Source organism: Flavobacterium psychrophilum (assembly GCA_001708385.1).
Taxonomy (GTDB): Bacteria; Bacteroidota; Bacteroidia; order Flavobacteriales; family Flavobacteriaceae; genus Flavobacterium; species Flavobacterium psychrophilum_A.
The window spans coordinates 922,747-980,417 of record CP012388.1; the positions used below are offsets into that span (position 1 = coordinate 922,747).

Sequence of the window (57,671 nt, forward strand, 5' to 3'; positions counted from 1 at the left end):
CCTGAAAAAGAAGCGGAACTTTTTGATAAGATCAAGGCGCGCTATGATGCGCAGGTATCTCCGTACTACGCTGCTTCAAGATTGTGGACGGATGCTATTATCGATCCGCTTGATACACGTAACTGGATATCGTTAGGTATTGAAGCTGCTAACCACGCTCCTATTGAGAAACAATTTAACCTTGGCGTTATTCAGGTTTAATTTTATCTTTGCAAAAGTATTATACTGTCATACCAATATGACTTTTAACGATCACGCACCTGTTTCAGGCTGCGTGATTGTTGTTTTTAAGCTTCCCAAGCTACACAAAATTTTATAGCACCTAATCCAACTATAAGATTTATCCTTAAATTAGATGCATGAAATTATCTGAAACTGAATTACAGGATCTCGCGCAACAACTGCGCTGCCCCAACGGCGATAATGGCCTCAAGGTGGGCGAAATGATGAATTTCACCAATAGCAACATCATTAGCAGGGTGATAGACAGCCTTAATTTACAACATAACGATTCAATATTAGAAATTGGTCCCGGTAACGGCGCACATGTATCGTCTTTTATAAATAATGCATCAGAGGGAGAATATCACGGTATAGACATCTCTGAATTGATGTTATCCGAAGCTTCCAATAGCAACGCTGCATTTAAGAATGTGTTTTTTCAGCATACTAACGGAAGCGATATTCCATTTGAAGAAAACAGGTTTAATAAAATATTTACCGCTAATACCATCTATTTTTGGGATGAGCCGCAGGCGTTCGCCGATGAAATAGCCCGTGTACTAAAAACAGGCGGGATTCTATCTATAGGTTTTATCCCGGAAAGTACAATGAAAAAGATTCCATTTGCCAAATATGGGTTTACACTGTATAGTATACCAACAGTAACTAAACTTTTAGAAAACGCCGGATTTATTGTTGAAGCAGCCGTTACCGACACCGAATTTGTTACCAGTAACAGTGGCGAAAAAATAGAACGTGAATTTGTAATACTGACTGCTAAGAAATCACAGTAACGATGAAAATATATTTAATAACAGCTTTTACTTTTTTAAGTGTAGTATCTGCTTCGGCACAAACCTTTACAAGGCGCGATAGTTTACAGGGTGGCTTACGACCTGAACGCACCAGTTTTGATGTGCAGCGTTACGACCTGAACATAAAGGTAGATCCGGGTAAAAAGTTTATTAGCGGATACAATGACATTACTTTTAAGGTTGTAGAAAATACCGCTAAGATTCAGCTTGACCTTTTTGAAAATATGACCATAGACAGTATTGCAGTTAAAGGCAATACTATAAAATACAAACGTGATAACGATGCCGTTTTTATAACTTTTAGTGAGCCGCTTAAAAAAGGCAGCGAAGAAAAGCTTCGCTTTTACTACTCGGGAAATCCGCTGATAGCTAAAAATGCACCCTGGGATGGTGGATTTGTTTTTTCGAATGATGCCGATGGGAAACCCTGGATAGGTGTTGCTGTACAGGGAACGGGAGCAAGTTTATGGTATCCTGTGAAAGACAGCCAGACTGACGAACCCGACAAAGGCGCGACCGTTAAAGTAGCTGTTCCAAACGGACTCATGAATGTATCTAACGGACGATTTATAGGCAACGAAGATTTAAAAAATGGTTATACGCGCTGGGATTGGGAGGTAACAAACCCGATCAACAATTACAATATTACACTGAACATTGCCGATTACGTCCATATACATGATAATCTGGACGGACTTGACCTTGACTATTATGTACTTCGTAAAAATGAAGATAAGGCCCGAAAACAATTTGAGGAAGTAAAACCTATGATGGAATGCTTTCAAAGCAAATTTGGTAAATATCCCTTCTTTGAAGATGGCTATAAACTGGTTGAGACTCCATATTTGGGAATGGAACATCAAAGCGCTGTTGCTTACGGAAATAAGTACAAAAAGGGATACATGGGTATGGATATTAGCGGTACCGGTGTTGGGTTATTGTTTGATTATATAATAATTCACGAAACCGGGCACGAATGGTTTGGCAACAGCATTACTTCTAAAGATATTGCCGATATGTGGATTCACGAAGGGTTTACTACCTATTCTGAATCGGTTTATGTTGAGTGTCGTTACGGCTACGAAAAAGCAATGCAGTACATAACAGGGCAACAGTACAGCGTTGGCAACCGCAAACCCGTTATTGGGGTGTTTGGCGTAAACAAAGAAGGTTCGGGCGATATGTATTACAAAGGTGCGCTGATGCTAAATACGCTTCGCCATGTAATTAATGACGATGCCAAATGGTGGGATTTGATTCTGAACTATTCTCTAATGTATAAAAAAGATATTATTGACACAGAAACAGTGGTGAACTATTTTAATAAAAAAGCAGGCATGAACTTTACTCCTGTTTTCGATCAATACCTTCGCTATAAAGATATACCTGTACTGCAGGTAAAATCTAAAGGCAAAAATTTAGAATACCGCTGGGTAACCGATGTTGCTAATTTTACAATGCCTGTAGGTGTAACCGTAAACGGAAAAGAAATGCGGCTTAACGCAACCAATAATTGGCAATCTACTACCCTGACCGATAAAGCCGAGAAAATAGAACTGCAAAGAAGTAAGTTTTATGTAAAGCTGCAAACGCTATAAATGCAAAAATCCGTTACTGTACAGTAACGGATTTTTTTATGTTTTGTCCTGAAGATTATGCCAGGCTTTTAAGCGTAGCATCTCTTTGTAATTTACCAGATCCTGTCTCGGCAAATTTTGGTACAAAAAGAACTTCTTTTGGTTTCTCAAATTTGTCCAGCTTTTTATAAACCGACTCATCGATATCAAAAGGCGCGCCTTCTATAACAAGTACAAGTTTTTCACCTAATTTATCATCAGCAACTCCTTTTACAAAAAAGCGCCTGTTTATTTTAGAGGATAGTTTTTCTTCAATCTGTTCCGGGAAGAGTTTAACACCACCGCTGTTTATAACATTGTCGTGCCTGCCAAGCCAAATAAAGTGCTGATCGTCTAAAACTTCAACAACATCATTCGTCACAACAGGTTCATTGCAAATAACATACGGATCGATAACAAGGCAATGCCTTTCATCTTTGCTAATTCTTACGTTGGGCAGTACAGTAAAAGCTTCCTCTCCTATTTTTTTAGCTGCAATATGGGTAATGGTCTCTGTCATACCATAGGTTTCATATATCTCAACAGGCAGTACAGCCAATTGGTCTGAAAGTGCCTGGCTTACTTTTGCCCCTCCGAGTATGATTTTTTTTATTTGCTGCAATTTTTCCAGCGAATGCTGCGCCTGTAAAGGCACCATAGCTGCAAAATCGTACTGCGTGTCATTTCTTTCTAACGGATTAGAAACCGGGGCTACCAAATCCATATCCCAACCCAGTATAAAAGCGCGTACCAGCATCATTTTTCCTGCCACGAACTGTGTGGGCAGGCAGTGCAATACTTTGATACCCGGCATAAGGTCAAAAAATTCACCCGTTGCCAAAGCAGAATGCACCATCGCCTGTTTTTCTACCTTAATAAGTTTTGGGGCACCTGTAGTACCCGATGTCTGCATTTCAATAAAATCAGTCTGGTCAAACCAATCCAGCAGAAAATCGCCTACAGCCCTTTCGTAAGCTTCACCTTCTTTAATAAAGCTGTACGCAATACGGCACAGATCATCTTCGGTAAGATGAAATCCGTTAAGTTTAAATTGGGGGTGTACAAAGTGATAATCCGGGTTATTCATAGTTTTTTCCTATTTGATTTAAAGCAGTTTTTTCTTCGTTAATCAAGTGGACAGGACCGGTTAGTTTTTCCTTCCAATTGGTCCATTTGTATTTCCTATTAAAGATAATTAAAAGAATCGGAAATATAATTAGTACAGGTACGATTATATCTAATCCTGCCGATGGTTCCGAAACATCTTTAAGTACCGAATAGGTCTGGAAAGCTGTCCAGTCTGCTGTAACAAGCAGCACACCTGTAAGATTATTTGCCGCGTGAAAACCAAGGGCAAGTTCTGCCCCATCATCCATAAGTGTTATTATTCCGAGGAAAAGGCCTGTACCGATATAATATATCATTATCAGGTAGCCCATTTTTGATACCTCGGGATTAAAAAAGTGCATCCCACCGAAAATAACTGATGTCATAACCAATGGAAACCATTTATTTTTAGCAAGATTACCAAATCCCTGCATTAAATACCCTCTAAATACGAGCTCTTCAACAGATGTTTGTATTGGCACCATTGCTATAGCTATTAAAAAGAGAGGGACAAACTTTACAATATCAAACTGAATTACATAAGATTCAGGATTCAGATAATAATCTAAAATCGTAGTCAGGCATGAAAATATAAACCATAACAAGAAAGAAAAAAGTATTCGTGACTTATCAATCTTCGGCCGACTTGTGATTATTTCATTAAATCGTTGTCTGTGTATGTTTCTTATAACAATATAAAGTGCTACTAACGCTACTAAAAATGAAAAAAGCACCAAAAACAAGGTTAAATTTAGGTTTAAGTAACCAAGCATGTCCTCCTGTGTCGCGGGAATAGGACTTCCATCTGACATTGCTTTAACCGAAATTGCGATTAAGAGTGGTAACTGTCCAATAAATGAAGTGAAAATGACAATTACTGACCCTACAAGATATTTCCAGAATTTATTTTCCGGCTTAAACCCAAGTTCTATGAACATACTTATATTATTATTTAAGATTTTGTTTGCACTAAGTTACTTCAAATTTCCGTTTATAATAGCGAACTTTGCAAAAAGAAAATAATGATTACTATATACCACAATCCGCGATGCAGCAAGTCGCGAGAGGGTTTACAATTTCTGGAACTTGAAGAAAAACCTTTTACCACAGTAAAATACCTTAGCGAACCACTATCAAAAGAAGAACTTACCGAAATTATTAAAAAGCTGGGCATTAAGCCAATAGAGCTTGTGCGTCAAAAAGAAGCTGTCTGGACAGAAAATTACAAAGGCACAGTATTAACAGATGGCAAGGTTATTGATGCCATGGTGCAGCATCCAAATTTAATAGAGCGCCCGATAGTTGTAATTGGAGATAAAGCCGTTATTGCACGCCCTGCGGATAGGATAAAAGAAATTTTATAGAAACACATTTTTAGAGCCTGACAGATAAACTATCAGGATGAGGCAACTGCCTCAAGCCAATATCACACACATACTTACTATTTCATGAAGAATTTTCAAACATCTATTCTGTTATTCTTTTTATTTTTTGCTTTTGGAGCGTTTGCTCAGGGAGGTCCCGGTGGCCCTAAAGTAAAAGTAACAGGTAAAATTATTGAACAGGAAACCAAACAACCCCTTGAATTTGCTAACGTAATAATCCAGACTATTGATAATGTAACCGTAAACGGCGGACTTACCGATGCAAAAGGAGAGTACAGCATTGAGGTACCTGCGGGAACTTACAATGTTAAGTTCGACTTTATCTCTTTTAAACCCATAACCTTATTAGGTAAAGCAATTACAGCAGATACAAATTTAGGAACTACTGCACTTGCTCCCGATGCAACTATACTTAACGAAGTACAAATTGTTGCAGAACGTACTACTGTTGAAATTAAACTTGATAAAAGAGTTTACAGCGTTGGCCAGGATATGATGGTTAAAGGCGGTACTGTGAGCGACGTTCTTGATAATGTACCGTCAGTATCTGTTGATGCGGAAGGTAATGTAGCGTTAAGAGGCAACCAAAGCGTAACTATATTAATTGACGGAAGGCCATCTAACCTTGCGGGAAGCAATGTTGCTGAAGTTCTGAGGCTTTTACCTGCCGATTCTGTAGACAAAGTAGAGGTTATCACTAATCCATCGGCGCGTTATGATGCCGAAGGTGGTGGCGGTATTATTAATATAGTCCTTAAAAAAGGTAAAGCAGGCGGTTTTAACGGTTCGCTTATAGCAAATACCGGTGACCCGGAAAACCACGGAGTTTCTGCCAATTTAAATTTCAGAAGTGAAAAGTTTAACCTTTTCTCTAATTTAGGATATAACTACAGAAAAAACCCGGGTAACTCTTTTACCAATACAGAATACTTAAACGAAGACAATACAACAAGAAGCTATACTAACGAAAGAAGAAACAACGATCGTTTACGCAAAGGCTTTAATGCCAGTTTTGGACTTGAGTATTTCTTAAGTGATAATACTACTTGGGTAAACTCGGTTAACTTCAGGAGAAACAAAGGCGGCAACGTTACCGATACTTATTTTGATAACTTTGACGCGCTTCGTACTTATACTGACACCCGTTACCGTAGAAACGATCAGGATTCTGACGATAACAACGTAAATTTCTCGTCAAGCCTTACTCATAAATTCAACGATAAAGGCCACGAGCTTAAAGTTGATGCATCGGTTTCTATGAGCCGTGATGACGAAAATGCGGCTATTGATGATATTACTTTAGGTTCTGCTACTCCAAACAGCAATGAAAGAACCCTTAATAATGAAGATGAAAACAGGTCTTTACTTCAGGCTGACTATGTTTTGCCTTTAGGCGAAAACAGCCGTTTTGAAGCCGGTTACCGCGGAAGCTTTACCACTCTTGAAACAGATGCCAGAGCAGAAATACTTGAGGGTGGCGCATGGGTTAATAATGCCGATTACACCAATTTTCTTGAGTATAAAGAAAAAGTAAATGCATTATATACACAGTTTGGATCTAAAGTTGGCAAATTCTCTTATTTATTAGGGCTTCGTTGGGAAGATTCAAACATTGATGTAAATCTTTTAAACCTTAACCAGTACAACAATAAGAAATACAACAACTTTTTCCCAAGTGCTTTCTTAACCTATTCGTTTGATGATAACACAAACATCAGCTTAAGCTATAGCCGTCGTATCAACAGGCCAAGAGGCCGTTTCTTAAATCCGTTTGCAGGACTGGAAAGTAACATCAACCTTTTCCGTGGTAACCCGGATCTTGATCCGTCTATGACTAATGCTATAGACATTGGATTCCTTAAAAAATGGCAAAAAGTTACGTTAAGCACTTCTGCTTACCTTAATATAACTGATGACTCTTATCAATTTGTAAGAAGACCTACCGGAGAATTTATTGGTGATACGCCTGTAATTGTTACTTCGCCCCTGAACCTTGCGAAAGAATACCGTTTTGGTTTTGAATTCAACGTGAACTACAACCCTTTCAGATGGTGGAGGCTTACCAGCAACTTTAACTTCTACAGAAATGAAACGCAAGGTGATTTCACCTTTACTTATGAGCAGGACGGTCAGACTATAACCGATTTCCAGGACTTTAACAGAACAGCATACAGCTGGACAACAAGGGTAAACTCTAAGGTTAGCCTTCCGTTAAAAATTGACTGGCAGCTAAACGGTAATTACGAAGCACCGCAAAATACAGCTCAGGGTAAAAGAATTGGTGTAGCAAGTGCTAATACATCATTAAGCAAAGACATCCTAAAAGAAAAAGCAACGATAGGCTTAAACGTTCAGGATATTTTTAACTCCAGAAAAATGAAGAATGAGACTTATATTCCTGGACAAATTAACTCTTATGGCGAAATGCAGTGGAGACAGCGACAAATTACACTATCATTTACATACCGTTTCAACATGAGTAAAAATGAGAAACCGAAACAACCGCAAAATCAAGATGGCGGTGGTGAAGAGTATATGGGAGGATAATAAATAAGGGAGGTTTTAAAACCTCCCTTATTTATTTATTAAAATCGCTATAGCTTTTTGTATAGTTTTTCTCAGTGTTGAATATAAGCTTCAATCCGGAAAAAAATCCTGAAACATAATCGGTTCTCCAACTAAGATTCCCTGCAGCTAAAGGCCCCTGATGTTCCATAATAAATGTAGACTGTCCCTGACAATACATTCTCTCCCCCTGGCCTACGTACACATTCTTATCACCAAAATTATTACTATCAAATGAAAAGATATACTCGCCAAATACATTATCGTAATTCTTAGACAAATAGGACAAATGTGAAGTCAGCTGCGTGAAGTCAATCACCTTTATTTTATTTTCTGCGGTTGCTACAGACAAATTATCTGAGAACATTTTAGTCTGCCCGTTTACATATGCGGTAGCTAATAAAACCAGTAAACCAATTGTCTTTTTCATCTGAAAAAATTTAAACTGTTATTGTTTAAGAGCACCCAGGTTAACAGATGCTGCAGGAGCACTGTTTGTTCTGTACAAATACATATTATCTATGGCAAGGTTTGAATTGTGCTGCTGAGCCACAATCGGAATATAGGTATTAGAATAGTATTTGTCTCCCTCTACATATATTCTGTCTCTTTTTGAATCCTGGATATTAAAGGTATAATCGTAATCCCTGAATACCGACCTGTAATTCTTATTATAAAAAGAGAAATCGGGAGTGGTAAGGCTATTAATAGTCCAACCCTGGCTTTGCTTAACAGCAAGCGTTAGCTGATCGGGAAAAGCCGGTGAAGTTTCTTCCTGTGCAAATACTGCCGAAGCAGCAAACATTGCAATATAAATGTAAAGTTTTTTCATGACAGATTATAGCTACATCTTATATCAAATGTACTGATTAAAAATGAAAAAAGGCGCATAAAGCGCCTTTTAATGTGTTGGATATCAAATCAAGGGAAAATACCTCTTTGTTTGTATGCCGTTTCAATTCTGGTTAACGCCACGATGTAAGCTGCAGTTCTCCAGTCTGTTTTATATTGTACAGAAGAAGTGATCACTTTATTGAAAGCCTCTTCCATTTTCTTTCTAAGTTTGATGATAACATCATCCATGGTCCATATTTCTCCGTTACGGTTTTGCAACCACTCGAAGTAGCTACCAACAACACCACCTGAATTACAAAGGATGTCCGGAATAATATCGATATGGTTTGCTATAAGAATAGCTTCTCCATCAGTATCTGTAGGTCCGTTAGCACCTTCAGCAATAACTTTAGCTTTTATTGTACCCGCATTTTCATCAGTAATTTGGTTACCAAGAGCAGCCGGGATAATAACATCACAGTCAATTGAGAAGAACTCATCAGACTTGTAATCCTGAGTACCTTTATATCCCGTAATTGTAGCATTATCAGACTGGTATCTCAACAAAGCTTCAGGATCTATACCTTCAGGGTTGTAAATTGTACCTGTAGCATCCTGAACTCCAACAAGTATAGCACCGTTTTTGTTCATGAAATGAGCAGCCCAGTAACCTACATTACCAAACCCCTGTACAATATACCTTTTACCTTCAAGCGTAGTACCTTTAACTTTAGCCCACGACTCAAGTGTTACAACAACACCAAAACCTGTAGCTCTGTCACGTCCTTCAAGACCTCCAGATCCTACAGGTTTCCCGGTAACAACGTGTTGATTTTTAGAACGCTCTGCAGGCGATTTTGTAGACATATATGTATCTGCAATCCATGCCATCATCTGTGCGTTGGTATTAACATCCGGCGCAGGGATATCATGTTCAGGACCAATATTGTCACCAAGAGCATACGTAAAACGTCGTGTAATCCTTTCAAGTTCTCCCTGAGAGTATTTCTTAGGATCTATCTGGATACCGCCTTTACCTCCACCATAAGGAAGTCCGGCTAACGATGTTTTCCATGTCATCCAGGTAGCAAGTGCCCTCGCTGCATCAATATCTACAGTCGGGTGGTAACGTAAACCACCTTTGTAAGGACCAAGAGCATTGTTATGCTGTACCCTGTATCCTGTAAATACCTCTACAGTTCCATTGTCCATTTTCACAGGAAAATGCACTACGATCTCATTATTGGTTATAGATAAGATCTTTTTAACGCTTTCGTCCAGCCCCATAACGGCTGCAGCTTTTTCAAACTGGTTCTTTACGTTTTCATACATGCCCACGCGAGGCTTTATTGCTGTTGCCATAAATTTTTAACTTACAACTGAATTATATATAATAAACACTAGCTTTTCAAAAAAGCATCACAAATATAAACCAACTTTGTGACAACTTAATCGTTTGAATTAATAATTTTACAAAAAAATATTAATAAAATTATGATTGCTACAATTTAAACAAGCAAAAAGGTTGCCATACTGAACATATCATAATCATTAACACTATTTTAACATCGCAACTAACTAATAACCAAACATATACTTACAAATATACGGCAAAACAAGCGTATATCAGTTATAACGACAGATAAACCAGTTTATTGGCACAACACTTTTGTAAAATCCTTACAAAATTGGCCTATATCAAAACCACATATAATAATAACAAATATTGACACGATTTTTTATTAGTTTATACTTTAACTACTGTTTTTGGTATATTTGCAGGAACTTATCTGTATAGATTGGAAGCTGGAACAAGTCATACACTTTATAGTCTACATTCATATCAGTTAAATTTAATATAATCATGAAAATAGAACAAATATATACAGGTTGTATTGCACAAGCAGCCTATTACTTAGAAAGCAATGGCGAAGCTGCCATTTTTGATCCTTTAAGGGAAGTACAGCCTTATATTGAGAAAGCAGCAAAAGATAACGCTGTTATAAAATACATTTTTGAAACACACTTTCATGCCGATTTCGTTTCAGGACATATAGACCTGGCACAAAAAACAGGTGCCGAAATTGTTTATGGCCCAACCGCCCAACCAGAATTTGACGCTGTAATCGCTACAGACGGACAGGAGTTTAAAGTTGGCAGCTATACCATTAGAGCAATACACACTCCCGGACATACACTTGAAAGTACTTGTTACGAGCTTATAGACGAAAACGGAACGACTCACGGTATAATAACCGGTGATACACTATTTATAGGAGATGTTGGGCGTCCTGATCTTGCACAAGCCCTTACTGATGAACTTACCCAGGAAATATTAGCTTCTCACCTATTCGATTCACTACGCAATAAGATCATGCCTCTGGCTGATGATATTATTGTGTACCCAAGTCACGGTGCGGGAAGTGCATGTGGCAAGAACATGAGTAAAGAAACTACCGACACTCTTGGCAACCAGAAAAAGGTAAACTACGCACTTAGGGCAGATATGACAAAAGAAGAGTTCATAAAAGAACTTCTTGACGGGCTTGGGGCACCTCCCGCCTATTTTCCACAAAATGTTATGCTTAACATTCAGGGATATCAAAGTCTTGACACTATTATTGAGAAAGGACAAACAGCACTTTCTGCTGCTGAGTTCATGATAAAAGCCAACGAGACAGAAGCAATTGTACTTGATGTAAGACATGAAGATGACTTTGTAAAAGAACACATTCCCGGCTCTATTTTTATTGGACTTCACAGCAACTTTGCGCCATGGGTTGGTGCTTTGATCAGAGATGTAAACCAGCCTTTGTTATTGGTAACTCCCGAAGGTAAAGAAACAGAAACAATTACAAGGCTTGCCCGTGTAGGGTTCGACTTTAGCCTTGGATACCTTAATGGCGGTATCAACGCATGGAAAGCAGCAGGATATGAAACTGATAGCGTAAAATCTATATCACCTGAAGTTTTCGCCGAAGGATTGGCAAATGATGCAAAAATTGTAGTTGACTCAAGAAAGCCAGGCGAATTCGGTAATGGCCACGTGGTAGATGCAATTAACATTCCGTTGGATTTTGTAAACGAGCAGCTTGCGGAAGTTCCGCAGAATGAAGACTTTTACCTTCACTGCGCTGGTGGATACCGCTCTGTAATTATGGCTTCTATATTAAAAGCGCGCGGTTACCATAATATGATTAACGTAGAGAAAGGATTTGGAGGAATAAAAAACACATCGGTTAAAACAACTGTCGTACAGCCTGCATGCTCTTAATATTAAATTTTTAATGCGTTAATTATATAACTGATTTTTAAATACTTTTGCACCATATATAACATAAAAACAAATATGAAAAAAATTCTTTTAATGGTTGCGGCTTCGGCTTTCGTTGTGTCATGCAACAAGCTGGCGAGCAATGAGTTTGAAATTGCAGGAACTATTGATCCTTCTCTTAACGGTAAAAACGTGATCCTTGAAAAACAAGGCACAATGGGCTATGAGCCTATAGATACCGTAAAAATTGAGAACGGTAAATTTACTATTAAAGGTAAAGCTGTGGAGCCGGAACTTCACTTTATCCAGGTTGAAGGTGTACAGGGCAAAGCTGAATTTATACTTGAAGAAGGAGAGATTGACATGAAAGTTGATAAAGACTCTATCTTTAAAACAGAAAGAACCGGAACATACAATAACGAGAAGCTTACAGAATATTATAATGACATCAGCAAATTAAGGCAAAAAATGATGGGCTTCCAAAAGGCTAATCAGGCTGAAATGATGGAAGCATACAAAAAACAAGACACTGTTGTAATGAACAGGCTAAATAAAACGTATGAAGCTATTGGTAAAGACATGAGAGCTATTGCTGATAAATTTATCGAGAAAAATCCTAAGGCTTATATTACTGTATTGTTACTTAAACAGGCGTTTTCAATGAAACCTGTTCCGTATGCAGAAATGAAAAAGAAATATGATGAACTTGACCCTGAGATTAAAAAAGTAAAAGCTGCAAAAGAACTTTCTGAATTCATAGAAAATGCTAAGAAAGCCGAAGAGCCTGCTGCTGCTAAAACTACAGTTGACGTAGGTGTTACTGCTCCTGATTTTAGCGCTACAACACCGGATGGTAAAAAACTTTCGCTTAAAGAATCTCTTGGCAAAGTAACTATTGTTGATTTCTGGGCTTCATGGTGCAAACCATGCCGTATGGAAAATCCTAACGTAGTTGCCCTTTACAATGAGCTTCATACTAAAGGATTAAACATTATTGGCGTTTCTTTAGATAAAGATGCCGCTAAATGGAAAGAGGCTATTGCTGCTGATAAACTTACATGGAATCACGTTTCTAACCTTAAATTTTGGGATGAGCCTATCGCAAAACAATATAGTGTAGAATCTATTCCTGCTACTTTTATTCTTGATGCGACAGGAAAAGTTGTTGCAAAAGACCTTAGAGGTGCCGAACTTAAAGCAAAAGTTGCTGAACTTTTAGCTAAATAAGAGTAACCAACATAGTAAATATATAAAAATCTCCTTCGGGAGATTTTTTATTTTATTAGCTACCAATACATTAAAAAAAAGTTATAAAAATACCCGCAAATATGTTTGCAAACTTAAAAAACAGTCCTATATTTGCACCGCAATGGCAGAGAACTTAACAGCTTTCTGAACGCATGGGGAGATACTCAAGCGGCCAACGAGGACGGACTGTAAATCCGTTGGGAAACCTTCGAAGGTTCGAATCCTTCTCTCCCCACGAAATGGGAAAGTAAAACCCAACTTCGTACAAAACCTGCAAATTATTTTGCAGGTTTTTTTATTTTATACAACTCCTCAAACACTGTAAAAAAGATATCCGTTTTATCAGTTGCAAAATACCTCGCTGAAATTTTTAGTCTTATTCACTTTCAATAGTATATAAGCTTTGCTTAAAGCTTCAGAAAACTTACTGTCGGCTTTTACTATTGCATCGCCTTCCATCTGTCGGATAGCTTTATCATTCTTAATATAGTAACGAAATTTTGTGATAACCTCTGGTCCCGCCGCTGCACCGCCTGTTACTGACTCATATCCAAATATAAACTTGCTGTTTTTATAATAGTATTCGGTAGCCCAGGATCCATCTTTAAAATTTCCTTTTTCAACAACCTTTACAATATCATTTCCGTTAAGATAATAAATGATCTCTCCGTCGTCAACACAATCTTCATTAGTATAGGTATATGTTTCTGTTTTCATATCAAGACTATTTATTCGTTTATACTCCTCTCGGATAGCATTTACATCGTTATCCTGATTGAAGGGAATTGAAGAAGCCCGCACACTGTAGCTTATCGAATTTAGAGAATTATTACCATTGGGTACACCTAGTATAAGTGCTGTAATAATTGAAAATATTGTATTCATATAATTGGTTTTTCACAAAAATATACACTCCAAATATTCAGATTAAAAACCTCTGAGATTTTTAAATTTTCTTTAACACCTTTTATATCATCAATGGGTTATTTATAAAAACAGAAAGCCCCATGCAATGCATAGGGCTTTCCTCAATTTAAATATATAAAAGATTAATTCAATTCAAAGCTTATCGTTACGTTAGCCGTAACTGTAATTTCTCCTATTGCAAGCGTTTCTTGCGGCATTACAGAATCAGCTGCTTCAAACTTCATTGATCTCACCATCGGAGGATAGTAGGTTTGCGAATTATCGGTTACAACGATCGCCTTACCTACTTTTTGACTCAATGCACCTGCATAGTCGTTTGCCTTCTGTTTAGCGTCTGCAACAGCTTTAATACGAGCCTCTGATTCGTATTGTGCCAGCTTAGATGTTTTAAATTGTACGCCCTGTATATTGTTTACACCGGCATCTATAAGCCCCATCATCATACTATCATATTTGGTAAGATCTTTAAGGTGGATCACGATAGTCTGTGAAGCCGTATAGCTATATTTCTTTTTATCAGAATCATAGTTTCTGTAAAGGTTTACCCTTTGTGTCTGGTAATCTTCAGCAGGCAGTTTTATGCTTTTAAGATACTTTATTACCGCATCTATAGTCGCATCATTCTTTTTCTTTACATCGGCTGCATCTGCGCCAATATTCTCTACCCCTATAGTAACGTCTGCCCTATCCGGAGTTACAGTTATTTTACCTTCTCCTGCAACGCTGATTTGAGGTTGCTGATTTTGTTGTGTTACCTGTGCGCTTGCAAATGTTGAAACAAACACGAACAGTACTAAAGCAATTTTTTTCATAATGATTGATTTTATTTTAATGTAGGAATTTCAAATTGCGTGCCAGTTTTTAACCGGCTATAATTTTCCGGCCTTTGCCATCACCAGCATTATAGCTATTGGCACAGCCATAACAATAACTATCAAGGTGTTATCATAAAGAATATGTGGCATTCTTGTTAGTGTAATTATAAATCCGCCTATTGCGCCACCAAAGTGTGCAGTATGTCCTATATTGCCCGCTTTGGTTTTCATACCGTAAATTGTGGCAAGCAGGTATATGATACCAAATATGTAACCCGGTATGAAATTAATCTGCCTGTCCGGGTCAATAAGTATAGAAGCGAATAAAACTCCCATAACCGCCCCCGACGCACCAATAGCACGGTAAGAGTAATCGTTTTTATGCAAGTACAGCGTTAGTAAGCTTCCGCATGCCAAACTGATTACATACACAAGAATAAAGCTCATTACACCCAGGCTATAGATTACTACCGGTGCAAAAAAGTATAGTGTAAGCATATTAAATCCAAGGTGCATATAATCGGCATGCAGAAAGGCCGACGTAAACATACGGTACTGTTCTCCTGCCCTGATGCTGCCAATATGAAATTCGTATTTTCTGAAAAATGATATATCTATTATTCCCTTGTAACTTACCAATACGTTTGCAAGGATTAAAATAATAAGAACCAGTGGCATATTCATAAATGTTATTTTTATGACGTAAAGTTATACAAATGGCTTATCATATTCTATAAGAAAGCCCTCAACAAACATTAAATTAATAATAAAAAGTATATTTGCATAAAAAACACGAATGCAGCTTTTAACCTATATACTAGCCTACCCTATCATCTGGTTTATATCGATACTGCCATTCAGGATACTGTATTTTTTCTCTGATATCTGTTATGTAATAGTTTACCATATCGTTAGATACCGTAGAAATACCGTTCATAAAAATCTTTCATTAACCCTGAGACATCTTACCCAGGACGAACGCGATGCCGTTGAAAGAAAGTTTTACCACCATTTTTGCGACAACTTTTTTGAGATGGCGAAAAGCCTGAATATTAGCGATAAAGAACTAGCAAAACGTTTTGTATTTACCAATTATGACCTTATACATGAATATGAAGCCAAAGATAAAAGTGTCGTAATGCTTTTAGGGCATTACGGTAGCTACGAATGGCTTTTGTATATGAATAAAGGCTTTAAATCACACAAAGGCTTTGGTATATATAAAATAATACGAAATAAGTATTTTGACAAGCTGGTAAAAAAAATGCGCGGCAGATTTGACGCTGAACTTATCGGCGTACGCCAGACTATTCCTGCCATGAGACAGAATGAGCGCAATGGTATCTTAGGCTTTTACGGCTTTATATCAGACCAGTCTCCGAAGCTTGGCAGTACTATACATTGGGGTGATTTTTTTGGCATGCAGGTTCCTATTCACGTAGGGGGTGAGATGCTGGCAAAAAAGATAGGCATGAACATGATATTTGCCAAAGTAGACAAAACAAGCCGCGGCCACTACAAGTGTACCTTCGTGCCTGTTCAGGATAACATTAAAGAAATACCTAATTATGAGATTAGCGACAGCTTTATGAAAATGCTGGAACAGCAAATAATTGAAGCTCCGGAATATTACTTATGGACACACAAACGCTTTAAGCACCGTAGAAACAATCCGCCTACAGCGTAAACCAGTCTTTTAGCCTTTCTTCCTGTTCTGCATTATTTGCATTTACATGGGTAAATTCATTACTTGACTTATTGTAATGATAGTCACTAGCCCACTCTTTATGATTTTCAGCAAGTGCTTTAATGCTTTCACATACGTATTGTATTTCTGCATCTGTAGTTGTTGGATGAATTGACATTCGTATCCATCCCGGCTTTTGGATAAGATCACCTAGAGTAATTTTATCGGTAAGGTAATTCGACTGCTCCTGGTCTACATGTAGCAGATAATGTCCGTATGTACCGGCACAGCTGCATCCTCCACGTGTTTGCACGCCAAAACGGTCGTTAAGCAGCTTTACACCAAGATTAAAGTGAAGGTTGTCTATGTAAAAAGAAATAACACCCAACCTGTCTTTATGCTGTGGGGCAAGTATTTTTATATTCTCAATTTCTCCAAGGAAATCAAAAACATAGTCAACTATTTCTTTTTCTCTTTTAAGTATATTATCAATACCCATTTGCTCTTTCAGCTTAACCGAAAGCGCTGTTTTAATAACCTGAAGAAAGCCCGGTGTACCACCGTCTTCACGCTCTTCAATATTATCAAGGTATTTATGGTCGCCCCACGGATTGGTCCAGCTTACTGTTCCTCCACCCGGATGATCGGGTACCATATTTTTGTAAAGTTTTTTATTGAATATCAGCACCCCAGATGTACCGGGACCGCCAAGGAATTTGTGTGGTGAAAAGAATATTGCATCCAGATAAGCTTCGCTATCAGCAGGGTGCATATCTATTTTTACATACGGTGCAGAGCATGCAAAATCTACAAAACAGACACCATTATATTTATGAATTAGCTTAGCTACTTCGTAATAAGGGGTTTTAATACCCGTAACGTTAGAACAAGCTGTAATTGAGGCTATTTTAAGCGTATAATCTTTGTATTCTTCCAACAGGTTCGCAAAGCTATCCAGACATATAAGCCCTTGCGGACAGGCAGGAATCAATACCACCTCTGCAATGGTTTCCAGCCATGACGTTTGGTTTGAATGGTGTTCCATGTGCGATACAAACACAACCGGTTTTTTCTCTGCAGGAACCTTTGTAAACTCTTTTAGGTTTTCAGGGACTTTAAGCCCTAATATCCTTTGGAATTTATTTACAACACCTGTCATACCCGATCCGTCTGTAATAAGCACATCGTCATTACTGGCATTTACATGGTGTTTTATAATATGGCGCGCTTCATGATACGCAATGGTCATTGCAGTACCCGAAACTGTAGTCTCGGTATGTGTGTTGGCAACGAACGGCCCAAAATCGTTTAATAGCTTTTCTTCAATAGGCCTGTACAATCGTCCACTGGCAGTCCAGTCGGTATACACGATTTCTTTTCTGCCGAATGGCGAATCGAACTCCTGCCCTATACCTACAATATTATCCCTGAATCTCTGGAAATACTGCTCTAACTCTCCTTTAATGGTAACATCTGCTGTCTGTAACATATAATTGGCTATTAAACATTGCAAATTTATTAAAATTAAAACGATATAAGTGAATATATTTCATTGTCCTCCGCTTAAAAGGGGCGTAATAACAAAAAATCCTGCCGAAGCAGGATTATGTAACTTATATTCCGATTTCCACCTGAAAACGAACGTAAAAATTCTTTTTAGATGAACCGTCAAAATAGCTTAGGTCGTCCAGGTTAACCTCAAACTGTGCTTTAAAAGCATGTTCCCATACATATTTAGTAATACCTAATGTATATTGTTTTGTATTGGGCGTAAGCGCTGCGATATCCTTATCAACATTTTGTGTAGAGAAACGTCCTATCAGCTCATAGTGTGAAGGAAACAGGTAACTTAACTGGTAGTCAAACCCATGACCGGTATAAACATATCGTAAGTCTGTTGCGTCGTCAGGATTAACCGTAATAGGGTCTTTCGCTTTTCTTTGCATATAAGCCGTCATAAAAGCCCAACCGTTATATTTAACCATTCCATCAAGCAATAGCGTCTGCATATCTCTCTTTGCAAAAAGATCGTCTCCAAGCTGTCCACCAACACGGCGTGCCATATCGTTATATTGGTAAGCACCCGAAAGCATTACTTTTGGTTTCGGTTCTCTTTTAAGGTCACCCTCAAAAAAAGCACCGTCTTTTGTAAATACACCTATTGGGTATAACTCAGCCTTACCTGTATACGCCAATCCGTTATCGGGTTTATCGGTAGAGTTCCTACCTTCACCGGTACTGATAGCACTCCTTAAATTATATGAGAATTTATCTAAATGCTCGTTTTGATTGTGCACCTGAAAACCAAAATCCCTGTCTATATTAAAACGTGCGTTGTTTATAGTCCTGTCACTCAACTGAAGACCACCTGAAGAGTTTACCCTTTGCCTGTTACCCGGAAGCTTTGTCTGTCCGAAACCAAAATTCCAATGCTTATTCGGACGGTAAAACACAACCGCATCACGGATTATGTTTATGTTTTCGCCATCTCTAATTTCACCTACATCGCCCGGAGCAAATGATAGCTGGATAGCATATATAAATTTAGGGTTACCTACATAACCGTCGAAACGTAGTCGTAAGCGACGTATTTGTCCGTCAATAGCAGGGTCTTCGTCTTCATTTTGAAGGTATGTTGCCCGGTTTTGCATCCTGAAACGGATGTTAAACTGGAAAATACTGTCGGGAGAAGTTATTCCCAGTCCTTTACCATAATTGTAATACGGTAATGCAGATAGCTTAAGGTCGTTATCTCCGGTTGCCTTCTTTATTTCAACCTGTGCTGCCGCCGAAAGACCAAAGAAGATAATTAGTAACGTTAAAATGTTTTTCATTTAATGCCTGTTTGTAAAATTTTCGTGTTTTTTGCCTTAAACTCTGCTAGCTTCTCTTTTAATTATACGGATGATTTACAACCGTAAAACTGCCATAAACAAGCATTGTAAAGTTTGCGCAAACTTAATATTAATTATTGCAATGCAATGTTATGTAAACATTACCTTTGCGAAAATTTAAAGTTATGTCTAATATTTATATAGGATACCATTTTACAGTGGAACCGAGGGAGTTAGGTTCTGAAATACTTATTGCTGAATTGGGAGAGACTCCATTTGAAAGCTTCATTGAAACCGAAAATGGCTTCTCGGCCTATGTTCAGAAGGAATTCTGGACAGAGGACATATTGAATGACATTCAGATTTTTGAGTCGCCGGAATTTAAAATTGAATATACATTTGAAGAAATCGAACAGGTAAACTGGAACGAGGAATGGGAAAAAAACTTTGAACCTATAGATGTAGACAATACCTGTCGTGTACGTGCTCCTTTTCATGAAAAGAAAGATGTAACTTATGATATTGTCATAGAGCCAAAAATGAGTTTTGGAACTGGACATCACGAAACAACTTTCATGATGATTCAGCACCTGCTGGAAACAGATGTTGAGAATAAGAAAACACTGGATATGGGGTGCGGTACTGCTATTTTGGCTATCCTTGCCGAAATGAAAGGAGCACAACCAATCGATGCTATTGACATTGACAACTGGTGCTACCTTAACTCAATAGAAAATGCTGAGCGCAATAACTGTAAACATATCTCTGTTTACGAAGGTGATGCCGCTTTACTTAAAGGCAAAAGCTATGACGTTATTATTGCCAACATAAACCGTAACATTTTATTAAACGATATGCAACAGTATGTAGACTGCCTTAATAAGGACGGGATTCTATTATTGAGCGGTTTCTATGAAGAAGATATTCCGTTTATAGATGCTTCGTGTACTGAAAAAGGGCTTACCTTTGTAAAAAAATTTAGCAGGAACAATTGGGTTTCGCTAAAATATGTAAATTAGCATTTAGTTTAAGTTTTTGATTATGAGTACCCAGGAAGAAGTATTAGAAGAAGTATTAGTTGAAGAAGGCGTTTCCTTTAACAACGAAATAGTATTGTATAATGATGAAGTGAATACTTTTGATCACGTTATTGACACTCTTATACGTGTTTGCCGCCATACTGCAGAACAGGCAGAACAATGTTCTTTAATTGTTCATTATAATGGCAAATGCACTGTAAAAACAGGAGAATATAAGGAGCTTAAGTCTCAATGCACACAATTGCTTGAAGCCGGTTTAAGTGCCGAGATCATATAAAAGAAAAAAGGATGCCAATTGGCATCCTTTTTCTTATTACGTCAAATCAAATATTATTTTTCGTAAACATATTCTACAGATCCTGCAACTTCTATAGCAGTACCATTTGCGTCCCTGTCAGGATAAAATGAAACTACAGCGTTAGATCTCCATGTTAGCTCATCGCCAATTTTAGTAAACTCACGTGTTACAGTCTGATTGTTTTCAGTGTATGTAAGTGTGATAAGTGCGTTTTTAGGATCAGCAGCCGGCTCAACAGTGTAAACACCTGTTTTAGTTTCGGTTTCTCTACATCCTGCATTTCCATTCTGTACAAGAATTCCTGTAATTACATATTCAAATGTATTGTCTGCACGTAGCACGATTTTACCATTATCATAACAGTTAGACTCTTCGGTCTGGTCGATATGAGAAACACCATCCCTGTCAAAATCTGTAGCCCTAGGCGTGTTTACCTCGTCAAGGTTATAAGTACCTTCAATACGAGTGTTATCGTTGTTGTTTTCATTGTCATCATCACTACAAGAAGTGAATCCCAGGCCTGCAACTGCAAGCGTACATACTAATAAATTGATCTTTTTCATGTTCTTTAAAAATTAAATTAAGTGAATGTTAGTGAGTTCAAATCTATGCACGCATACTCTTAATAATATTCTAAAAACTTTAATTTAATGTTACTTTAACACACGTCTCAATATGAAAACCTTATAAATCTTTACTATTCAGTAGGATTAGTGTTTTTACAGATTTATTTCCGTTTCGGCAAAACACCGCAATATTTAACAGCTATTTTAACAGCGGCGGACACAATATTGAATTTATCGCAATGAAAACATTTAAACACTATTATGGCAGTTATATAATTTACATCGTTTGATATGCAATATTTTTCATTTTTTGGTAGTAATTGTATATTCGTAGCACTATTCTAAATCTAAATCCTAAGCTTTGATAAAAAAACTACTCTTTATATGCACTTTGCTGGCAACGCTCGCAGTTAATGCACAGGAACTGCCTCCTATCATTAAGTTTAGTTCGGGTAATTACAATGCCGGAAACCAAAACTGGATGATATCTCAGGATAACAGCCGTTTTATGTACTTTGCTAATAATGAAGGACTGTTAGAATATAATGGAATGTCATGGACCCTTTACCCCTCGCCTAACGAAACTATTGTACGTTCTGTAAAAGTTATAAATAAAAGAATTTATACAGGCTGTTATATGGAGTTTGGCTATTGGGACAGACAGTCAAATGGCTTACTAAAGTACTTCTCACTTAGCAAAGCTGTTAAAAATAAAATTCTTGACGACGAACAGTTTTGGAACATTGCGCAATACGATCGCTGGATTATATTTCAGTCATTAAGCCAGATTTTTGTTTACGACACAAAAGCGAAAAGTTACAACATAATAAAGCCACAATCTGGTGTAAACAAAGTTTTTACAGTTAGCAACAGGATATTGTACCAGACATTTGGAACCGGGCTTTACGAAATAGAAAACGGACGGAGCAGGTTGGTTAGTGCGCATCCTGTTATCATATCAAATAAAATAGTAAATATCTATGAAAGAAACGAAGGCCTTTTGCTTCAGACACAGTTTAACGGATTTTTTGATTACAATGATTCCGGCATAACAAAATGGAATACAGAAGCAGATGCCGAACTTATAAACAGCAGTATTTACAGCGGGCAAATGCTTAGCGATGGCAGCCTCGCTTTAGGCTCTGTATCTAACGGAGTATTTATCCTCGATACCAATGGACGTACGAAGCATCATATAACGCAGAATAAAGGCCTAAGCAACAACACAGCCCTCTCCTTATATGAAGACAAAGACAAAAACCTATGGATTGGCCTTGACAACGGTATTAACTGCATTAACCTTCAGTCTGCGGTGAAGAGTTTTGTAGACGACACCGGCTTTCTTGGAACTGTTTACACTTCAATCCATCATAACGGATTATTATACATAGGAACCAACCAGGGATTGTTTTATAAAACCTACGCAAGTAATGAAGATTTTAAATTTGTAGCCGGAACTAAAGGTCAGGTTTGGTCACTTTACACATATAAAGGCACTTTATTTTGCGGACACGATTCGGGTACCTACACTATAAACGGCAGCAGTTCACAGCATATATTTAATGCTTCCGGAACATGGAAGTTTGAAAGGCATCCATCTAACCCCGATATGCTCTTGCAGGGAAACTATCATGGCATTTCCGTACTCGAAAATACAGGAGGAACTTGGCAGTTTAAAAACTGGATTAAAGGTTTTGATTATTCCAGCCGTTATTTTGAAACAATGGGCAGGAATGATATTTATGTAAGCCACGAATACAAGGGCGTTTTTAGAATTGTTACTGATAATAACTATACTAAAGCCGTTAATTTTATAGCCTACAAATCGCCGACAAAAGGAAAAAACGCAAGCTTAGGGAAATTCAACAATAACATTTATTACGCATCTAAGGATGGTTTCTATAAAGTGAATCAAAAAACAAAGGCTTTTGAAAAGCAGCCTCAGCTATCTAGAGAGTTTCTGAAAGACGATTATACATCGGGTAAGCTCGCTACCGACAACTCAGAAAGATTATGGTTCTTTACTAAAAACTACATCAATTATTTTTCGGCAGGAAAACTCAATTCAGAATTAAAGCATAATATAATACCTATACCTTCTTCGCTCACTAACTCTATGCTGGGCTATGAGAATATAACACAGATAACTCCAAGCATCTATTTAGTAGGCACAACAGATGGCTATTATACTATTAACCTCAACGAACTTAACTTTAATACTTATAACGTTAGCATTACCAATGTTGCCACGAATGTTTTAAACCAAAACACAACTTCGCGATCTATAGCGACTGATGGCAGCTTTAAGTATAAAGAAAACAACCTCACTTTCACATTTACAGTTCCTGAATATAGTAAATATGTAAATGCTGAATTTCAATACCTTTTGGAAGGCATGCAGGACGAATGGAGCGAATGGAGCACAAGGTCTTTCATTAATTTTAAAAATCTGCCATCGGGCACTTATGTATTTAAAGTAAGGGCTAAAACAGGGAATTCTATGTCGGCAAATGTTGCGGAATATAACTTTACAATACTAAAACCCTGGTATGCAACAAACTTTGCGATGATCATATATTTTATCTTACTGCTTATATCTGCTTGGCTTATCAACCGTTCGTACAAAAACTACTACCACAGGCAGAAAGAAAAGCTGATCGAAGAAAACAACAGGCTGCTTGAAATTAAAGAACTGGAAAATGAGCAGGAGCTCATGAAAATTAAGAACCAGCAGCTTGAACAGGATTTTGAAAGCAAAAACAGGGAGCTTGCCGTCTCTACAATGAACCTTATTAAGAAAAATGAACTTTTATCTATGATAAAAGATGACCTTAAGAAGAACACCGAAGGTAATGAACGCAGCGTGAAATCTGTAATAACCACCATTAATAAAAATATAAACGAGGATGACACCTGGGATATGTTTAAAGAGGCATTTAATAATGCTGATAAAGATTTCCTGAAGAAGGTTAAAAAGGCACATCCGTTATTAACACCAAACGATTTAAGGTTGTGTGCGTACCTTAGGCTTAACCTTTCATCTAAAGAAATCGCGCCGCTACTTAACATTTCTGTTCGCAGTGTTGAGATAAAACGATATCGTTTGCGCAAAAAAATGGAGTTATCCCACGAATTAGGACTTGTTGAGTATATTCTTTCGATATAGCTAACTACATCAATCACCAATTTCACCTATACATTACCTATACAAAAGGGGTAATTACAAGGTTTTCGTAACTTTTTTATGTGTTGCAGAAATTCCTTAAAATGCTGTTAACACTGGCTTTAAGATGAAATTTTGATTTGGAACAAGATTAATTTAGAAATGTATATATTTTGTAGAGGTTAATTTTATTCTATTTAATTAATTGTGATATAATTTTAGATAATCACAAAAAACAATTTTATATGAAGTCAAAACTATTCTTGATTGCTTTTCTGCTGATATCTACTTTAGGCTTTTCGCAAAATGTAGAGATTAACGGTAAAGTAAATGAAGTGGCCACCGGACTGCCTATGCCCGGTGTAAATGTCACTGTAAAAAATTCTACAACAGGAACGGTAACAGACATGGATGGTAATTTTACCATATCGGCTCCATCGGGGTCTACCCTTGTTTTTACTTTTATCGGTTTTAAATCTAAAGAGGTTACCGTAACCGGCCCAAGTATGACGGTTAGCCTTGAAGAAGATTCACAAACTCTGGACGAAGTTGTAGTAATAGGTTACGGTACTCAAAAACGTAAAGAAGTTACAGGAGCTGTTAGCGTTGTAGACAGCAAAACACTTGATCAGCTGAAACCGGTTAAAGTGGAGCAGGCGCTTCAGGGTACAGTATCGGGTGTTAATGTAACTACACAGTCCGGTGCTCCGGGTGCAAACCTATCAATACGTATTAGAGGTATTGGTACTAACGGTAACAACGACCCAACAGTTATCGTAGATGGTTTTGTATTAAACAATCCTCAGGACCTTGGGCTTATGAACCCCAACGACATTGAGAGCATAACAGTACTTAAAGATGCCCAGGCAGCTATCTACGGTACTATTGGAGCTAATGGTGTTATCTTAGTAACAACAAAAAAGGGAAGAAAAAACAGCAAAACTTCATTCTCTTATAATACCTATACAGGTTTCCAAGAGACATCTAAGAAAATGAATCTTCTTAACGCTACTGAATATGCTCTTTTATTGAACGAGAGCTACGCAAACGGCGGAAAAGACATTCCTTTCCCTGACGTAAGCGGACTTGGCAAAGGTACCAACTGGCAGAGCGAAGTGTTTGACAAAGGTGCTGCCATTGTAAACCACGATTTTTCGGTATCAGGTGGTGGAGAAAAAATCACATACAGCTTGAGCGGTGCTCATATCGATCAGGATGGTATTGTGGGCGGAAACAAATCTAACTTTAGAAGAGATAATGCCCGTATTGCTTTAACAGCAGACCTTACTGATAAATTAAAGGTAAGCACAAACGTAATGTATACAGCGTTTAACAGAAGGGCGTTTAATGAGAACGTATTGGGATCTGTATTATTTAATGCTATCAATACACCTTCTATTTACAAGCCTTTTGATGCGGATGGTAATTTTACAAGACTACCTAGTGGGAATGCAAATCCGGGAAGTAATCTTGGTATTGAAATCATTAACCCTCTTGAGCAGATAGACAACACTTACAACAACTACAATTTCAAAAAAATAAGTGGTACAGTAAACGTTGACTATGAAATCATTAAAGACCTTGTTGTTACAAACCGTATTGGTTTTAACAGCCAGAACGCAAGAGAACGTGTTTTTAATAAGTTAGTGGATTATGGAGGAGGTAAAGTATTCAATAATTTACGCAGCAGCGTTAATCAGAATGCTTTCCAGGACAACGATTATACTTACGATTTATATGCTACATACAAAAAATCACTAAATGAGGCACACAATTTTACAATAACCGGTGGTATGACGGTATTCCAGTCACGCGGAGAAGGTTTGTATGCTACAGGATTTGATGTACCTAATAATGATGTGAAATTTGCAGACATAAACCTTACAACAGGCATAGCACCATCTAAAAATGTTGGATCGTACAAATATGATGAAAGAAGGCTTTCACAATTTGCACGTATACAATATGATTACAAGGGCAGGTATTTATTATCCGGTATGCTAAGGAGAGATTCATCAACAAAATTCGGCCCTAATAACCGTGTTGCATATTTCCCTTCGGTAACAGGTGGTTGGATCATATCTGACGAAGCATTTTACGGACAGCCAAAGTCTGTGAGCTTTGCCAAACTTAGAGCTAGTTACGGTGTTCTTGGTAACGATACAGGTTTTGGAAACAACCCTTATTTAGGACTGCTAAATGGAGAAGGTGCCTATGTGTTTGATGGCACAATCGTTACCGGAATAGCGAGTGGTGCACTTGCCAATCCGGACATTAGGTGGGAAGAAGCGAGAAAATTTGATGTCGGTTTAGATTTAAGACTAGCAAATGATAAGTTAGAGTTTAACGCTGATTACTTTATTGACACGCGTGCTGACCTATTAATTCCGCAAATTCCAATTTCAGGTATTATAGGAACTAATGGCCCGGGTGGATTAAACCCTACCCGTAACGCAGGTAAAGTACAAAACAAAGGTGTGGAGCTAGCTCTTACTTATACAGACAAAATTGGAGACGATTTTAACATCCGCGCAAGCTATAATGTAACCTTCCTTAAAAACGAAGTACTTGAAGTAAATAACGGTACAGGATTTATAGAAGGCGGAAGTTTTGGTGTAGGGCAACCGGCAGTTACCCGAATGGAAGTAGGACAGCCCATTGGTTATTTCTATGGATATAAATCTGACGGCATATTCCAAAACCAGGCAGAAGTGATTGCTCATCCTTCTCAAACCGGACTTGGTGCAGCAGCACAACCGGGAGATATAAGATACATGGATACAAACGGCGATGGTCAGCTAACAGCTGCTGACAGAGTTAAGCTTGGCGATCCTATTCCGGACGCGACAATGGGCTTTAACCTGCAATTGGGTTACAAAGGTTTTGACCTCGCTGCCTATGCCTTTGCTTCTATAGGAAATGATATGATGAGAAACTATGAACGTACTACTACAGATGTTAACAGGTCTAACTACGTTTTAGACAGATGGCATGGAGAAGGTACAAGCACTACAGTACCAAGAGTAACAACAGGTGCAACAACAAACAATATATTCTCTGATTATTTTGTTGAAGATGCGTCATACCTTAGAATTCAAAATGTACAACTAGGTTATACGATTAATGAAGATTTCACTAAGAGGGCTGGTATCACAAAAATAAGGCTGTATGCAGGTGTTAACAACCTTTATACATTTACCAAATACAGAGGATTTGACCCTGGAGCAAGCAGTGGCGGGCCACTATCGTCAGGTATAGACTTTGGTTTCTACCCTATTCCAAGAACGTATCTAGTAGGTTTAAATCTAAATTTCTAAAACAATGAAAAGAACAATTATAAAAGCTATTCTGGCTTTCAGCATCATAACAACACTTTCTATATCTTGCAGCGACGAGTTTGTAGAAAGAGAGGCTATCTACTCTATTGACTCCGATAACTACTTCAACTCAGAAGAAGAGTATTACAGAGCACTTGTAGGCGCCTATGATATATTACAATCTACCTATGTAAATGTTATTTTAGGAGAAATAGCATCAGACAACACAGCTTCGGGCGGTGGTGATGCGAATGACGTTATAGGGTGGCAGCAGGTAGATGAAATGATTCACACACCTGTAAACTCTAACATTAGAGATGTATGGAACTGGATGTTTGCCGGTGTAAACAGGGCGGCATACATTCTTGAGTTTAAAGACAAAACCGATTTTGAAGGTAAAGCACAAATTATTGCTGAGGCTCGCTTTTTACACGCTTACTACAATTTTGAACTTTTAAAATGGTTTGGTGGAATACCTCTAAAAGAAGATGCAAGATTTAAATTAGGTGATGAACTTATAATTCCAAGAGCTTCTGTTGAGGAGGTATATGCATCTATAGAAAAAGATCTATTGCTTGCTATTGCAGATCTAAATCCGGTTGCGCCACAGGTGGGCAGGATAACAAAAGGAGCTGCACAGTCATTACTTGGTAAAGTATACCTTTATCATGGAGCAACAGTTCCTGCTAAGTATGCCGATGCGGCTGCAATGCTGGATCAGGTAATTGGAGACGGAAGATATTCCCTAAAAGAAGGTGCAGATTACCTGAATCTTTTTGAAGAATCTGCTGAAAACGGAACCGAGTCTGTTTTTGAAATACAATATACAGATGTAGAAGGTGCCGGTTTTGGATGTCTTCAATGTAGTGAAGGTAACGTAGCTGTTGGTTTTAGCGGACCTAGAAGTTACGAAGGCCCTAACTTTACATCAGGATTCAGTTTTAACGTTCCCACTAAAGAAGCAGCAGCAATATTTGAAACAGGTGATAACAGAAAAGCTGTAACTATTCTTGATATGACAGACTGTGGATGTACTTACACCCCGGGCTATAAAGACACAGGTCTTTTCAATAAAAAATACATACCAAGACTAAGAAGAGATGAGGCAGCGGGAGATCGTAACCTTACCAACCCTAACAACTACCGCGCTATACGCTATGCAGATGTATTACTTATGGCTGCTGAGGCATTTAGCCGTTCGGGAAATAATGCTAAAGGAAGACAGTATGTAAACGAAGTTATTGAAAGAGCATATGGTAATACCAATAACAATCTTACGACTGAAAGTGGCGATGCATTAACTAATGCTATTCTTGAAGAAAGAAGAAAAGAGTTATTTGGAGAAGGCCACAGGTTCTTTGACCTTGTTAGGACAAAAACTGCTAAAGATAATATTGACAAGTTCCAGGAAAACAAAAACGAACTGTTCCCTATTCCTCTTGAAGAAATACGTTTTTCTAATGACAACTGGAAACAAAATCCAGGATACTAAACTAAACAATTATGAAAAAACTTAAAATACTCTTAACCTTTATTCTTGCTACCGCCATCTTTGGATGTGAGGTAGATGAGAATGATAGTCTTGACAACGTGTCAAACGGTCAGGCTCCGTCAAATATATCGGCATTGTTTACTATTACACAAGACAATTCCGGACTTGTTACCATTGCCCCGACGGGCGAAGGTGTAGGTAGCTTTGATGTATTCTATGGTGATGCTACTACCGAAGCAGGTAAAGTTCTTGCAGGTAAAAACATTACACATAAATATGCAGAAGGCGAATATGTGGTAAAAATTGTGGGTAAATCTGTAAATGGTAAAACAGCAGAATTTACGCATAACCTTAGCGTATCCTTTAAAGCTCCTGAAAACCTTAACGTTACCGTGGCGCCAGTCGCGGGAGATGCTTTCTCTATAAATGTTTCTGCAAAAGCAGACTTTGAATCTTTCTTTGAAGTATGGTTTGGCGAAAGTGAAGATGAAATGCCTGTACAATTTAACGAAGGACAGACTATCAAGCATACGTACGCTGCTATAGGTACATATGAAGTTAGAGTTGTCGCTTACAGTGGAGGTGTTGCAACATCTGAAACTACAGAAACGGTAACCATAATTAACCCGTTATTACTGCCGATAAACTTTGAGAACAGTACTTTAAATTATGCTTTCATTGATTTTGGAGGCACTGCAACAAGTGTTGTAGATAATCCGCATAGCGAAGGTATCAACACAAGTACAAAAGTTGGTAAGCTTATAAAAAACCCAGGTGAAGTATGGGCGGGAGTAGCTTTACAGCTAGACGAAATACTTGACTTTTCTGTGAAGAATAAGATTAGGATGAAAGTTTGGTCTCCGGCAGTAGGAACACCTATCATAGTTAAATTTGAAAATGCAGGTAATGCAGATATTAAACATGAAAACCAGCAGTTAACATCTGTTGCGAATCAGTGGGAAGAACTTACTTTCGATTTTTCCGACATCGATCTTACACAGGAATTCTCTAAACTTGTATTGTTCTTTAATTACGGGACATCAGGTTCTGGTCAAACTTATTACTTTGATGATATCGTTCAGACAGCAAGTTCAGACGCTCTTGTATTCCCTTTAACTTTTGAATCTTCAACACTTAATTACGGATTAGTTCCGTTTGAAGGTGCTGCTACAGAAATTATCAACAATCCGGATGCGTCAGGAATCAATACTTCTTCAAAAGTAGTTCAGTTCTTTAAAGCACAGGGAGCAAAAACCTATGCAGGTGTTGCTATCACGCTTGAATCTGTAATTGACTTTTCTACACAAAAGAAAATGAAGATTAAAGTATGGTCGCCAGCCGCCGGCAAAACGATCCTACTTAAGTTTGAAGATGGTCCAAATGCCAACCCTATAGAAAAAAGTGCTGTTACAACAGTAGCCGAACAGTGGGAAGAATTAACGGTTGATTTCAGCGACATTAATACTGCTGTGAACTATCAGAAAGTTATTGTTTTCTGCGACTTTGGTGTTGATGGTACCGGTACGACTTATTACTTTGATGATATAAAACAATCAAACTAAACATGAAAAAGAATTTAAAAAATATAGCGAAGTTCCTAATGCTGCTTGTACTTGTAAGCAGCTGTCAGGACGACGATAAGAAGTTTGGCGATCTGGTAACGCCAACAAACCTGACAATAACTTACGAATTAGTAGGTAAAGATGCGGAAAACCCTGACGGAGACGGAACCGGTAAAGTAGCGCTTAAAGCAGTTGCAGATAACGCTACAAGCTACAAGTTCTTTTTTAGCGACGAGACATCGGAAAACTCACCAACAGGTGAATTTACCAAACAGTTCACTAAAAATGGCGTAAACACCTATACTGTTACAGCAGTGGCTTACGGTACAGGAGGTAATTCTACATCAACTTCTATAGAGGTTACCGTTTTAAGTACGTTCTCAGATCCTGAAGCTGTTCAGTTCTTAACCGGTGGTACAACAAAAACGTGGTACTGGTACGCTTCCAAGCAAGGGCATTTAGGTGTAGGTCCTACTGAATCTGCAAATCCTGCAGACCTTTACGTCCCTAAACATTATGCAGCTGCGCCATTCGAAAAATCAGGTGCAACTTGTTTCTATGAGGAAAAACTTGTTTTCACGCTTGATGGAGATGCTATACGTTACAACCTGAACACTAACGGAAGTGTATTCTTTAATGCTGCTTACAACAGTGTTGGTGGAAGCAGTGCTCCGGATGACCAATGTCTTCCTTACGATACTTCGGCTACAAAAACTGTAAACTTAGGTCCATCAACTTCCGGACTTCCTGTAGATAAAACAACCGGTACAACAATGTCATTTACCGATGGCGGATTTATGGGTTACTACGTTGGCGCGACTAGCTATGAGATACTTAAAATAACTGATACAGAACTTCATGTAAGAACTATAATGGGTAACGACCCTACCCTTGCATGGTATCATATCTTTACTACCAAAACAATTGAGGAACAACAAACTGCAGGCGAGCCAAATTATACTGCGCTTAAGTTCTCAGACGAGTTTGATGTAGACGGTGCTCCGGATGCTTCTAAATGGACTGCTGAGATTGGTAACGGAACTGACGGTTGGGGTAATAATGAGCTTCAATATTACAAAGCTGAAAACGCAGTTGTACAAAATGGAATCCTAAAAATTACTGCTAAGAAAGAAGCTACCAGCGGTTTCCAGTATTCTTCTGCACGTTTAATTACGCACAATAAATTTGACTTTACCTACGGCAAAGTAGAAATTAGGGCCAAACTTCCTAAGGGTGTGGGTACATGGCCTGCACTATGGATGCTGGGGTCTAATTTTGATGAGCCAGGGAAAGGATGGCCTGTGTGTGGTGAAATAGATATTATGGAACACGTTGGTAAAACCCAAAACCATATACTAGGTACACTGCATATGCCTGGAAATTCCGGAGGTAACGGAATTAGTGGAGGAACAACTGTAGCAGGAGTTTCTGAAGATTTCCATATTTATACATTAGTATGGAGTCCTACTAAGATAACCTGGTCAGTAGATGGTACTGTATTCCACTCTTACAATAACACTGCTTCAACGCCATTTAACTCTGATTTCTTCATGATATTAAATGTTGCAATGGGCGGAAACCTTGGAGGCCCTGTAGATGCTAATTTTACAGAATCTTCTATGGAGGTAGACTATATCAAAATCTACCAATAATAAACAAAACACATCTTTTCTGAAATTCACTATTACCGATAGACGGAGTCCTGTTTTAAAACAGGACTCCTACTCTATTGGCTTTTTTAAAAAATTATAATGAAATATAATTTACCAAAATATATGCTTCCGGCTTTGCTGGCGCTCGCTTTGGGCTGCAGTACCGTAAAAAAGGATATAGCATCATCTCCAAAAAACAAAACTGCTATAGACCGTAAAGTAGATTCATTGCTTAGCCTTATGACCCTTGAAGAAAAAGTGGGTCAAATGAATCAGTACAACGGTTTCTGGAATGTAACCGGACCGGCGCCTAAAGATGGCTCGGCCGCAAAAAAATATGAACATCTTAAAAAAGGATGGGTAGGCTCTATGCTTAATGTAAAAGGTGTAAAAGATGTAAAAGCATTACAAAAAATTGCCGTAGAACAAACCAGGCTGGGTATACCCGTTATATTTGGCTATGACGTTATTCACGGATACAAAACCATAAGCCCTATTCCCCTTGCAGAAGCTGCAAGCTGGGATCTGGAAGCAATTCAAAGATCGGCAGAGATTGCAGCAGCAGAGTCTGCCGCATCAGGTTTAAACTGGACATTTGCCCCAATGGTAGATGTATCGCGCGATGCCCGCTGGGGCCGTGTTATGGAAGGCGCAGGCGAAGATACTTATCTTAACAGTGTAATTGCTGTTGCACGTGTAAAAGGCTTTCAGGGCAACCTGGGCGAATTTAGCCTTGCAGCATGTGTAAAACACTTTGCCGGCTATTCTTTTGCTGAAGCCGGTAAAGATTATAATACTGCAGACATGAGTCATAATACATTACACAACGTTATCCTGCCTCCTTTTAAGGCAGCAGCCGATGCGGGTGCACTTACGTTTATGAACTCGTTTAACGATATAGATGGTATTCCTGCCACAGGAAATACGTATTTACAAAGAGATATACTTAAAAGAGACTGGAATTTTGAGGGCTTTGTAGTGTCTGACTGGGGCTCTATGGGCGAAATGGTTGGGCATGGCTATGCTAAAGACCTTAAGCAGGCTGCTGAAATGGCTGCCAACGCAGGTAGCGATATGGATATGGAATCGTCGGGATATATTGAGCACCTTGCTGCACTTGTACGCGAAGGCAAAGTATCTGAAGACAAAATAAACGATGCGGTTCGCCGTATACTTAAGGTAAAATTTCAGTTAGGATTATTTGATAATCCTTACAAATACTGTGATGAAGCACGTGAAGCAGCTACAGTTGGCAAGAAAGAATTCCATGATGGTGTTCTGGACGTTGCTAAGAAATCAATAGTACTGCTTAAGAACGAAAAGAACCTGCTTCCATTAAAAAAACAGGGACAAAAGATAGCTGTTATTGGTGCATTAGCAAATGATAAAACGAGTCCGTTAGGAAGCTGGAGGATTGGTGCCGACGATAATACCGCTATATCTGTACTCGAAGGGTTACGCGAGTATAAAGGCAACCAACTGACCTATGCCAAAGGTGCCGACGTAGTTGTTGGAGATCCTCAGTTTGTTGTAGAAACTAAAATAAACATGACCGATAAAAGCGGCTTTAACGAAGCGGTAAACGCAGCCAAGGGTGCTGATGTGGTTATTATGGTACTGGGAGAACATGGCCTGCAAACAGGCGAAGGCCGTAGCCGCGCCGACCTGGCGCTACCGGGCGTTCAGCAGGAACTTTTAGAAACGGTTTATAAAGCAAACCCTAATATTGTATTAGTGCTTACTAACGGAAGGCCATTAGTTATTCCATGGGCAGCTAAAAATGTTCCTGCTATTGTAGAAGCATGGCACCTTGGTACACAAAGCGGTAATGCCATTGCACAGGTTTTGTATGGCGATTATAACCCAAGCGGTAAACTACCAATGACATTTCCAAGAGCTGTCGGGCAATTGCCGATGTATTACAATCATAAATCTACCGGAAGGCCTGGTGGCGACACCCCTACCGAGAGCGTATTCTGGTCGCACTATGGTGATATTGATAACTCTCCCCAATACCCTTTTGGGTACGGTTTAAGTTATGCGAAGTTCGAGTATTCTAACCTGAAACTTAGCAGTAATTCGCTAAATCCTAATGGAAAAATAACGCTGAGTGTTAGCGTAAAGAACAATAGTGCTGTCGACGGAAAAGAAGTTGTACAGCTTTATATACGCGATCTGTTCGGATCGGTAACACGACCGGTAAAAGAGCTTAAAGGTTTTGAACTTACCGAGATTAAAGCAGGGCAAACAAAAACAGTAAGCTTTACTATTGACGAAAAGATGCTTGAGTTTTATACTGCCAATGAGAAATGGGAAACTGAGCCCGGCGATTTTAAAGTATTTGTAGGCACTGATTCTGCTACTAAAATGGAAGCTTCGTTTAGCTATTCAAAATAATATACCCTATGAAAAAAATATCCTTACTATTATTACTGGCGGGAGTTGTTGGCTCTGCACAGGTAAAAAAAGGCAAACTGGTTTGGGAAGAAAACTTTAAAGGTAAAGCCCTCAATGAGAAGGTGTGGAACTTTGAACTTGGCGATGGATGCCCTAACGTATGCGGATGGGGTAATAATGAACGCCAGCTGTATACAACGACCAACCATACAATAAAAGGCGGTAAACTTATTATTACAGCCAAAAAAGAAGGTGATAAATATACTTCTACCCGTATAACGACAGCAGGTAAAAAGGAGTTTAAATATGGTTATATGGAAGCCAGGGCAAAAGTACCTACCGGGCATGGTATATGGCCTGCATTCTGGATGCTTGGATCTAACATTAAACAAGCCGGATGGCCTTTAAGCGGAGAAATAGATATAATTGAATATATAGGCCGCGAGCCGCATATTGCGTACACTACCCTGCATACAAAAGCCAATCATGGCGATAATGCAAGTTCTAAAAAAACACCAATAGAAGATATTGAAGAAGGCTTTCACACGTATGGTGCGAACTGGACTCCTGAATATATTGAATTTTTTATAGACGATAAGTCGGTTTATAAATTCGAACCAAAAGATAAATCTGTCGAAGTGTGGCCTTTTGACCAGCCCTTTTACTTTATAGTAAATATGGCTGTAGGCGGCAACTTTGGCGGCCCTAATGTAGACGACACTATATTTCCACAGGAGTATATAATCGATTACATTAGAGTGTATGATAATTAAACAATTTCATTGTTGTAGGTTAGTTAATCGTAAAAGGGGGCTTTGCAAGGGCCCTCTTTTTTTATGGTTGAGTAAAAACAAGAATCCCGTTACAGTTATTGTAACGGGATTCTTGTTTTGTATAGGAGACTCACATCTCAAATCTATTATCTATAAAATTAGCTTTCTTCCTCATCATCTCCGGTAATCTGCCCTTCTTCTATCTGTGCACCTGCGTAAAGCAATGTGCCATCTTTTTTAAGGCTATAGCTTTTATCCTGCTGAAGTGTCCAATGTTTGTCTTTGTAAGGTGCTCCTTTTTTCTCTCGCGTAAGCAGTATCGACTTGGTGTTATCCGGAAGGAAAAGCTCTGCCCTGTTACCATCTTCTTCAAAAACTATAAAAGCACTTTTGGTAATGCTTTCGCCCTGTAGTTCGTCAATAGAATTAAGACGGTAGCCTTCCTCAACAGCCCTGATACACTCTTTACGCAACAGCGACCATCTGTAACCTGCCGAAGTAACGCAGCCATTAGCATCTTTAGTTGTACCAAGAACCACATTTTTATTGGTATCAACCTCAACATCATCATCCTTACGGTCTTTTAATATCTGGTCGCAGGAAAACAAGGAAAATCCCAGGACAGAAAGCAAAAGCAGTTTTTTCATGACTAAATTTTATTAAAGGGTAACTAAAGTACAAAAAATATTAATACGGCTTAAAGTCGTATAAAACCGTTTCACCTTTTTCGAAAGATACACTTCCATCTTCTTCAATAAAATATTTCAGCAACACTTCACCCCAACGCAGGCCATTCGAAAAATCGGCAATAACCCAACGGTGATTAAGTACTTTTACTTTAGCAATTGTAAATACCCTGCCATCCATCGCCGGATATCCTACTAAAGGATTACCAGCTGCATTCGTATTCTGTTTGTAGATAGCATCCCTTACCTTGATTGCAATAGCATTAACGTCCTGACCCTGAAAATAGGCCTTGGCGTTGTCGTTATTTTCAAGCGTAAAATAATTATCAGAACCCATCTTTTCTTTTTCAGCCTTAATGCTGTCTTTAGCAGTTTTTACGTTAGCCTGCATCTTCTCGATACGTTCGTTCTCATACTTTTGCTTGTTGGTAAAGAACATGTATGTAAACACGTTTATAAGCAGCGAAAAAATAAAAAGGTATAGAAAAAGACTCTTTTTCATTTGTACAAAGGTTATATAGTTATTTGTAAATTATCGTACGCCAAAAATACATTATTCGGCAGCTTTTCCTGCACTTCTGCATGAAATCCCATAAGATGGCTAATATGAGTAAGATAAGACCTTTCGGGCTGTATTATATTTATAAAATCTATGGCTTCCTGAAGGTTAAAATGAGTATTGTGAGGCTCTTCACGCAATGCGCTTACCACAAGGACCTTTACCCCTTCAAGCTTTTCAATTTCAGATGGCGCTACCGTTTTAACATCGGTCAGGTAGGCAAAATCGCCAATCCTGTACCCAAAAATATCAAGGCTGCCGTGCATTACACCTATCGGCACCACGGTTTGCCCTGCAAGCGTAAACGCTTCATTTTCCTTCACTTCGTTTACATGTACCGATGGAGCACCCGGATAGCGGTCTTCTTCCTCAAATATGTACTCAAAACGTTGTTTAAGACTTTGAATTACACGTTTGTGGGCATAAATAGGCATATCGCCCTGTCGAAAAACAAAAGGGCGTATATCATCTATACCGGCAGTATGGTCTGAATGTTCGTGGGTAAAAAGTATACCGTCAAGTTTTGTGCAGTGGCTGGTAAGCATCTGCTGGCGGAAATCGGGACCGCAATCTATTAGGTATGAGGCATCGCCCCACTGTATCCATACAGATACACGCAGGCGTTTATCGCGCTGGTCGCTACTAAGGCAAACCGGATGGGTGCTACCTATTACCGGAATGCCCTGTGATGTTCCCGTACCTAAAAACCAAACTTTCAAAACAGGGTCATTTTTTTACAAAAATAACATTATTTGTTTTATAAAACGTAGTGTTTTCCTAACTTTGCAACATATCATTTCCTGCTATGAAATTAAACGATGACGACATAACCCTAAAGGGCGACAGGGTAATTGAACACGTGCCTTCTATAAAAGATAAAGCACTGCGCATAAACCTGAACGAAAACATTTACGGAACCTTTTCTGAGATAGGGGCCGGACAGGAAACAGTCCGCCACTTCTTTAGGTCCGGGGGGTCATCGGGAACCATAGCAAAAGCGATGTCTGCTTACGACAAAGACTTTAGTGATGCTATTTACGGCACCGAAGAAGACGGGCGCTACGTTACCGAAAGCCGCCTTAAAAAAATGCTTAGCCACGAGGTACGAATTATTGAAAGCAGGCTGAAACGCGACAAACACCCAAGCAAAGTATTTTTTAGCTACGCCAACACGGTTGCTACCATAGATTTTGCCAAACAATTTAAAGGCCACGGCTGGGTAGGACTTAAATACCAGGTTGAGCCGGACGAAGATTACAACGAAATTATTCTGCACATACGTTTTAAGGAAACCGATGCCCGCCTTCAGCAGGAAACGCTTGGTATTTTAGGTGTAAACCTTATTTACGGTGCATTTTATAAATACAACGACCCAAAGAAGCTTTTACGTTATCTGTATGACCACCTTGACAAGGATCAGCTGGAAATTGATACCATCAATTTCTCAGGACCGCGCTTTGCCGATGTAGACAACAGGCTAATGAGCCTTCAGCTGGTTAAAAACGGCATGACCGATGCGGTAATGTTTGACCCTAGCGGACATAACGTATTGCCTGCTGCCATGCTTTATAAGAAAAACATTCTTGCTTTAAGAGGTAGTTTCCGTCCTGTTACAAAAGTAAACATGGACATGTATGAGAAATCATACAAAATGTTCCTTGAAGAAAATAAGGTAGATAAGGATAAAGCCCTTGTAGTTTTTGAAATCACGCTTTCTAACCTTCGTTCGGAAGGTGAAATCGATGAGCGTGACTTTATGGACCGTGCCGAGCTGCTTTGCTCTTTAGGCCAAACTGTAATGATATCTAACTTCCAGGAATATTACAAAGTAGTTGAATACTTCTCAAGCTATACTAAAGCCCGTATGGGTCTGGCGATGGGTGTAAGCAACCTTGTTGATATTTTCGACGAGAAATACTACCGTCACTTAAGCGGGGGAATTCTTGAAGCTTTCGGTAAGTTATTTTACCGTGACCTTAAGGTATTCTTGTATCCAATGAAGGATGAAGAAGGAACAGTAATTGATTCTGAAAACCTTAAAGTACACCCAAGGATGAAAGAGCTTTACAAGTTCTTTAAATTCAACGGAAAAGTAATTGATATTGCAGAAGTTGATCCTAATAACCTTGACATTTTCTCCCGTGAGGTACTTAAAATGATAAACAAAGGCAAATCGGGATGGGAAGAAATGCTTCCGCCGGGTATTGCAGAAGTTATAAAACAGAACCATTTGTTTGGTTATGATCCTAAGAAATTAGTAGAGCAGTCTTAACAGACTGCTCTTTTGCTTTTATACTAATTGTAAATAGCTGCCAGTTGCTGAGCGAAATCGGCGAACTTTAGCTTTCCGTAATTGTTGGCTTTGTCAGCATAATACAGGTCCCATATTTTACCATCAGCGATAGACCTACCCATTTCGGCAAAGTTTTCTGCCATGTGCTGAGAGAAACCTCCCTGTACTATGCCTTGTTTTACTTGGTCGTCAGTCAGCACTACCCACGGTAGGTCGGGATTACCAAAAGCAGCACCTAATGTACTAGCCAGTTCACCTCCGGTAAGTTCATCGCTTACTACATACTGAATTGCTTTTCCGTTAAACGATTTTGCATCCAGTGCTTCGGCAGCAGCATCGGCAATATCATGCGGGTGTGTCATAGCGATAACTGTTGACGCGTCAAAGTTGTTACCCATAAAACCCATTCTCTTAATCATGTTTATACTACCATGCTGATTGGTGTAAAACATTCCCGGGCGAAGATGCAACACGTTTACATCCTCCAATTGGTTAAGCCTTCCTTCAGAATAAAAGAACGCACTTGACGGGCCGTTACCTTCGGGACTCTGTGCCCCTATCCCACTCAGGTTTGCTACATATTTAACTCCTGTAGCTTCAATAGCACGTGCGTAGATATCAGAAAGCTTTTTCATTTCTCCCTTAAGATCGTCCGTCTGAGAATTTGGCGGAATCATTACATATACTGCATCTGCATCAGTAAAAGACTTCACTACAAAATCGTAATCGTATAAAGAACCTACTGCCGGAGTTGCGCCAAGTTCTTCAATAGCCGCTGCTTTTTCAGCATTATGCGTTATAACGGTAACGGCATGTCCTTTTTTTACTAGTTGTTCTGTGAGTCTTTTGCTTATGTTACCCAACGAACCTGTAACTGTTATTTTCATTTGTTTTAAATTTTAATTAATGATACAACAAATGTATATTTGTACTTACTTTTATACAAGTACTTACCCTAAAGTATGTATCATGACACAGATTAAAGAAAGTTCTACTATACAGGAAAACAAACGTTTTGCCCATGAGGAATGTCCTGTAACATATGTTATGGAAAAGATAGGCGGCTACTGGAAGCCAATTATTTTATTCCACCTGCTTACCGGGGCGAAAAGATACGGAGAATTGCGTAAGGCAATCCCTTCGATCACCGAAAAAATGCTGATTCAGCACCTGAAACAACTGGAAAATGATAATCTGGTTTTACGAACAGCATTACCTGTTGTTCCGCCGCATGTAACCTACTCGTTGACCGAGATGGGACAGGCTTTGGGTCCTGTTTTATATGGTATGGGCGAATGGGCTATTAAAGACAGCGTTGCAAACAACAAACCTTACTTTAAAGATTTGAAGGATTTTCCAAAAGTATCATAAATCAACATTAAAAATGATCAACAAAACAATCGGTATTATGGGTGCTATGCCTCAGGAAATAGATGGTGTAATTGCATTGCTTAAAAATCCGGTTCGTAGAACAATCGGTATGCGGGCATATACATCGGGTACTATCAATGGGATTAATGTAGTGGTTGTGTTTTCCCGCTGGGGAAAAGTTGCAGCGTCAGCAACAGTAGCGACACTTATCCATGTTTTTAATGTAACTGAAGTTATTTTTACCGGTGTTGCAGGTGCAATTGATGCTACTCTGAATATTGGCGACATAATAATTGCTAAAAGGCTTTACCAGCATGATATGGATGCACGTCCGCTTATGCAGCAGTTTGAAATTCCGCTATTGGGAAAAACATTCTTTGAGTGTGACCTACCAGAAATTGAAAGAGCCAAAGAAGCAATACGTCCACTTATCATTGATAAAACCTTAACCGAAATTGTAGGTGCTGAAGTATTCGCAGAATTTGGTATCAACACCCCTAACCTATATATTGGCGATATTGCCAGCGGTGATCAGTTCTTTGCCAACAATGACCAAAAACTAAAACTCCACAGCAACATGCCAACAATACTTTGCGTAGAAATGGAAGGCGCTGCGGTGGCTCAGGTATGCTTTGAACACAAGGTTCCCTATACTATTATCAGGACAATATCTGATGCTGCCGATGACACATCGCATATTGATTTCCCTAAGTTTATTGAGAAAATATCCAGTAAATGTTCGGTGAGTATTATAGAGCGTTTATTGGCAAGTTAAACCCAGCCATTATTAAAAGCTTTACTTAAAATTTCGCTTGTAGATTTAGCCTTTGTTTTCCTGAGCATATTTTTACGGTGAGAGTCAACAGTATGTTTGCTTATGTGAAGCAATTCACTTATTGCAGTACTGTTCATTCCCTGGGCCAGTTTACGCAGTATATCTTTCTCCCGCCTTGTAAACATTGGCTTTACAGCTTTAAAGATATCCTTTACATCTACATTGTAGTAAGACGGTTCTCCTTCCAGGCCTATAAATGACAACACCAGAAGTATATCTTTTTTAAGATGGCTAATATCAGTATTAATAACAAAGGTGCGTACATTATCTGCATCATGCTGAATAATTACAAATTGGTTAAGTATCCTTACATAACTACCATCTGCTTTTTTAAGTCTGAAATCATTCTGCACTTTGTAACGGAATAATCTTTCTCCCGAAATACTATTAAAAAAAGATGTTATGGCAGATTCGAAGTTAAGGTAGTACGGCAGATCTTCGGGATGCATCAGGCTTCCCAAAAACGGAAGGTTTATATCTCCCGGTTTATATCCAAGCAGCTTTTCTACTTCGGGGCTTATTAATTCGATCATACCTTTGCGCACGTTAACAATAAGGTAATAATAGTCTCCTACATGAAAGATATCCAGTAGTTTCTTTTGTTTGCTAATATCAAACGCAGAATCTTTAATTCGCTCATTCTTAGGTATGATACCCCAAATTTTTTGTAGCTCATCATATGCATTCAGTTCCATATTATCTTTGGTTACGATGCACTAAAATAATCAAATTAATACAATTCTAAAATAGGTGTAATTACCTGATTTACATCTGATAGTTCCACAAAAAAAGGAAGCTTGCGCTTCCCTTTGTGTTATTTCAATATCTGAGCCGTGTGCTCTTTGGTTTTTACCGCAGTGATAACCTCATCTATAATTCCGTTTTCATCGATTACAAATGTGGTACGGTTGATGCCGTCAAACAATTTACCCATAAATTTTTTAGGACCCCATACGCCAAAAGCATTAATAACACTCTTGTCTTCATCGGCCAAAAGTGGGAACGGAAGTTCATATTTTTCTTTAAACTTTGTCTGCTTTGCCTGACTGTCGGCGCTAACGCCTAAAAGTTCGTAATTCTGCGTCTGGAAGCGGTGGTAATTATCCCGAAGATCGCATGCTTCGGCGGTGCACCCCGGTGTGCTGGCTTTCGGGTAAAAGAAAACTACCAGTTTTTTACCTTTATAATCTGCTAATGTATGTGTTTTGCCATCCTGGTCAACTACTGAAAAATCAGGTGCTTTATCTCCTTTTGTAAGTGTTGTCATAAGTGTATATTTGTAAAGCTAAATATACTTAAATATGACCAAAGCGCAAAAGGTACAGTTCGTAATGGACACCCTTGACGAAATATACCCAACTATCCCTATCCCTTTAGATCATAAAGACCCTTACACATTGTTGATTGCCGTACTAATGAGCGCCCAGAGTACCGACGTTCGTGTGAACCAAATTACACCACTGTTATTTGCAAAAGCAGATAATCCATACGATATGGTAAAGCTGACAGTAGAAGAAATAAGGGAAATTATAAAACCGGTTGGGCTTTCTCCGATGAAGGCCAAAGGCATACACGGACTTTCGGAAATATTAATAGATAAGCATAACGGAGAGGTTCCGCAGAGCTTTGAAGCTTTGGAAGAACTGCCTGCTGTAGGTCATAAAACGGCAAGTGTGGTAATGAGTCAGGCATTTGGCGTACCGGCATTTCCCGTAGATACCCATATTCACAGACTAATGTACCGCTGGGGATTTACCAATGGTAAAAATGTAGTGCAGACCGAAAAAGATGCTAAACGTTTATTTCCGGAGGAAAAATGGAATGAACTTCACCTACAGATCATCTGGTACGGACGCGAATACTCTCCTGCGCGGGGCTGGGATCTTAAAAAAGACATCATCACCGCAACTATAGGACGAAAGTCGGTACTTGAAGAATATGAAAATAAAGTGCATAAAAAAACCTCCCGTTAATTGACGGGAGGTTTTTCTTTAATTAGCAATATTCTCGTATGTTCCGTTAGACGTTTTAACTACTTTCAATGCTTTAGAGTAGCTAAGAATAAAATCTATAGTTTCTTTTTTTGGTAACATTTGCGGAACTGCTAATTTCTTTTTAGAGTAAAGTTTTGCCATGAATAGATTGTTATGTTTTCTATACAACGCAAAGCAGCAAGGCAATATTGTTTAATTCGTCAAAATTATTTTATTTTTTTCTATAACTTTTCTCAGGTTCATAAGGGCATACCTCATCCTCCCAAGAGCTGTGTTGATGCTAACCCCAGTCATATCGGCTATTTCCTTAAAACTAAGATCCTGGTAAATTCTCATTTGCAGCACTTCTTTCTGGTCATCCGGAAGTTCTTCAATAAGCCTTTGCAGGTCGCTTTCAACCTGTTCTGTAATTATCCTGTTCTCAATATTCGGGCTATTATCGGTCATGATAGAAAATATAGAAAACTCTTCCGTTTCGCGGAACATTGGCATTTTCTTGTTTCTCCTGAAATGGTCTACTATAAGGTTGTGCGAAATACGCATTACCCACGGCAGGAATTTACCCTCCTCGTTATATGAGTTTGACTTTAGTGTTTTTATCACTTTAATAAAAGTATCCTGGAAGATATCGTCAGCAATATCCCTGTCAGTTACCTTAGAATAGATAAAACCGTAAATTTTTGATTGGTGTCTGGTAATTAATACAGAAAGAGAGTTTTCGTCTCCATCTACATAGTTTTTAACCAGAACAGCGTCGGGGATTACAACATTAGCCATAGCAAATACTTTTTAAGTGTTTCTTGAATTTGGTTTCGATAAAACAGAACTTTATAGGTTCTTTAAAAAGTATTTTTTTGTATAGGCGATGTTAATTTTGAATTAATTATAAGCCAAATATAATATAAATAAAATTTAAAATGCAATAGCTAATTTAAATTTTAACATAATTTGCACAATATATCGCCAAACTCAGCATATTCTGAAGTGTTTTGAGGATATCACAATAAGATTGTTAAACTATTCGTTCCCTGTGTTTTAGCTTATACAAAATTTTAGTAATCCTTTCCTTAACAGTTTCTTTACGTTTAGCAGAAAAAATATACTGTATGCAGGTACGCTGCTCCCATTGCTTATAGCTTTTAAAGATCTCGAGTACATTTTCCTCTGCTAAGATCTGCTTAAAATCGTCAGGTATCTCGAAGACGCTATTATCTTTATATAATGTAACATGCACATAATCGCTTTCCTCCTTGCCAATTGCTTTACGTATCTCAGCCTTAACCGCCATAATAAGATTTCCGTTACTATACGGCATAAGGCTCACACCACTTATTTTATAACCATCAATCGTACCTTTAACCTTAACAGCACCAAAGGCAGCTTCTTTATCTTTCGCAATTTCAGGCAGGGCAACATACGTCCACCCGCCTTTTCCGGGAAAGCGTTCCAGTTGATATTCCTTATCGGTCAGTAACTCTTCCACTATATAAAATCAAAATTAACAATACTGCCCATTTGCGAAATTCGTATAGTTCTTCCCATCACAAGCGCGCTGTTGTCCTCCGAATGCCCCGATGGAAACCCAAAGTACACCGGGCAGTTAAAATGTTCCAGAGTGATCTCCTGATACGTTTTACCAAACGGAATGGTAGAATCTTTTATATCTATCATATCACCAACAATAACAGCTTTAAGGTTGACTAGTTTACCCGCTCTTTTAAGCGCTATAAGCATACGGTCATAATGATATAGATACTCGTCAATATCCTCTATAAATAATATTTTATCAGTTGTATCAATATCCGATGCAGAACCAACAACCGCATATAGTATAGATAGGTTACCTCCTACTAGCGTGCCTTCAACAGTACCGCCTGCCCTGTTTTCAGGCTGAGCCGGAATACTATAATTCAGGCTTTCGCCGAAAAGTGCTGTTCTTATCGTCGCAGAAGATTCCGCGTTGCTTTTCGGTATCCCCTGTAACATAACGGAATGTAAAGATTGTATTCCAAAATTATGCACGTGGCAGTGCAGCAGCGTAATATCGCTATAGCCAACCAGCCATTTAGGTTTGGCTTTAAGTGCCGTCCAGTCAATACTATCTATTATACGTAACGTACCGTAGCCGCCTTTTGTAAAAAAGATAGCCTTTATAGACGTATCATCCAGCATTTTCTGAAGATCGGCGAGACGTTGTTCATCTGTTCCCGCAAGGAAACCATCGGTTTTAAAGGCGTTTCGCCCCAATACAGGTTCCAGCCCCCAGCTTTTAAGCAGGGCAAGTCCGTCGTTTATTTCGTGCGGCTCACAACGTTTTGCTGTACTTACAATACCGACCTTATCGCCGGGTGAAACGTATGGTGGTGTAATATACTTATACGTTTCCTCTAAAATTTGAGAGTCGCTTTTCTGCTTAATTTTGATAATTGCGGTGAATGGCGCATATTCATTATTGTATTTTCGTTTGCCCTTTACAACTAAAGAATCTACATAATAAATAAAATAGTCGCTACTCAAAAAATCTACAGGCAGGTTATTTTTATTTTCTAGTAGCAATGATAAAAGAGGCCCTTCAGAACGACCATATCCAATCACAGCCTCACATTCGCCCGCGACTTGATGGTATTTATTATTGATATCATATTCACAATAAAATTGCCCTTGGGCATTAATATTATTTTCATTTGTAAACAACAATATAACTTCGTCCGGAAAAGGAGGACCATTTTCTGCCATAATAATTTATTGAAAAGGTTAAGAAGTAAATATATAATTTTCCTTTCAAAAAAGAAGTATTCCGTTTCATTTCCCTTAACAAAATTGTGCCTGTAAATCCGTATCTTTGCCTATTCAATTTTTGCCATGATAAAGACCGATTTTTCTAAACTAGAGCCTAAGAAAAACATACTTATAAAAGGTGCGCAGCTGCACAACCTCAAGAACATAGACGTAGCCATTCCGCGTAATAAGCTGGTGGTGGTTACCGGGCTTTCGGGTTCGGGTAAGTCGAGCCTTGCGTTCGACACCCTCTATGCCGAAGGACAGCGCCGCTATGTAGAGAGTTTATCGAGCTACGCGCGCCAGTTCCTTGGCCGTCTTGATAAGCCAAAGGTGGAATATATTAAAGGTATTGCACCTGCTATTGCTATTGAGCAGAAGGTAAATACTACCAATGCCCGTTCTACCGTAGGCACAAGCACCGAGATCTACGACTACATGAAGTTGCTTTTTGCGCGCATTGGTCGCACCTACTCGCCTGTTTCCGGACGTGAGGTGAAAAAACATACCGTTACCGATGTTATGAACGAAGTAAAATCGTTTGAAGCTGACAGTCGTTGGTTATTACTTTCGCCTGTACATATCGAAAAAGGCCGTACGTTGGACGAAAAACTAGGCGTATTATTACAACAGGGTTTTGCGCGTGTTCTGGTAGATAACGAAACCATGCGCCTTGACGAACTTCCTGGGGCTGACCTTGCCAACAAAGAAGTACTATTGATTGTTGACCGTTTGGTGGTGAAGGATGAAGAAGAGTTCTTTAACCGTCTTGCGGATGCAGTTCAGACTGCTTTTTACGAAGGTAAAGGCGAATTGTACCTTCAGGATGTTGCAACGGGTAACCGATTTACTTTCAGTAATAATTTTGAACTGGATGGTATTACCTTCCCAGAACCAAATGTACACCTTTTTAGCTTTAACAACCCTTATGGGGCGTGCCCTGCCTGCGAAGGTTATGGCAGCATCATAGGGATTGATGAAGAACTGGTTGTACCTAACACAGCGCTTTCTGTGTTTGAAAACGCTATTTATCCGTGGCGTGGCGAAAGCATGGGCTGGTACCGCGACCAGTTGGTAAACAGCGGACATAAATTCGACTTCCCCGTACATAAACCGTATTTCCAGCTTTCGGAAAAAGACAGGCAGTTGATCTGGACAGGTAATAAATACTTTACCGGGCTTAACGTCTTTTTTGCTGAACTGGAAGAGAAAAACTATAAAATTCAGAACCGTGTAATGCTTTCACGCTATCGCGGAAAAACCAAGTGTACTACATGTAAAGGCAAGCGACTTAGGCCTGAAACCAATTACATAAAAGTTGGCAATCATACGATATCTGACCTTGTTGACCTCCCTATCAAAAACCTGGCGGAGTTCTTTAAACAGCTGGAACTGTCGGAATACGACCTTGCCGTTGCAAAACGCCTATTGGTAGAAATCAATAACCGCCTTAGCTTCCTTCAGGAAGTAGGGCTTGATTACCTTACGCTTAACCGTCGCTCGTCGACACTTTCAGGTGGTGAGTCGCAGCGTATTAACCTGGCTACATCTATGGGCAGCAGCCTTGTAGGGTCGATGTACATTCTTGACGAACCGAGTATCGGGCTTCACCCTAAAGATACCGAAAGGCTTATTGATGTGCTTATCGGGCTTCGAAACCTTGGTAACACCGTTATTGTGGTAGAGCACGACGAAGACATCATGAAAAAAGCCGACATGATCATTGACATTGGTCCCGAAGCGGGTACCTATGGTGGTGAGCTTGTAGCACAGGGTACGTATGAGGAGATCCTAAAATCAGACTCGCTTACCGCTAAATACCTTAATGGTGACCTTGAGATCAGCGTTCCTAAAAAACGCCGTAAGTTCAAGAACCACATTGACGTTATAGGTGCACGCGAAAACAACCTTAAAAACATAGATGTTACTTTTCCGTTAGACTGCCTTACCGTGATTACGGGTGTTTCGGGCAGTGGTAAGAGTACATTGGTTAAGAAAATATTATTCCCTGCCCTACAGAAAAAACTGGATGGCGTGGGCGAAAAAGCAGGACAGTTTACCGAACTGCAAGGCAGCTACGGACACATTAAACATATTGAATACGTAGACCAGAATCCTATTGGGCGTAGTTCGCGTTCTAATCCTGTTACCTATATTAAAGCATACGATGATATCCGTGACTTGTTCTCGAAACAGAAACTTTCTCAGGTACGTGGTTACCAGAGCAAGCACTTCTCGTTTAACGTAGATGGCGGACGCTGCGAAACCTGTAAAGGTGAAGGCGAAGTAACTATCGAGATGCAGTTTATGGCCGATGTTCACCTGGAGTGCGAAACCTGCAACGGTAAACGCTTTAAAAAAGAGATACTTGAAGTAGCTTTTGAAGGCAAGAACATCGACGATATCCTTACCATGACCATTGATGATGCTGTGGCGTTCTTTGGCGAGCACAAGCAGACTAAAATCACCACCAAATTACAGCCGCTACAGGATGTAGGTTTAGGATATGTGCAATTGGGTCAGTCGTCTTCTACCCTTTCAGGTGGTGAGGCGCAACGTATAAAACTGGCATCGTTCCTTGTTAAAGGCGCAACCAAAGAAAAAGCCTTATTTGTGTTTGATGAACCTACAACGGGTCTGCATTTCCACGATATCAAAAAGCTTTTGGCTTCGTTTGAGGCACTTATCGATAAAGGACATTCTATTATTGTTATTGAGCATAACCTTGACCTTATAAAATGTGCTGACTACATTATAGACATTGGGCCTGAAGGCGGAGAAAACGGCGGTCATTTAGTGGCTTTCGGTACACCGGAGGAAGTAGCTAAGAATCCTAAATCGGTTACCGGGGAATACCTTCGCGAAAAGCTGTAATTAGCTGTCGGAGTTATACGTTCTGCCATTTCAACCGGAATGAAATGGAGTGGAGAAATCTCTATTGAAAAACAAATAACCCTGATTCACTACACTGCTATCATGCTGATGCTCGAAGCATCTAAAATATACAAAGCCTCATTCTTAGTTGGATGGGCTTTTTTATTGAATCTAATTGTAGGATAAATTTGAAATCCGTTAATTTGGTCAGTCAATTAAATAATTAGATGTTTACACATTTCCCTAAACATATTAGTAAGTTTCCTAAGCAAATTATTATATATCGATCGAAAGACCTATTATATCGTAAACTTTACGGTGGATTTATGTTAATAAGTTTATGTATATTTCTTATAATCTTAGTTCCGACATTCTTCTTTATAATCATATGTCCTACTGTTATAATATTGATAGTCCACCACATTATATCGACGATTAAAACTTTTAAAAAAAATCCGGTTTTTTTAAAAGTAGATAACCAAGGACTTTACAAAGGTAAAAAATTCATCCCTTGGAATCATATCCAAAAATACGAATTATCTTATGATGGTTCCGTTTCAAGATTCGCATCATATTCATATTTGGTACTTCACGCCCCTGGAAAGAAAACAAAAATTGTTCTTAATATGGATATAAGTACTCAAAAATTGATTTACATCTTAAAAACTTATAAACAAATAAACGCTGATCTGTAGAATCATCATAGTCAATAAGTTTTACAAGTAGAATGAACATCCCGCTCGTACCTAGTTTGAGTTGAACACAAGTAAAGAATACGTTAATATCCTATGAAAAAACTATTATCAGATATTTCGATACTCTCCATACAGCTTGGAGAATCAGAATTTGCTACAGATTTTCAGAAAGAAAATAAATGGCTGGGATTTGATCCTGCTTCTGAAGAAGAGATTGAAGCAGCAGAAAAAAGACTAAATATTTATTTCCCTGAAGATTATAAAAATTTTCTAAGAATTACAAATGGCTTTACGGCACCAAATATAGTTGAGACGTCCTTTGCCAAAATTGAAGACGTTGATTATTTGGAAAAATTAGATCCCGAACTAATTCAAATATGGGGTAGCCATGAAGAGCTGGAAAACGATACCTATTTACTTAAAAAAAGTATATTAATTGCAGGAATACATGAAGAGCAATATTTCTTACTTGTACCTCCAAATGAAAAAAGTGACAAATGGCGCTACCTAAAGTTCGCCGCCTGGTATCCAGGAATAGATGAACAAACCGACTTAGAAACTTATTTTAACGATGTCTTACAATTCATTGAAGAAAATAAATAAGTTATTTCTTCCGCTGGTGCGGCATATGGATCGTACCCAGTCTGAGTTAGACACGAGACAGAGCCTCGCGCCAGCCTCATTCAAACCCGTAACCCGCAACCCGCAACTCAATAACTCCGCAAATCCGATAACTTAAATTTTTCCCTTATTTTTACGCTCCCAACGGTTGCCTAAATGAAGGACTATTATAAAATACTTGGCGTTGCGCGCAATGCTACTCAGGAGGAAATAAAGAAGGTGTACAGGCAGCTGGCACTGCAATACCACCCTGACCGTAATAATAGCGATATGGCGAGCGAGGAGCGTTTTAAGGAGATATCCGAATCGTATATTGTCCTTGGCGATGTGCCTAAACGAAATGCCTACGACTACGCCCAGGACAATAAGATCAGCTATCACGGCAAAAGTACTTCCGAACCCGGGCAGGCAACCCCCGTAACCTTCTTTACGCTGTTTAAACGCATTAAGACGAAAGTCCTCAATGCAGGCGGACATATTAACGAATACCGGCTGTTCACTGTTATGAACGACCTGCTATCTGATGAAACCATCCGCTTGCTGGTCAATGCCAATGATATCGTAACCAACAATATGATACTGGACGAGATACTGGTTTCGGCTATATTCCTTACTGACGAATCACGTTTAATCATTCACGAAAAACTGCTAAAGCTTGCCGATGGTGATCCCCGGTTTATTGACAAAATAAGCGGTCTTACAAAACCCAGCGGTAAACGCATCAGTCAAAACACCGCCGGACACACTACAGAAAGCGAAGCAAACAAGCCTATTTTCTTTTTAATCATACTTTTGATTATACTTATTGTAATTTCGGTTCTGTAATACAAATCACCATTCCATTATGAAATACGCGTACTTTATTTTGATGCTTTCAATTTTGCTTTCATGTTCAAAATCAGAGAAAGAGTATGTAGAAACCGTTGAGAACGTAATTCAGGTTCCTATTACAAACTATGAAAAAGTTGAATATAAAGACATCGGCAGTACTGGCTATCCTGTAAAAGTTATTGATGTTATATTTTCAGAGACTGAATTTAAAGCGATACTTACAACTATAGATCTCACGAAGTTTAAAAAAGACGGGGACGATTATTTTATGGATTTTGCTTCCGATAGTATCAAATGGCATGTTGCGATCTTTAGTAAAGAAAATAAAATTAGGTATGCCGAATTAGATTAAGTTACTATCTTAGTTTACCAATCAATCATCCTATGAAATTCTTAGTACTACTTCTCTTTATCGTTTTGCAAACGACTGCCTATAGCCAGGATAAACTCGTAAAAGACCTTGACAACGATGGTATAAAAGACACTGTGTATTTCGACACAGAGCGTTCTGTTATCATCTGTCAATTATCTACACAGCAATTCAGAAAAATTGAAAGCAAACCCTTAGAAAATATGGGTGACGCTTCGGGTGTTAAAGACGCAAAAGGAGGCTTTTACTTTAACGAAAACTGGATGCGTGCCGGTTATAGCAACCAATTTCGATATGATGTAAAAACCAAAAAGATTCAGCTTATAGGAATGAGCCGCTATGAATTTGGCAATGCAGCGAATGACGGCAGCGGCGAGTCGAGCGTTAACCTGCTTACCGGCAAATACGTTGGCAACTGGAACTACTTCGATCAGGAAAAAGTAAAGCTGATCGCTATCCCTGAAATTAAAACCAAAATGGATTTTGGTAAAATATACCTTGAAGACTTTAGCGACGCCACCTATTTTAAGTTCGCTGAAAAGTGTTCTGACCTGTACAATGAGAAGAAAAAAGAAATGATTAAAAAGTAAACGTATGAACCATAACGCTAAATCAATACGCCCGTTTATCGGTGCCAAAGACTTCGAAACATCACGCAGCTTTTACCGCGACCTTGGCTTTGAGGAAACTGTTTTATCTGCGGATATGTCGGTTTTCAAATCGGGCGACTTCGCCTTCTACCTTCAGAAAGCTTATGTAAAAGACTGGATAGACAATACTATGGTTTTTATGGAAGTTGATGACGCCGAACGTTTCTGGAATGAGCTTACAGCTTTAAATCTTACCGAAAAATATGACACAGTAAAACTCGTTCCTGTCCGCACACTTGATTGGGGCAAAGAATGTTTTGTACACGATCCGTCTGGTGTATTGTGGCATTTCGGGGCTTTTTACACTTCTTAGGTAGAAAATCAAACCTATTTTCATTATTTTTGAGCCGCTTTTGCAATAACTGTTATTGTGGGGGCACATTTATTTTATGAGAGTTTATACTGTACTGCAAATTGGACACTACCATGCAAATTATTGTGAAGACTATCTGTTTACGGGTGCTGTAGGCAACGACAAACTTGTGTTTGCCGTTATGGACGGTTGCACTACAGCTATAGACAGCCATTTTATCTCAACGTTGACGGGTAAGCTCTTACGTAAAATAACTACCGAAAAAGGATACCAGGAATTATATGATCCTGCAATTTTTACAGATACTGAGTACCTGCTAAAATCAATTGTGAAAGATTTATTTTCCGAGATCAGGCTTATCAAGAACCAGCTAATGCTTGACCCAAAAGAACTCCTTACAACAATAATACTTATGGTTATTGACAAGGAAAAGGCAAAAGGAGAGCTTATTGTAATTGGTGATGGGCTCGTTAATATCAATGGCTCAACAACGGAATTTGATCACGATAATACACCTGATTATATAGGCTTTCACATTAATGAAGATTTTGAGTCATGGTATGAAAAACATGATCAGAAAATTAGTTTTATAAGCATCGGGGATATTAGTATTGCTACTGACGGAATCTTTTCGTTTACAAAGATTAAAAGGACTGAAAGCGAAGAAACCATTGATAGCCATGACTTTCTTTTGACAGATAGGACGGGTTTTGAAAACAGCGAAATGCTCAGCCTAAAGCTTAAAAAAATGGAACATGAAAATGGATTGGTACCAACTGATGATTTCGCTATGATACGAATAATAGCCGATTAAAACACATTTACACTATGGCACTCTTATTGTAAGATAGTTTTTACACTATAATAATTGCCACTATGCTTCGATTCTACTTTGTATTATTTGTATCAACTTTGTCCCTAACAGTCAACGCACAGGTAAAAGTAACAGTCCGCAATACTACGGGAGACCGCCTTATATCGGTTATACTGAATGGGAAATCCATTGGCATAATAGAGAATCATGGCGTTAAGACTATTGAATTCGACACCACAAATACTAGACATAACCTTCCAAATTTTAGTATTTCTGCAATTCGCCGTGGAGAAAAATTTGTTTCGCGATCAAAAGGCATGAGATGCGGTAACGGAACTTCTAAAACCGTAATTGAAAGTGGCTACAATATGGATATTGTTTTAAATACAAATGCTACCGGACAAAAGGAAATTGACATTATAGAGAGGCGCTATATTCGGTAACGCCATTTAGCGTTTGCGCTTTCCCCATTTAAATATATTATCCAGGTGCTTTACGTAAGTGATCTGCATGTTTATGGAGGCCAGCGAAAAGTCATCCTGCATATAATATACCTGTTTATTATTTATTATAAACGATAAGCCTACACCCCAATCGTCTTTTCTGTAACCCGCTGCGCCACGCGCAAAGGCAGTGGGATACAGTTTGAGTTTCATATATTTAAATGACTCCCATTCGTTACCGGCATTAACGCCGACGGTTGCCATTCCTGAAAGTAACCAGTGCTCATTAATAACCCACGAATAGCCATAGCCACCGTTAACGCCTAACTGGAAATTATCTATCGATGTATCACCTGTTAGTTCCTGCAATCCTAACTTAAAATAATACGCACCACCACCTATAAGCCAGCTCCCCGCAGATTGCAGTTGTTTCTGAGTCTGGTCGAAAGCCGCTTTAGCCGAAAACTGCCTGTTGTTAAAAACATAGGTTATCTCCCCTCCTATCAACTGAACGGAAGTTTCAGGATATGTCGTTATAACTTTATTATCTGAATAAAAACCTTTGTAATTCTGATAGAAAACATCAAAAAGGAATTTCCGCCCGTAATTATGGATCTGGAAATCAAAGGATTTTGTTTTACCGTACTCCTTACCCGCAGGCAGCAACCCGAAACTATAACTAAAGTCTACTACAGTATTTTTAATCGAAAATCCCAGTCCTAGTCGGGTCGGATTATTAGGAGAATAGTCCTTATTATTATGCCCAATTTCAATACTATTACGCGTTAAAAATGCCTTAACCATCATTTTCTGGTCGTAAGAGCCTATAAATGTGGTATCAATTTTCGTCTGGCCGTAAAAAGCGAAGCTGATAACAAAAGCCAATAAAGTAGCATAAAATCTATTGCGCATGTAGTAGTAATAAGGTTAATATAGTAAGATAACTGGATGACCGATTAATTATTGTTACATTATAGTATCAATTTGAACCATAATTTATCCCGTAAAACGTAATTATTGCTTTGAAATGAGGCATTAAACACATGTGTATGTTAAGCTAATGTAAAATTTATCAATAATTACCAAAAAATCAACTAACTGAAAGAAAAAAAATTACAACATTATTTGACTTTGGCACATTAATTGTATCTTTGTACAATAGATTTCGAAATCTTATTTTGGAATCTGTTAATAATTGGTTGGTTGGTTTGTTAAGTCCCGTCACTTTCTTAAAGGTGGCGGGATTTACTTTTTATGTCATTTTGAAATAGCAAAAATGAGTAGCTTAAATTAGGAAATTATAAACTTAGAATTTTATAAGAAAGCTATTTTTTTGAAAAACAAAATGCGTAACATTATTTTTCAAACACCTAAATTACAGCAAATTAACCCAAGCTAATTTTACGCACAAAAAGTGCGTTTTGAGAGCAGAAAGTGCAATAGTTAACCCTTTAAAATTTGGACTAATTGGCCTGTGAGGTTCTTTCTGGAGTACTGCTGTAAGCCAATTGCATTCGACTTTAAATTACCTTCCTGATACTGGCTAAACCACTGCATCAAAGCGTTTTTTAACTTTTCTTTTTCGTCGTATTTCACAAAAATCCCTGTGTTCGTTGTTTGCACAATTGAGGCAAAATCGGCACCGTCGGGGCCAATTGCCAAAATTGGGCGCTCGGACACCATATATTCAAACAATTTTCCGGGAATGATGCATTTGGTTTCTTCCGAATCGATCTCCACTAATAGCAATACCTGTGATTTTCTTTGGTGCATTACAGCTTCTGCGTGCGGCACATATCCTAAACTGTTTACATACGGCGATAAGTCCGCAACTTCAATAGAATCAAGCACTTCACGACTAACAGCACCTATAAGCTTAAGTTCAAACTTACCTTTAAACTGTTCATTTTCAGCGATAAGTTCAGATAAAGCTTCCCATAATATTTTAGGATTACGCTCCGACAAGAAGGAGCCAATGTGCGCCAGTGTAAACTTCTCATCCATAGGCTGTCTTGCTACGGTTTCGGTATCATACCCATTAGTGATAACAGTGATAGGCTTAGTCGTAATGGCTTGGAATTCGGCTTTTGTAGTCGGACTTGTAACCAACACGTTATCAGCAGAATTCAATACTTTTTCCTCTAAATTCTTATGACTGTTAGCCGCCGAATTACCCAGCTTCAAGGCTTTATGGTAGCCTATTGTAGTCCACGGGTCGCGGAAGTCCGCTATCCATTTTATGTCATGTAACTCTTTAAGCCTCATGCCAATAAGATGAAGGCTATGCGGAGGTCCGGTAGTAATAATAGTCTCAATTCCGTGTTCCTTTATGTACTTTGAAAGGTAGTTTACCGATGGCTTTACCCAAAGTACACGTGCATCAGGAATAAACAAATTTCCCCTGACCCACAACATTATACGCTGTAAAAAAGACTGTTTTTTCTTGTGAGGTATAATACCAGAACTTATCTTTTTCGTACCAGTTTTAGAGAATGCCGAAGCCCATGCATAAGGCTCGGTTATTCTCTGTTTAATGATAGTCACGTTAGGATTTACTTCCTCCAAAAGGCCTTCATCCACAAGCGGATAGGTAGGATTTTCAGGAATGTAAACTACTGGCTCAATGCCAAAATCCGGCAGGTATTTAACGAATTTCAGCCAGCGCTGCACACCGGGACCTCCCGCAGGCGGCCAGTAATACGTTATTATTAATACCTTCATTATCTGACTATTGATTAATTATTATGCTGTTTGCTTTACTCCCTGTTTCTTTTTCCATTCGGTGTAAATACCTGCGCAAAGTAGCGCCAGCATTAATAGGAAACTGATAAGCGCTATCGTACTTCCAGTCTTAACTACCTGCGGTTCAAACTTAAAATCAATAGTATGTTTGCCTGCAGGTACTTTAAGTCCTCTAAGGGTATAGTTAGCTTCAAAGTGAGGCACCGGCTTACCATCTATGTAGGCATTCCATCCCGGAGTATAATAGATCTCAGAGAATATAGCCACCCCTTCATTAGGGTTATTAGAAGTGTATTTCAATTCGTTAGGCTCGTACGATGTAAGCTTTATTGTCGCTATGCTGTCCACCACAAAAGAAGTTCTGGTCACAGCTTCGGGGAACCTTGTTTTATTGATAACCGCAGACGTTTTGGTGTTCATCTTATCAAGCGATTTCATCTCTTCGTCCGGTGTATTTACAATCCTTACTTTGCTTACAAACCATGCGTTACCATTAGCCTGTCCGTTAAGTGAAGGTACCTCCTGCCCTTTATCATCTGTTTGTATAACATACTTAACGTTAAGCATATTAAGCACTGACATATTATTTTTAGCCAACTGATATTCAAATATCTGCTGTAATTTTCTTGGTTTAGCCGCGTGGTATCCGCCTAATGATTTATGGAAATACGACGCACGTGCGCTGTTAAGGCTGCCATCTACGTCAAACACTCTGTAATGTGTGGTATCCTGCATAATCTGCTGATCTGCAACTGTAGGCTGAAATGGAATATCTATTTTACTGGCGCTCTGGAAACTGTCGCCATCTACATATCTTTTATCTACAAAGAAAAGGTCGCCCACCATAAACAGCCCTACCAATAAAACTGCTGCCGTTTGCGATAATTTTTGCTTATTGTACAACCAAAGCGTACCTGCCGATATTAATATGAGGAACCCTGAACGAAGCAGGTCGGCACTGTACATAACTTTTCTGTCAGCCTTAAGGGCGTCCATAAACTCCTGACCATAAGCCTGTATAACTGCATCATCATTTAATCCTGCAAAGTTAAACATACCTTTACACAGGAAAAGCAACACGATAAGCCCTAAGCTCACCGCGGCAGATTTCCAAAGCACTTTCCACTGGTTTTCTTTGTCTTTTGTAAAGAACGAGTATAATCCCATTACAGCCAGAACCGGTATACATACTTCCAACAATACCTGGATAGAT

At 38.8% G+C, this 57,671-nt stretch carries 52 protein-coding genes, 1 tRNA gene and 1 pseudogene (2 of these 54 only partly in view); 31 read left to right on the plus strand and 23 right to left on the minus strand.

The window, feature by feature from the left end:
• The 3 genes from ALW18_03885 to ALW18_03895 all read left to right on the plus strand — a co-directional run.
• Window positions 1-201: the 3' end of a methylcrotonoyl-CoA carboxylase gene (locus ALW18_03885; protein ID AOE51730.1), read on the plus strand. Its footprint begins 1,428 nt before the window's first position; only the last 201 of its 1,629 coding nucleotides appear in the window; its start codon lies off the left edge, out of view; it ends in the stop codon at window positions 199-201.
• A 158-nt stretch (window positions 202-359) separates the two neighbouring features.
• On the plus strand, window positions 360-1,016 hold the full coding sequence (locus tag ALW18_03890; GenBank protein AOE51731.1) for a hypothetical protein: 657 nt from the start codon (window positions 360-362) through the stop codon (window positions 1,014-1,016).
• Window positions 1,017-1,018: 2 nt separating this feature from the next.
• Entirely contained in the window at window positions 1,019-2,635 is a 1,617-nt protein-coding gene (locus ALW18_03895; GenBank protein AOE51732.1) for a peptidase M1, read from the plus strand.
• A 55-nt stretch (window positions 2,636-2,690) separates the two neighbouring features.
• Here the strand turns inward: ALW18_03895 and ALW18_03900 are convergent, their stop codons facing one another.
• Both ALW18_03900 and ALW18_03905 read right to left on the minus strand, forming a co-directional pair.
• Window positions 2,691-3,740 carry an O-succinylbenzoic acid--CoA ligase gene (locus tag ALW18_03900; protein AOE51733.1) on the minus strand — a complete coding sequence of 350 codons (1,050 nt, stop codon included), beginning with the start codon at window positions 3,738-3,740 and terminating at the stop codon, window positions 2,691-2,693.
• Window positions 3,733-4,698 carry an abortive phage infection protein gene (locus ALW18_03905; GenBank protein ID AOE51734.1) on the minus strand — a complete coding sequence of 322 codons (966 nt, stop codon included), beginning with the start codon at window positions 4,696-4,698 and terminating at the stop codon, window positions 3,733-3,735. The genes ALW18_03900 and ALW18_03905 overlap by 8 nt, the downstream gene beginning before the upstream one ends.
• Window positions 4,699-4,782: 84 nt before the next feature.
• Between ALW18_03905 and ALW18_03910 the strand changes: the two genes are divergently transcribed.
• Together ALW18_03910 and ALW18_03915 are read left to right on the plus strand one after the other, a co-directional pair.
• Window positions 4,783-5,124, plus strand: coding sequence for an arsenate reductase (locus ALW18_03910; protein AOE51735.1), 342 nt, complete (start codon window positions 4,783-4,785; stop codon window positions 5,122-5,124).
• Window positions 5,125-5,208: 84 nt separating this feature from the next.
• A complete protein-coding gene (locus ALW18_03915; GenBank protein AOE51736.1) occupies window positions 5,209-7,692 on the plus strand; it encodes a TonB-dependent receptor in 2,484 nt (827 codons plus the stop codon).
• 31 nt (window positions 7,693-7,723) lie between these two features.
• Here ALW18_03915 and ALW18_03920 read toward each other — a convergent pair whose 3' ends face one another.
• From ALW18_03920 to ALW18_03930, 3 genes are all read right to left on the minus strand, one after another.
• Window positions 7,724-8,140 carry a hypothetical protein gene (locus ALW18_03920; GenBank protein ID AOE51737.1) on the minus strand — a complete coding sequence of 139 codons (417 nt, stop codon included), beginning with the start codon at window positions 8,138-8,140 and terminating at the stop codon, window positions 7,724-7,726.
• 18 nt (window positions 8,141-8,158) lie between these two features.
• On the minus strand, window positions 8,159-8,542 hold the full coding sequence (locus ALW18_03925) for a hypothetical protein (GenBank protein AOE51738.1): 384 nt from the start codon (window positions 8,540-8,542) through the stop codon (window positions 8,159-8,161).
• A gap of 89 nt (window positions 8,543-8,631) precedes the next feature.
• Window positions 8,632-9,906, minus strand: a complete 1,275-nt coding sequence (locus ALW18_03930; GenBank protein ID AOE51739.1) for a glutamate dehydrogenase — start codon at window positions 9,904-9,906, stop codon at window positions 8,632-8,634.
• 502 nt (window positions 9,907-10,408) lie between these two features.
• Between ALW18_03930 and ALW18_03935 the strand changes: the two genes are divergently transcribed.
• The 3 genes from ALW18_03935 to ALW18_03945 all read left to right on the plus strand — a co-directional run bounded on the left by ALW18_03935 (window position 10,409) and on the right by ALW18_03945 (window position 13,304).
• Window positions 10,409-11,818 carry a beta-lactamase gene (locus tag ALW18_03935; protein ID AOE51740.1) on the plus strand — a complete coding sequence of 470 codons (1,410 nt, stop codon included), beginning with the start codon at window positions 10,409-10,411 and terminating at the stop codon, window positions 11,816-11,818.
• Window positions 11,819-11,893: 75 nt separating this feature from the next.
• Entirely contained in the window at window positions 11,894-13,045 is a 1,152-nt protein-coding gene (locus tag ALW18_03940; protein AOE51741.1) for a hypothetical protein, read from the plus strand.
• Between the two features lie 175 nt (window positions 13,046-13,220).
• Window positions 13,221-13,304: transfer RNA gene (locus ALW18_03945), tRNA-Tyr, on the plus strand.
• Between the two features lie 104 nt (window positions 13,305-13,408).
• Here ALW18_03945 and ALW18_03950 read toward each other — a convergent pair.
• The 3 genes from ALW18_03950 to ALW18_03960 form a co-directional block, all read right to left on the minus strand.
• A complete protein-coding gene (locus ALW18_03950; protein AOE51742.1) occupies window positions 13,409-13,951 on the minus strand; it encodes a hypothetical protein in 543 nt (180 codons plus the stop codon).
• Between the two features lie 164 nt (window positions 13,952-14,115).
• Window positions 14,116-14,805, minus strand: a complete 690-nt coding sequence (locus ALW18_03955; GenBank protein ID AOE51743.1) for a hypothetical protein — start codon at window positions 14,803-14,805, stop codon at window positions 14,116-14,118.
• 57 nt (window positions 14,806-14,862) lie between these two features.
• A complete protein-coding gene (locus ALW18_03960) occupies window positions 14,863-15,486 on the minus strand; it encodes a protease (protein AOE54300.1) in 624 nt (207 codons plus the stop codon).
• Window positions 15,487-15,604: 118 nt separating this feature from the next.
• Here ALW18_03960 and ALW18_03965 point away from each other — a divergent pair, with 118 nt between their 5' ends.
• Window positions 15,605-16,495, plus strand: coding sequence for a lipid A biosynthesis acyltransferase (locus ALW18_03965; GenBank protein AOE51744.1), 891 nt, complete (start codon window positions 15,605-15,607; stop codon window positions 16,493-16,495).
• On the opposite strand, the gene ALW18_03970 is transcribed toward ALW18_03965, so the two are convergent.
• A complete protein-coding gene (locus ALW18_03970) occupies window positions 16,485-17,984 on the minus strand; it encodes a selenocysteine lyase (GenBank protein ID AOE51745.1) in 1,500 nt (499 codons plus the stop codon). The two genes, ALW18_03965 and ALW18_03970, sit on opposite strands and share 11 nt — an antisense overlap.
• A gap of 124 nt (window positions 17,985-18,108) precedes the next feature.
• Window positions 18,109-19,329: a porin gene (locus tag ALW18_03975; protein ID AOE51746.1), complete on the minus strand. Its 1,221-nt coding sequence runs from the start codon at window positions 19,327-19,329 to the stop codon at window positions 18,109-18,111.
• Between the two features lie 185 nt (window positions 19,330-19,514).
• Between ALW18_03975 and ALW18_03980 the strand changes: the two genes are divergently transcribed.
• Window positions 19,515-20,348, plus strand: a complete 834-nt coding sequence (locus ALW18_03980; GenBank protein ID AOE51747.1) for a ribosomal protein L11 methyltransferase — start codon at window positions 19,515-19,517, stop codon at window positions 20,346-20,348.
• 22 nt (window positions 20,349-20,370) lie between these two features.
• On the plus strand, window positions 20,371-20,646 hold the full coding sequence (locus ALW18_03985) for a Clp protease ClpS (GenBank protein ID AOE51748.1): 276 nt from the start codon (window positions 20,371-20,373) through the stop codon (window positions 20,644-20,646).
• A gap of 53 nt (window positions 20,647-20,699) precedes the next feature.
• Here the strand turns inward: ALW18_03985 and ALW18_03990 are convergent, their stop codons facing one another.
• Window positions 20,700-21,230, minus strand: coding sequence for a hypothetical protein (locus tag ALW18_03990; GenBank protein ID AOE51749.1), 531 nt, complete (start codon window positions 21,228-21,230; stop codon window positions 20,700-20,702).
• Window positions 21,231-21,597: 367 nt separating this feature from the next.
• On the opposite strand from ALW18_03990, the gene ALW18_03995 reads away from it, so the two are divergent.
• The 7 genes and pseudogenes from ALW18_03995 to ALW18_04025 all read left to right on the plus strand — a co-directional run bounded on the left by ALW18_03995 (window position 21,598) and on the right by ALW18_04025 (window position 35,589).
• The gene (locus ALW18_03995) at window positions 21,598-24,399 is read left to right on the plus strand and encodes a LuxR family transcriptional regulator (GenBank protein AOE54301.1); all 2,802 of its coding nucleotides are present in this window, start codon (window positions 21,598-21,600) and stop codon (window positions 24,397-24,399) included.
• A 242-nt stretch (window positions 24,400-24,641) separates the two neighbouring features.
• Window positions 24,642-27,713 (plus strand): hypothetical protein, encoded by a 3,072-nt coding sequence (locus ALW18_04000; protein ID AOE51750.1) that lies wholly within the window; start codon window positions 24,642-24,644, stop codon window positions 27,711-27,713.
• A gap of 4 nt (window positions 27,714-27,717) precedes the next feature.
• A complete protein-coding gene (locus ALW18_04005; protein AOE51751.1) occupies window positions 27,718-29,205 on the plus strand; it encodes a hypothetical protein in 1,488 nt (495 codons plus the stop codon).
• A 629-nt stretch (window positions 29,206-29,834) separates the two neighbouring features.
• Window positions 29,835-30,767: pseudogene (locus tag ALW18_04010) on the plus strand (hypothetical protein).
• Window positions 30,768-30,769: 2 nt separating this feature from the next.
• Window positions 30,770-32,419, plus strand: a complete 1,650-nt coding sequence (locus tag ALW18_04015; protein AOE51752.1) for a hypothetical protein — start codon at window positions 30,770-30,772, stop codon at window positions 32,417-32,419.
• 99 nt (window positions 32,420-32,518) lie between these two features.
• Window positions 32,519-34,816, plus strand: a complete 2,298-nt coding sequence (locus ALW18_04020) for a beta-glucosidase (protein AOE51753.1) — start codon at window positions 32,519-32,521, stop codon at window positions 34,814-34,816.
• Between the two features lie 8 nt (window positions 34,817-34,824).
• A complete protein-coding gene (locus ALW18_04025) occupies window positions 34,825-35,589 on the plus strand; it encodes a laminarinase (GenBank protein ID AOE51754.1) in 765 nt (254 codons plus the stop codon).
• Window positions 35,590-35,747: 158 nt separating this feature from the next.
• Here the strand turns inward: ALW18_04025 and ALW18_04030 are convergent, their stop codons facing one another.
• The 3 genes from ALW18_04030 to ALW18_04040 are packed head-to-tail and all read right to left on the minus strand — an operon-like array spanning window position 35,748 to window position 37,553.
• Window positions 35,748-36,236: a hypothetical protein gene (locus ALW18_04030; protein AOE51755.1), complete on the minus strand. Its 489-nt coding sequence runs from the start codon at window positions 36,234-36,236 to the stop codon at window positions 35,748-35,750.
• A 40-nt stretch (window positions 36,237-36,276) separates the two neighbouring features.
• Window positions 36,277-36,777 (minus strand): hypothetical protein, encoded by a 501-nt coding sequence (locus ALW18_04035; protein AOE51756.1) that lies wholly within the window; start codon window positions 36,775-36,777, stop codon window positions 36,277-36,279.
• A gap of 11 nt (window positions 36,778-36,788) precedes the next feature.
• A complete protein-coding gene (locus ALW18_04040; GenBank protein ID AOE51757.1) occupies window positions 36,789-37,553 on the minus strand; it encodes a beta-lactamase in 765 nt (254 codons plus the stop codon).
• An 86-nt stretch (window positions 37,554-37,639) separates the two neighbouring features.
• On the opposite strand from ALW18_04040, the gene ALW18_04045 reads away from it, so the two are divergent.
• Complete coding sequence (locus ALW18_04045) at window positions 37,640-39,106, plus strand: nicotinate-nucleotide adenylyltransferase (GenBank protein ID AOE51758.1); 1,467 nt, start codon at window positions 37,640-37,642, stop codon at window positions 39,104-39,106.
• A gap of 23 nt (window positions 39,107-39,129) precedes the next feature.
• Here the strand turns inward: ALW18_04045 and ALW18_04050 are convergent, their stop codons facing one another.
• On the minus strand, window positions 39,130-40,014 hold the full coding sequence (locus ALW18_04050) for a hypothetical protein (GenBank protein AOE51759.1): 885 nt from the start codon (window positions 40,012-40,014) through the stop codon (window positions 39,130-39,132).
• A gap of 82 nt (window positions 40,015-40,096) precedes the next feature.
• Between ALW18_04050 and ALW18_04055 the strand changes: the two genes are divergently transcribed.
• Window positions 40,097-40,498: a transcriptional regulator gene (locus tag ALW18_04055; protein AOE51760.1), complete on the plus strand. Its 402-nt coding sequence runs from the start codon at window positions 40,097-40,099 to the stop codon at window positions 40,496-40,498.
• 13 nt (window positions 40,499-40,511) lie between these two features.
• A complete protein-coding gene (locus tag ALW18_04060; GenBank protein AOE51761.1) occupies window positions 40,512-41,273 on the plus strand; it encodes a 5'-nucleosidase in 762 nt (253 codons plus the stop codon).
• Here the strand turns inward: ALW18_04060 and ALW18_04065 are convergent.
• Together ALW18_04065 and ALW18_04070 are read right to left on the minus strand one after the other, a co-directional pair.
• Window positions 41,270-41,782 carry a hypothetical protein gene (locus ALW18_04065; protein ID AOE54302.1) on the minus strand — a complete coding sequence of 171 codons (513 nt, stop codon included), beginning with the start codon at window positions 41,780-41,782 and terminating at the stop codon, window positions 41,270-41,272. The two genes, ALW18_04060 and ALW18_04065, sit on opposite strands and share 4 nt — an antisense overlap.
• Before the next feature lie 365 nt (window positions 41,783-42,147).
• The gene (locus ALW18_04070) at window positions 42,148-42,600 is read right to left on the minus strand and encodes a thiol peroxidase (GenBank protein AOE51762.1); all 453 of its coding nucleotides are present in this window, start codon (window positions 42,598-42,600) and stop codon (window positions 42,148-42,150) included.
• Window positions 42,601-42,634: 34 nt separating this feature from the next.
• Between ALW18_04070 and ALW18_04075 the strand changes: the two genes are divergently transcribed.
• Window positions 42,635-43,306: an endonuclease III gene (locus tag ALW18_04075; protein AOE51763.1), complete on the plus strand. Its 672-nt coding sequence runs from the start codon at window positions 42,635-42,637 to the stop codon at window positions 43,304-43,306.
• A gap of 213 nt (window positions 43,307-43,519) precedes the next feature.
• Here ALW18_04075 and ALW18_04080 read toward each other — a convergent pair whose 3' ends face one another.
• The 3 genes from ALW18_04080 to ALW18_04090 all read right to left on the minus strand — a co-directional run bounded on the left by ALW18_04080 (window position 43,520) and on the right by ALW18_04090 (window position 45,745).
• Window positions 43,520-44,104, minus strand: a complete 585-nt coding sequence (locus tag ALW18_04080; protein ID AOE51764.1) for an RNA polymerase subunit sigma-24 — start codon at window positions 44,102-44,104, stop codon at window positions 43,520-43,522.
• 235 nt (window positions 44,105-44,339) lie between these two features.
• Window positions 44,340-44,810 carry a hypothetical protein gene (locus tag ALW18_04085; GenBank protein AOE51765.1) on the minus strand — a complete coding sequence of 157 codons (471 nt, stop codon included), beginning with the start codon at window positions 44,808-44,810 and terminating at the stop codon, window positions 44,340-44,342.
• Entirely contained in the window at window positions 44,810-45,745 is a 936-nt protein-coding gene (locus tag ALW18_04090; GenBank protein AOE54303.1) for a peptidase S66, read from the minus strand. The genes ALW18_04085 and ALW18_04090 overlap by 1 nt, the downstream gene beginning before the upstream one ends.
• 444 nt (window positions 45,746-46,189) lie before the next feature.
• Between ALW18_04090 and ALW18_04095 the strand changes: the two genes are divergently transcribed.
• From ALW18_04095 to ALW18_04135, 9 genes are all read left to right on the plus strand, one after another.
• The gene (locus ALW18_04095; protein ID AOE51766.1) at window positions 46,190-48,979 is read left to right on the plus strand and encodes an excinuclease ABC subunit A; all 2,790 of its coding nucleotides are present in this window, start codon (window positions 46,190-46,192) and stop codon (window positions 48,977-48,979) included.
• 227 nt (window positions 48,980-49,206) lie between these two features.
• The gene (locus ALW18_04100) at window positions 49,207-49,674 is read left to right on the plus strand and encodes a hypothetical protein (protein AOE51767.1); all 468 of its coding nucleotides are present in this window, start codon (window positions 49,207-49,209) and stop codon (window positions 49,672-49,674) included.
• A 93-nt stretch (window positions 49,675-49,767) separates the two neighbouring features.
• The gene (locus tag ALW18_04105) at window positions 49,768-50,277 is read left to right on the plus strand and encodes a hypothetical protein (protein AOE51768.1); all 510 of its coding nucleotides are present in this window, start codon (window positions 49,768-49,770) and stop codon (window positions 50,275-50,277) included.
• A 174-nt stretch (window positions 50,278-50,451) separates the two neighbouring features.
• On the plus strand, window positions 50,452-51,120 hold the full coding sequence (locus ALW18_04110) for a hypothetical protein (GenBank protein AOE51769.1): 669 nt from the start codon (window positions 50,452-50,454) through the stop codon (window positions 51,118-51,120).
• Between the two features lie 19 nt (window positions 51,121-51,139).
• Window positions 51,140-51,478: a hypothetical protein gene (locus tag ALW18_04115; GenBank protein AOE51770.1), complete on the plus strand. Its 339-nt coding sequence runs from the start codon at window positions 51,140-51,142 to the stop codon at window positions 51,476-51,478.
• Window positions 51,479-51,510: 32 nt separating this feature from the next.
• Complete coding sequence (locus ALW18_04120; protein ID AOE51771.1) at window positions 51,511-52,086, plus strand: hypothetical protein; 576 nt, start codon at window positions 51,511-51,513, stop codon at window positions 52,084-52,086.
• Window positions 52,087-52,090: 4 nt separating this feature from the next.
• Window positions 52,091-52,459, plus strand: a complete 369-nt coding sequence (locus ALW18_04125; protein AOE51772.1) for a glyoxalase — start codon at window positions 52,091-52,093, stop codon at window positions 52,457-52,459.
• A 76-nt stretch (window positions 52,460-52,535) separates the two neighbouring features.
• Entirely contained in the window at window positions 52,536-53,273 is a 738-nt protein-coding gene (locus ALW18_04130; protein AOE51773.1) for a hypothetical protein, read from the plus strand.
• Window positions 53,274-53,335: 62 nt separating this feature from the next.
• On the plus strand, window positions 53,336-53,716 hold the full coding sequence (locus tag ALW18_04135; GenBank protein AOE51774.1) for a hypothetical protein: 381 nt from the start codon (window positions 53,336-53,338) through the stop codon (window positions 53,714-53,716).
• Between the two features lie 6 nt (window positions 53,717-53,722).
• On the opposite strand, the gene ALW18_04140 is transcribed toward ALW18_04135, so the two are convergent.
• The 3 genes from ALW18_04140 to ALW18_04150 all read right to left on the minus strand — a co-directional run.
• Window positions 53,723-54,628, minus strand: a complete 906-nt coding sequence (locus tag ALW18_04140; protein ID AOE51775.1) for a hypothetical protein — start codon at window positions 54,626-54,628, stop codon at window positions 53,723-53,725.
• 531 nt (window positions 54,629-55,159) lie between these two features.
• Window positions 55,160-56,437 (minus strand): glycosyl transferase family 1, encoded by a 1,278-nt coding sequence (locus ALW18_04145; GenBank protein AOE51776.1) that lies wholly within the window; start codon window positions 56,435-56,437, stop codon window positions 55,160-55,162.
• A gap of 21 nt (window positions 56,438-56,458) precedes the next feature.
• Window positions 56,459-57,671, minus strand: partial view of a hypothetical protein gene (locus tag ALW18_04150; GenBank protein ID AOE51777.1) — the end only. The gene runs 1,244 nt beyond the window's last position; the window shows 1,213 of its 2,457 coding nt (coding positions 1,245-2,457); the start codon falls outside the window, past its right edge; the stop codon is at window positions 56,459-56,461.

Excerpts from the sequence above, each read along its gene's own strand:
- ALW18_03890 (AOE51731.1), top strand. The coding sequence starts at position 360 with ATGAAATTATCTGAAACTGAATTACAGGATCTCGCGCAACAACTGCGC.
- ALW18_03895 (AOE51732.1), top strand. The coding sequence starts at position 1,019 with ATGAAAATATATTTAATAACAGCTTTTACTTTTTTAAGTGTAGTATCT.
- ALW18_03900 (AOE51733.1), bottom strand. The coding sequence starts at position 3,740 with ATGAATAACCCGGATTATCACTTTGTACACCCCCAATTTAAACTTAAC.
- ALW18_03905 (AOE51734.1), bottom strand. The coding sequence starts at position 4,698 with ATGTTCATAGAACTTGGGTTTAAGCCGGAAAATAAATTCTGGAAATAT.
- ALW18_03910 (AOE51735.1), top strand. The coding sequence starts at position 4,783 with ATGATTACTATATACCACAATCCGCGATGCAGCAAGTCGCGAGAGGGT.
- ALW18_03915 (AOE51736.1), top strand. The coding sequence starts at position 5,209 with ATGAAGAATTTTCAAACATCTATTCTGTTATTCTTTTTATTTTTTGCT.
- ALW18_03920 (AOE51737.1), bottom strand. The coding sequence starts at position 8,140 with ATGAAAAAGACAATTGGTTTACTGGTTTTATTAGCTACCGCATATGTA.
- ALW18_03925 (AOE51738.1), bottom strand. The coding sequence starts at position 8,542 with ATGAAAAAACTTTACATTTATATTGCAATGTTTGCTGCTTCGGCAGTA.
- ALW18_03930 (AOE51739.1), bottom strand. The coding sequence starts at position 9,906 with ATGGCAACAGCAATAAAGCCTCGCGTGGGCATGTATGAAAACGTAAAG.
- ALW18_03935 (AOE51740.1), top strand. The coding sequence starts at position 10,409 with ATGAAAATAGAACAAATATATACAGGTTGTATTGCACAAGCAGCCTAT.
- ALW18_03940 (AOE51741.1), top strand. The coding sequence starts at position 11,894 with ATGAAAAAAATTCTTTTAATGGTTGCGGCTTCGGCTTTCGTTGTGTCA.
- ALW18_03950 (AOE51742.1), bottom strand. The coding sequence starts at position 13,951 with ATGAATACAATATTTTCAATTATTACAGCACTTATACTAGGTGTACCC.
- ALW18_03955 (AOE51743.1), bottom strand. The coding sequence starts at position 14,805 with ATGAAAAAAATTGCTTTAGTACTGTTCGTGTTTGTTTCAACATTTGCA.
- ALW18_03960 (AOE54300.1), bottom strand. The coding sequence starts at position 15,486 with ATGCCACTGGTTCTTATTATTTTAATCCTTGCAAACGTATTGGTAAGT.
- ALW18_03965 (AOE51744.1), top strand. The coding sequence starts at position 15,605 with ATGCAGCTTTTAACCTATATACTAGCCTACCCTATCATCTGGTTTATA.
- ALW18_03970 (AOE51745.1), bottom strand. The coding sequence starts at position 17,984 with ATGTTACAGACAGCAGATGTTACCATTAAAGGAGAGTTAGAGCAGTAT.
- ALW18_03975 (AOE51746.1), bottom strand. The coding sequence starts at position 19,329 with ATGAAAAACATTTTAACGTTACTAATTATCTTCTTTGGTCTTTCGGCG.
- ALW18_03980 (AOE51747.1), top strand. The coding sequence starts at position 19,515 with ATGTCTAATATTTATATAGGATACCATTTTACAGTGGAACCGAGGGAG.
- ALW18_03985 (AOE51748.1), top strand. The coding sequence starts at position 20,371 with ATGAGTACCCAGGAAGAAGTATTAGAAGAAGTATTAGTTGAAGAAGGC.
- ALW18_03990 (AOE51749.1), bottom strand. The coding sequence starts at position 21,230 with ATGAAAAAGATCAATTTATTAGTATGTACGCTTGCAGTTGCAGGCCTG.
- ALW18_04000 (AOE51750.1), top strand. The coding sequence starts at position 24,642 with ATGAAGTCAAAACTATTCTTGATTGCTTTTCTGCTGATATCTACTTTA.
- ALW18_04005 (AOE51751.1), top strand. The coding sequence starts at position 27,718 with ATGAAAAGAACAATTATAAAAGCTATTCTGGCTTTCAGCATCATAACA.
- ALW18_04015 (AOE51752.1), top strand. The coding sequence starts at position 30,770 with ATGAAAAAGAATTTAAAAAATATAGCGAAGTTCCTAATGCTGCTTGTA.
- ALW18_04020 (AOE51753.1), top strand. The coding sequence starts at position 32,519 with ATGAAATATAATTTACCAAAATATATGCTTCCGGCTTTGCTGGCGCTC.
- ALW18_04025 (AOE51754.1), top strand. The coding sequence starts at position 34,825 with ATGAAAAAAATATCCTTACTATTATTACTGGCGGGAGTTGTTGGCTCT.
- ALW18_04030 (AOE51755.1), bottom strand. The coding sequence starts at position 36,236 with ATGAAAAAACTGCTTTTGCTTTCTGTCCTGGGATTTTCCTTGTTTTCC.
- ALW18_04035 (AOE51756.1), bottom strand. The coding sequence starts at position 36,777 with ATGAAAAAGAGTCTTTTTCTATACCTTTTTATTTTTTCGCTGCTTATA.
- ALW18_04045 (AOE51758.1), top strand. The coding sequence starts at position 37,640 with ATGAAATTAAACGATGACGACATAACCCTAAAGGGCGACAGGGTAATT.
- ALW18_04050 (AOE51759.1), bottom strand. The coding sequence starts at position 40,014 with ATGAAAATAACAGTTACAGGTTCGTTGGGTAACATAAGCAAAAGACTC.
- ALW18_04055 (AOE51760.1), top strand. The coding sequence starts at position 40,097 with ATGACACAGATTAAAGAAAGTTCTACTATACAGGAAAACAAACGTTTT.
- ALW18_04060 (AOE51761.1), top strand. The coding sequence starts at position 40,512 with ATGATCAACAAAACAATCGGTATTATGGGTGCTATGCCTCAGGAAATA.
- ALW18_04065 (AOE54302.1), bottom strand. The coding sequence starts at position 41,782 with ATGCATCCCGAAGATCTGCCGTACTACCTTAACTTCGAATCTGCCATA.
- ALW18_04070 (AOE51762.1), bottom strand. The coding sequence starts at position 42,600 with ATGACAACACTTACAAAAGGAGATAAAGCACCTGATTTTTCAGTAGTT.
- ALW18_04075 (AOE51763.1), top strand. The coding sequence starts at position 42,635 with ATGACCAAAGCGCAAAAGGTACAGTTCGTAATGGACACCCTTGACGAA.
- ALW18_04080 (AOE51764.1), bottom strand. The coding sequence starts at position 44,104 with ATGGCTAATGTTGTAATCCCCGACGCTGTTCTGGTTAAAAACTATGTA.
- ALW18_04095 (AOE51766.1), top strand. The coding sequence starts at position 46,190 with ATGATAAAGACCGATTTTTCTAAACTAGAGCCTAAGAAAAACATACTT.
- ALW18_04100 (AOE51767.1), top strand. The coding sequence starts at position 49,207 with ATGTTTACACATTTCCCTAAACATATTAGTAAGTTTCCTAAGCAAATT.
- ALW18_04105 (AOE51768.1), top strand. The coding sequence starts at position 49,768 with ATGAAAAAACTATTATCAGATATTTCGATACTCTCCATACAGCTTGGA.
- ALW18_04110 (AOE51769.1), top strand. The coding sequence starts at position 50,452 with ATGAAGGACTATTATAAAATACTTGGCGTTGCGCGCAATGCTACTCAG.
- ALW18_04115 (AOE51770.1), top strand. The coding sequence starts at position 51,140 with ATGAAATACGCGTACTTTATTTTGATGCTTTCAATTTTGCTTTCATGT.
- ALW18_04120 (AOE51771.1), top strand. The coding sequence starts at position 51,511 with ATGAAATTCTTAGTACTACTTCTCTTTATCGTTTTGCAAACGACTGCC.
- ALW18_04125 (AOE51772.1), top strand. The coding sequence starts at position 52,091 with ATGAACCATAACGCTAAATCAATACGCCCGTTTATCGGTGCCAAAGAC.
- ALW18_04130 (AOE51773.1), top strand. The coding sequence starts at position 52,536 with ATGAGAGTTTATACTGTACTGCAAATTGGACACTACCATGCAAATTAT.
- ALW18_04135 (AOE51774.1), top strand. The coding sequence starts at position 53,336 with ATGCTTCGATTCTACTTTGTATTATTTGTATCAACTTTGTCCCTAACA.
- ALW18_04140 (AOE51775.1), bottom strand. The coding sequence starts at position 54,628 with ATGCGCAATAGATTTTATGCTACTTTATTGGCTTTTGTTATCAGCTTC.
- ALW18_04145 (AOE51776.1), bottom strand. The coding sequence starts at position 56,437 with ATGAAGGTATTAATAATAACGTATTACTGGCCGCCTGCGGGAGGTCCC.